This window comes from Bizionia paragorgiae (assembly GCF_900107625.1).
In the GTDB taxonomy this organism is placed as follows: Bacteria; Bacteroidota; Bacteroidia; order Flavobacteriales; family Flavobacteriaceae; genus Bizionia; species Bizionia paragorgiae.
The window spans coordinates 1-57671 of record NZ_FNQK01000007.1; the positions used below are offsets into that span (position 1 = coordinate 1).

Consider the following 57671-nt stretch of genomic DNA (forward strand, 5'->3'; position numbering starts at 1 on the left):
AACGGCAGTCTGTCTCAAAACTACACTAATTTTCTTTTAAATTCAGTTGCAGGGTTAAGATTTCCGTATTTCATGAATTTTATAAAATTTCTCGGGAATGCGATTTTTAAAGCTTCCTGAGTGGATAATTGGGTTATAGCAAGCAATATAACCCCTAAAAACGAATTGAGCGCAGCGCAAACGGCCGTTATATCGAACTTTACACCGAGATTAAAGAGTCGTTTAAGGTTGTAGGCAAGGGTCATCAAGCCGGCATCTGCCGAAGCCACGGCTATCTTTCTTTTGGTAATTATGTAATCAAAGCCCCACTGGCGTTTTAAGGTGCCGTAAGGGTGTTCGACCAGCGCCTGACGTTGTTTATAGCGTTGTTTGTTCTGGGTCACTCGATGGGCATTAGCTTCTATATATGGGGCGTACTCACTGCGTTGAACAATTTTTCCGTTTTTTGCCTTGGTGCATAAACTGCGAACTGAACAACCTTTGCACGCCTTGGTTTTGTACTGTTTAAAAGTGTAGTTTCTTGTTTTATAGTGGCTTTGGTTACTGGTTAGTTTATGTCCTTCGGGGCAGGTGTAGGTATCGGTTTTTTGATTGTATATAAAATTCTCGGCATTGTACTTCGGATGCGGTGCCTGGCTAGCACGCCCAATGGCGGGTATGGCCACAAGCGTTTTAATGTCTAGCTGATGGGCCGTACAAAACTCGCTTCCGGTATGATAGCCTTTGTCGTAAAGGGCGGTAAACTTGTTGGTTCGTAAAATGGATTTGGCCCGGCGCAACATCATGCCCATGGCTTTCTTATCGTTTTGATTGGTTAGTTTGTAATCGATAAGTATTTTGTTTTGATCATCCACAGTAGTTTGAAGTGTGTAGCAAACCTCAGTGATCATTCCCCGTACAATTTGGTGTCTACTATCAGGATCTGATGTGGATAATTGCGGATTTTCCGAAGTTTTGTCCGCCTGGAGCTCCTGTTTGATACGGGTGTATTTCTTGTGGTGTTTTTTATGCTTGGCTATCTCTGTGCTGAGCGCTTCTGCCTTATCTCCGTCTGCTTGTTCTAATGCGAGGCTGTGTTCTTTGAGTTTATCCTCGATATAGGCCAGATGCCGTTCAATTTTCTTTTTGTTGTAATTGTTTTTCTTGCTGTTTTGTGCCCGAAGTTTTGTAGAATCTCCAGCAATTAACAATCCTCCAATAAGGTTAAAGTTTTTGGCAATCTCAACGCTGTAACGAAAAACACGTTTGATGGCCTTAGGGTTTTCTTTTCTAAATCTCGCAATGGTATTGTGATCTGGTTTTAAATTTTTCAAAAGCCAAATTACTTCTAAATTACGATGACATTCTTTTTCTAATTGTCTAGAGGAACGCATACGGTTCATATAGCCATAGATATACAATTTCAATAAATCTGCAGGGTTATACGGTGGTCTTCCTTGAGAGGGTAAAGGCTCAAACCCCATCTCCTGTAGGTCGATGCTTTCTACAAACTGATCGATAAAGCGTACCGAGTTGTCTTGCGGGACCATGTCGTCCAAACAGCTAGCATATAAAGCGAGTTGTTGACGGTTTTCTCCTTGTTGATATTCCATACCTTAAGATACAAATAACCAAGGCAGCATCTAAAGAGAGTGCAATGAGTTTTCAACAAACTTATTAAGTTTTGAGACAGTCTGACGGTCTCGTATAACCGTCAGTTACGGGTTAATAAGCGTTAATTTTCGGTTTAGAACTGACGTTAGCAATTCCGAGTGGATTCGGACGTAGTCGAACCCACCGTAATTGCGGTTACACATTGTTGGCGCCAGTTTTTTATTCATTTTTACATTAGTCCGCCATAAATGTTCGGATTGGTCAAAATATTGGTAATGATGTTAGTCAAAACATCTCCACCCATTTTTTTCAGTCGTTCTTTTATTTTGAAAGTTGTTTTTTCAGGTTCACGCTCATAGTTTTTTAGAATCTCTTTCAGCTCTTTGTATTCTTTTCCAGATATCTCGTCTCTAACTGCTTCTGTAAATAGATTTAGAACTATCTGTTGAGTGTTATTAATCGTAATGTTTGTATTTCCAGAACTTTTTTCGCTTTCCTTTACAGGTTCTTCGGGCATTAGTTTAATCGCTCGTAAGATTCCCATCATTTTTTGATGATTGTCTGGACTTAACTTTTTTGTGTTTTCTTTGAAATCCTCTAAATCACTCGGAAAATATGTTTTAATAAATCTTTGAGATGAAGATTGCCAGTTTTGATATTCGACTTTTTCACTCGTTCTATACACAGAATAAGTTCTGATGGCTCCACTTCCAGGTGGAACATAACTAATGGTATTAGTCAATTTTTCTCCTTGTGTAATTAAGTCATCTAATAATTTATTTTTCTCCATTAATTTTCTCGGTATTCGTGATTTTCAAATTGGTGCCAACAGTCTTGTATATGACTCGTAGCGTGTAAATTATAAAATTATTTTAGGTTTAAGCACAAGCCAGATTTTTAAATTTTACTATTTACCTTTTTTATTGGAAAGCTATGAGCTATATACGTTGCAAAGTGTTTTTACGCTCAAAATGGTGTTGGATAATCTTTATCTACATTCAACAATTCATTTATTTTACCGTCCGAACGAACACTCAAAATAATTTTATTCTTGTCATTTACAATCATTGTCAGAATGTAAATACTAAAAGGTTTGGCTGTAAAATCTGATTCATCTCGGTCAGGCAACATTACACTTAAATTATCGAGTTCAATTGAGGATTCTTCTATTATCTCGAAAGAAGTTAAGGTTGATTTATTTGCTAAATGCTGAATTGTATAAATTTTGGCTGCATCCAAATCCAAATACACATTATCCGATTTTTTAAATATCGATTTAATTCTTTTTCCAATATTAATCCAACCTTCTATTCCTTTATCAATTCTATCGCCTAAAAGAAAAACACCCGCAATAGTATTGATAAGCACTAATATCGCAATGCAATCAGCTCCTTTACCAATATTTATTTCCTCAATTTGAAAATCTTTATCGATTAGCTTTAGTTCTAATTTTACCGCATCCCAACTTACAGAATGAATATTACCAAGTTTATCATTCATCAATTGTTCAGACATTCCTTTCGGTAAAACTATGATTTTCATTTATTACGGATTTTTTTTCAACATTATACACCACTCGTTATATGAACTCTTTTGTTCCTATTACCAATATACAACATGGCAAAATAATAAAACAAACCACACTAAACTAATTTATTTAACAATACACCCCACTAAACACCTCTAAACCTCTTTAAACCAAAACTGTAAAAAAAACATTCTATTAATTGCAACCCAAGATTAATAGCAAAGTTCTTAAACAGGTTGGCATGAGAAAAAGTGAGTTAAACAATATAGCAAAACGAAAGGTTGTAAAAACGTCTCGTTTTGCTAAACTCATGAAAAAAGGGAGTTGTAAGGTAGATCGTAAAAGCGAAGGCGACACACAACATACTGTAAAAAGTATGGCCGACGCTGTAAAACACTACCAACACCAAACAAAAGAGTTAGCCAAAGCCTTACTTGGAAAAAGCTTACAGGAAACAGTAATTAATAACTACAAGTTTCTTTACTCACACTTTCAATACGAAGCAGATGGTTTTTTACAACAGTTAAGAAGCCCAGAATGTAGTTTTACAGACCGTTTTACCGGTATAGATTGTAAAAGCTATAGTTTATTTGCATCTACCCTTCTACTCAATCAGAATGTTCTGCATTACATACGCAGGATAAAGCAACCGCAATTTAATCCAGATCATTGGTCGCACGTTTATATAGTTGTGCCTAAAGATCAAGACAAAGGCAATTTAGAATTAGGCTATTATATAATAGATGGCACGTTGCATATAAATGAAGAAACCCCTTTCATAGAAAAACACGACACTAAAATGGGAACAAGTATGCCGCACGTTTGGCTTAATGGAGCAGCTCAAGCACCACAAAACTCTAATAAAACTATTTTAGAGTATCAATTTATTTTAAATACCCTTACCGAAAAAGGAGTACCCCCTTCTCTTGTCGAAAATTTTAGATCTAGCTTAAATAGCTATTTAAAACAAGGCATTTTACCAGAACTAGAAGTATTACCAAACGGTTTTCTTTTACAAGGCGAAGTAATCGACCTTACTAATAGTGGGTTAAACGGGTCTAGCGTCGAACCTTCTGGCGATTATAACGACGGTTCTAACGGTGGAGATTCAGGTGGGTTTCTAAGTGACATTAATTTTTCAGATATAGATTTTTCTTCATTAAGCAGTCTGTTTTCGAGCTTAGATTGTCTTGGCGGATCTGCATACACAAAAGAAGCTACCGAAAAAGACAAAAAAGATATTCTTGATATTTTTAGCTCTATCATAACTAGAATTAATGAAGCTGCTTCGCAAAAAAACTACATTAATTTATCTAAAGCAGTTTCGGATTTTAGAGGGTTTGCTGTATTAACAGATGAAACATTTAGCCATAAAAAGCGAGAAGGCTGGAATACCTGTACTACAAAAAACCTAGAAAACAATATAAAATTAGTTCAGAAATTTCGATTTGTAGGAGTAAAAGCATTAACAGCATGGCTAGACAAATATTACTCGCGCACCCAAACCACTAAACAGCATTTTAATAGTGATTCAATTAACTATATGTGGGGCGGTTATGTAAATCCGTCCATGAAAATTTATGTTTATAATCATAAATACACCCCAAAAGCAGCAGAACAAGAAATAACGCAGTTTGAGTATAACGACTATGTACTTAATTCAACTTCGGACAGTTTTAATCCAAATGCTTTTTTAACTACACTTGGAAACGTGATACTACCTATTATTAACAACAATACTTTACCTGGATCGAATGAAGAAGATGGTAACAGTACTCCAACAGTTCCAAACACACCAAACAAAACCCAAAAGGCAGGTTTTAATAGCAAAGTAGCAATCGGTGTTATTCTTTTAGGCGGCAGCGCATACCTATATAACAAATATAAAAACGGAAATTAATATGCAGTACAAAAGAAAAAATTACGAGACTGAATATCAAAAAACATTTTTCGGGTCAATATTTAGCGGAATAGGTAAGTTTTTAAAAAAACACTCTGGGGCAATAATTGGAGGGTTAATTGGAGGGCCTATCGGACTTCTAGTGGGTTCCGGTATTCAAGCTTATTTAGATAATCTTTGGAACAAAAACACTATTCAAAACACGCCAAACGATAGTTTTCCCTTAACTCCTCAAGAAACAACATTGTTAGACGGGTTTATCTCTAGAGAACTATCCCCTACACTAGTTTCAATTGCAAATAACATAGATAGCTCTATTATAGCAATTGCATCAAAACAAGTATATGGAAATGATATAATCGTTAATAAAATTAACGCGGGATTAAAAAAGATTTCAGCTATAAAGGCTTATGCTGTTTTAATAGAAAACACAGGCGAACCCAATAGATCTAAAAACTATACAGCCAACAAGGTAGCGTTAATAAACTATTATTTTGACGCGCTAGAAAAGGCAGTCATAAAATATGCGCAAGAAAACATAAGAAGCACACATAAAATGGTGCTTAGTGCGGAGAAAGTTTCTGAATTTAAAAAAATCGAAAGCTTTAACCTTCATTGGGGAAACCAGCAGGTCGATGCTAACATCAAAAAATACCTACCGGAAAGTGCTTCAATAACTATAGACCAGTCTCCCACTGTAGTACTAAACCCTGAAATTATCAGTACAGATCCCGTTTTAGATCCTGTAAGCAACGACACGGCTAACACTATAGAAGCCACACCTAAAAAATACGGCTTATTAAAAAAAGCTGCAATAGGTACCGGTATCGCATTAGTAATTAAACAATTAATTAAATAAACCAGTATGAACAAACAAACCAAAGACAGTATTATTTCCAATACTGTATTCGTAGCAAGCGCAGTTGGAGGAGCAAAACTTTCTGACGGTCTTGTGGGTCTTCTCCCTATAAATAGCGGAGACACGACCACTAAAAGAATTGCGCAAGGTGCACTAATCCTTATAGGAATAGGTGGGTCAGTAATGATTAAAGGTAAATCTATGTTTGCAACAGCAAGTAGAGCAGCTTCTTTAGGTAACGCCCTAATTCAAGCAAACAACCTTGTTAATGATGTAGTTGCCGATAGTGGAGCTGTTAAACCAGCAACACCAGAATCAACCCCAGCAGAAAAAGCAATGAGTAACGCATTCGGTCTTGGCTGTGGATGCCAAGAGGAAGCAGTCTCTTACCCATTATTGCAAATGCCATCTTTAAACTTCGCAATGCGCCCAAGCGTAGAGCGTAACTATGGTATTCGAGAGGGGCAGGCTATTTCTGCAAGCTTATTTAATTAAGCAATAATCAAGAATACAGAATAAACAAACATTAAAAAAACTAAATACCCATAAAAAGATGGAAAGAGTAGATTTATTACAAAATAAAGTAAGTGGTGCATTCGCAAAAGAAGCAGCAACTAGCACAGCAATACAAGCGTGCGCAAGACCAGGGAGTAACGGACAGGCGTACAAAAATGCAGACCGTGTTTTATTCATTACAGGAGAAATCACATCAGCAGGATCAAAAGAGTATTTTAACGAAATCGTAAAAAAGGAATTAGGAATTACTAATTTCGATAGAGACAAATTAAACGTTGGTCGTAACGCCGCAGTTACACACGTTTCTTTTCTTTATGACACTGTACCAGCAGCCGGAAACACAGAGGACTGGAAAGAAATCGTTAAAACACTAGCGTTCGATAAAGCAGCTCCGGGTGCTTTATTAAACGCAGAAACGCGTTTTGAAGACGACGTTAAGCCATTAATCGAATTACCTGTATTCGAAATGCACAACACAGAAACAACGCAAACAAACGATCAAAAGTTTAGAGCGTTAGGAGATTTGAGAATTTTAGAAGCTGAAAAATCTTTTCAATTCCATATTAACGTGCCTTCAGGTAAAACAGGCTTAGACGTAGCAACAAACCGTCACTTCTTTAAGTTGGTAATGCGTGTTGGCGAAACCGTACCAAGATAAGCCCCCAAAACCAAAAATTAACAACCAAAAACGCCAAGCCATAACATTGGTTTGGCGTTTTTTAATTTAAAACAGAAATGAAAACAAATTATCATATAGTAGATTTTATTCTAGCAACTGGAACTAACGGCGATACAATTGATACCGATAGATTCCCAGGCGGTAAAATACTTGCAGCTTCAGTTTGTGTTCCTGGAGGTTTACCAAGCCAAATTGTAAATCTTACAATGTCAGATTCTGGACGTAAACTGTTTCAAGGATCAAACCTAAAAGATTGGGAACAGCGCCAAGGCGGAGACTATATCTCTAGTATGAAGCCAATAGGTGCCGACGGCGGAAAAAACTATGTTTTAGACTTTTCAAGCCGTAAACCATTAACATCAGACGTAGAAGGACAAGTTGTTTTTGTAATCGAGCAACCACAGGGCACAGCTTGCTAGTAAACTTAAAATAAATCAACAAAATGGCACAAAAAAGAACACATTTAGAAATGGTTAAGCACGTTAATCACACCGTTAAGGCAGTTAACTTATTACACCTAACTATTGTTAATCAAGGAACAAAAGAATTTACCGTTAATTCTAGAGCAGTTGTAAGGCCTGGCGGATTTTACAATGTTCCTGCCATTTTAGATTTAACTATGGTTGAAGGTAAAGAATACCAAATTGAAATGTCCGGCACTACAGCGGAGGAAAACAACGCTTATATAGCTTACTCTTCTCTGGTAGATGAAAATACAAATTGCTAAACCCCTTTAATGTTATGAGAGAATACGAACAATTAAAATCACACCTAAGCAAAAACGAACGCAACTTCGTAGATGTTTTAGATTACGATACGCAACAATACATAGATAAAGGTCTATATAAATCTGTTTTAGAAAAAAAACACAATGGCCTAGAAAATTATTTAACAAAATTAGTCAGTTCCGGAGAGCGCAATTTACAGTTTTATCAGCGTAGAAGTAATGGTTCGGGGTCTCAATTAGCGGGTCCAGTATTACAAATGACATTAAAGCCACAGCAACCAGAAGAACCAATACAGCAACCTATGTACAACCAATCGCAACCACAGGCATTACACGGCGCACAGCAAGGCTTACCAACAAATACGAGCGCAGCCGAAATGTTTTTGCGTGAAAAATTAGTTGACGTAAGAGAACGCTATACCGAGAAAATCAAGGATTTAAACGAGCGTATCGAAGAATTAAAAACCGATCTAGACGAGTATAAATCTACTTGTAAAAGTTTTCGTAATAAAAACGACGACTTACAAAGTCAAGTAAACCTTTTCGAGCGCGAAAAAGCAATGCTTACACGTCAATTTGAATTTGAGAAGCAAGTAGCTCTTAAAGAAGCTGAAAGCAATCAAAAAGGAATATTAGACAGCGAAACCGGGCAATTGCTATTAACTGAAGGCTTAGGCTTTGTTTCTCAATTAGCAATGAAACAACAGGCTACAACACCAGGACTTAACGCCCCACAACAACCGCAAGCATCGTCGCAAATAAAACTAGCTTTATTAGGAGTAGTTAATCAAGAAGCATTTAACGACGGTCTTTGCGAAACCGTTTTAAATACCATTGCAGGACTTACCCAAAATGAAGAGTTTAAAACAGATCTAGACAAACTATTACAACAATACGAACTAAAACCCCAATAAAATGGCAATTAGAAATTACCCAGGCGGAACCGTATCCATAAAAGGTGCAGATGTAGTAGACGCTATGAAACGCCAAACTATTATTAATGCTATAGAAACTAAACTAGACACAGAAGAGCTAGAGAAGTTAAGCCAAATGATAACAGATAAAGGCCGTAGAACATTAAAAACAAAATGGTCTTTAATTAAAAAATTCTTATAAAATGAAAGTACCCCCTTCAATCGATGCAACTAAAGAAAAAGTTGTGAAGTCTGTAAAAAGTGCTGCTAAGAAAACGCAAAACACAATCACAGAAAACCCAATCCAAACCGTAAAAGTTGTAGGTGTCATTGTTGGGGCTTACTTCATTTATAAACTCGTCAAAACTATTAATAAAAGAATTGATGAAACTAAAATAGACAATGAGGTGGATGGCACAGGTGGAAACACCAATACCGCCACCATTAGCAATCAATTAGCAACCAATTACGCTCAACAATTGTTAGATGCTTTCAATGCTAAAGAACCTTTTTACGGCACAGATGAAGAAATGATAAAATCTGTTTTTAATAAACTTAAAAACGGAGCAGACTTTTTAAAAGTGTATTACGCCTTTGGAAATAAAGACTATAACGGCCACAATTCTCCCCCAGAAGGTTTTTGGCAGTATTTAGACAGTTACGAAAAAAGAAACTTGATCTATTGGTTAAAATCAGAAGTAGATCCTAAAAAAGATGCCGAGTTATACACTATAATTAAAAACCGAATAGAAAGCGCAGGCTTTGCCTTTTAAAAATAAAAAAATGACAAACAAACAACCAAAACTAATAACTACAGATTTACCATTTGTAACAGCTTCTGGAATAGTAAGAGATATTAACGGCAACCCGTTAGAAGGCGTAAATATCTACTTACAGAAGGATCCAATGAAAGGAACAACAACCAACGCGCATGGCGAATTTGTTTTTCCTGCCGTTTTAGGCGTTTTAGACGTTGTTTTTTCTTATCAAGGTAATGAAGTGATTAAACGCGCTAGTGAGCTACAAAACCAACCGGTAACAATTAATGTGTTAAACACTTTACCAGAAGCAAATGTAAACGGAAAATCCAAACGCAAACTTTGGCCTTATTTATTAGGCGTAGCAGTTCTAGGCTTAGCAATAACATATACATCAACAGAGCAACCGAAACACGTAACATTATAACACATGGGTATTTTAGGAGTATTTAACCCTGTACAATCAGCAGGACAAAATGATGGAGGATCATCCGATAATAAGTTTAAGTTTATAAATTTTGGGGTTGCTGAATTTAACACGGTAACGAACGAACCCGATTTCGCGGGAGCCATAAACAACCTAGTTAGCCCAGTAAATAGCGATTCTTTAATAGTAACAGAAAATGAAATAGCTGTTTTTTTTGGCGTTTATTTTCCATCTCTAGGAGTTTCTATTCAAAAAACTCCTCAAAAAGTTTATTTAGCGGTAAACGGAAAAGGTAAAGGTATTTATGGAGCCAATGGAAACATAAGTGTAATTAATAGCGAATTACACTTTTTAGAGCGCGAAGAAATACAAAGTGCTGGTGGCGACGATTTCATAAGCATAATAGAAAACGACCCGAACTCTCATGTAGAAAATTTAGGAGAAATAGGCACGGAAAACATTATAGATTACCTAAATACAAACCTAACGTTTGTAATAGATTCTCAAACATGGTATTTCGATTTAACAAGAAACGGAAAACGCTTGATTTATATTTTTACAGGCGAACCGGGAACTTACGGAAATGGATCTACACCATTTACAACCGACAACACTTATTTAATGTTTACCGAAGCCTTACCTACACAAGGTAAAATAGAAATCCAAGGCATACTTTTCGATTACAGGCCGTCGCCTTCAAACGATGGTGGCTACCCTATGTTAGGAGATAAGGCATTAAACAATTGGATTAATCCAACGCAGTTTGCCGCTAGGATGACTTTAATACACCCTTTCTACACTTTATTAACAAGCTGGAGAAAAGACGTAATAGATTAACAAATAATATAACCCCAAAAACAAACTACAATGAAAAAAGCATTACAATTTTTAATTATCATATTAACCCTTTTTAGTGTATCGGTTAATTATTCACAAGTACCAGCAAACCCAACCACTTTTAGCAATGGCGTCATTAGTTTATCAACCATAGGAGATATAGATCAAGGAGATAGCGGTATCCTAACCACTAAGGAATGGGTTACAAACCTGTTTAATTCGTCTAGCGCGACAGAACCTTCAGGGCTAGAAGCTTTAAACGAAACCGGATTTGGTATAGGTTGGCGATTAATTGGAAAAAACCCGGCTAGTTATGGCGACGTAGGAGTATATTCTGTCGATTTAAGCCAGTCTAGTGGTTCGTCATCATCAAGGGGAGCTACAGGGAGATCTTCTTTTGCAGTAGGGGAAAAAGTTACTGCATCCGGAGATTATAGCGTTGCCATGAACTCTAGTAGTGTTGCTTTAGGTGATTATTCATTTTCAGCTGTCGGAGGGAGGGCAGAAGGACTAAGATCTGTTTCAATGGGAGGTTTTGCCATAGGTGAAAATTCCTTTTCGTCGGGAACATCAGCCGCAAATGCCCTGTTTTCAATTGCATTAGGTCGACAAAATAATTCTTCAGGCATTAGTAGTTTTTCAGCAAACGAAGGGTCAACAGCCACAGGAGAGAACTCTTTCGCAGTAAACAGAAATACGAAAGCCATAGGTTTAAGTTCTTTTTCCGCAAATAATAGAACAAAAGCAACAGGAGATCTCTCCACTGCATTTGGTAACGGTTCAGAAACTACTTCTATAAGTGAATTTGCTATTGGATCGTACAATACTTTATATACTTCCGTAGGAGGTGCTAATACTTTTGAATTAAATGATAGGTTATTTACAATAGGTAATGGAACGGGCAGTACTGCAAGAAGTGATGCTTTTACTGTTTTAAAGAATGGAAATGTAGGTATTTCAATTAACAATTTTGAAGCAAATAATACTGGAGAAACTTTACAAGTAAGCGGAGCAATCAAAACGAATGTTTTAAGAATTACTGATCTACCAATTTTCGATACCTCGGCAGAAGCTGAAGCATCTGGACTTCCGCCAGGAGTAGTTTATAGAACAGGTGCGGGAGAATTACGCGTTATACTAGATCCCGTACAATAAACCAATGAGATATGAAAAAAATACAAGAAATTAGAAATGTAATAGCTAAAACAATACTTTGGCTTCTAGGCATTATTATTATTACTTCGGTTTTTTGGGGGTTTATCTTACAAGGTTTTAATCTTAATACGTCGCCGGCAAAAGACCTTACACGAACACACTACGAGTTAATTTCAATCTCATTCATTTTTATGTTGGGCGCCATTTTCTATAATAGAATATTAGATTCATTGGTTAGTATTTTGGAATTTTTATCAAAAAAATTAACCTCAAAATAACTCATGGCTTTCAGAATCGTAGACGCGTTATCCGTTTCATTCTTATTAGCGAGTAGTGGAAATATATTAGCCGGTATTGGATCGGCTTGCATTATACTCTACTACTTATCTATGTTAAAGATTAACGTAATAAACAAAGAGTACCAAGGTCGATGGAAAAATTATTTCACATCCTTTATTCGTCCTTTAAAAAAAGAGGTCAACACGAGAAACAATAAAAAAACATAATGAAATTAGAAAATATTTTTTTACCCGTATTAATGTTAGCTGCTACAGCTCTACTCATAAAATCGCTATGGCCTAAAGGTCTAACAGTAGAAAAACAACGCCAAAGCTTAATTAATAGATTTAGCGAGTTTGAATCCGTTTTTAAAAAAATGAGTAACCCCGAGATTGTTTTTTCTTACGGATGGATTGCGATAAAAGAGCACAAAAATAAAAACGTAATAAACGCTTTTTTATCCAGAGACAACAACAGAAATACATTAACCAGCATACAAGAAAAATACAAAATTTTCACGTAACCATGAGCAACCCAAAATACATAAAACTATTAAAAATTATTTTTCTAATAATTGTTCTCCTGTTATTCTGTTTAGCCTGTAAAACCCCTAAATCTACTATAGAAAAATCAATAACAAGAACAGACAGCACAGTTACCAAGGTTAGCTATGTAAAAAAAACAGACACCATTATAATCCCGTCAGACAGTTTAAAATTTAGTGTTCCCTTACCACGAATTAGCGAGATCCCTATTTATGTAAAATCCAAAACAGGTCATATAACCGGAAGCGTAAAAAAAATAGATCAGAATATCGAGGTAGAATGTTATGTAGAAGAGTTAATTAAAATTATCGAAAGCCAAAACGAAATTATCGAGACCCTAACAAAACAAACAACAGACAGCCAGAATACAATAACAAATATAGAATACAAAACGCATTGGTTTTATAAACTTTTAAGCATTATAGGTGGTGTAGCCTTATTGTTTTTCGGGTTTAAAATCGCATTTAAATAAAAAGAAAACTGAAAATGAATAAAAACACAAAAATAGGCTTAGGCGTTTTATCGGGCTTACTCCTTTTCAGTCTAAAAAAATCAACTTCAAGCACTTACAAAATGGCACTAAACGCAACTGTAGCAGCATTCGGAAAATTAGATTCCGTACAAATAAAATCTTTAAAAGGTATTATTAACGCATTCGACAAGTACGGCGATGGAGACGGCAGCAAACTGGCTTATATAATAGCAACCGCATGGCACGAAAGTAGATTAAGACCAATTAAAGAGTGGCGTGCAAGTTTAGGCACTCCCCTTCGCGCTATTCAAGACAAATATTGGCACACAGGATTTTACGGCCGTGGATTTGTACAGCTTACCTGGCAAAACAATTACCGTAAAATGAGTGAGTTTTTAGGTGTAGACCTTGTAAATAATCCAGATCTGGCATTAAAACCCGAATACGCAACAAAAATACTAGTTTACGGCATGGTAAACGGCAGTTTTACCGGTAAGAAACTAAGCGATTACATTTCGCCTTCTTACAGCGATTTTTATAACGCTAGGCGCATTGTAAATGGTTTAGATAAAGCACAATTAATTAACGACTACGCAATAAAAGTAGTCTCTTACAACGCATAACAAATGGCATCATTAATAAGTAAAATAGCATTGGGTGTAGTTGTAAGTTTAACAACCGCATACATTTTAGGTCGTAAAAAATTAAACGACGTACAAGAAATAGCAGACAAACTAGCCTTTCAAGTAAGCAAGATTAGATCTATTAAATTTAATAAAGGACATATAAAAGTTGTATTAGATATGGCCTTAATAAATAATAGCAACAAAGATTTTAGTATAAACTCTTCAAATCTTATCAACCTAAAAAAGATTGTTGTTTATGCTAAAAACGGTTATCAATTAGCCGAAGCAGAAAAAAATATAAGCAACATTTCTCTAGCAGCAAACAGCCATATCTTAATAGAAAATGTAGAGCTATTTATAAACACCTCTAAAATAGGTAATCTACTCGGCACCTTGATAAATTTAAAACCAAAAGACCTCGTAACAAAAGCACACTTAGAAGTATTCGGAAAACCCTATATCGTATAAAAACTATGACTAATCTAATCAAACAATACAACGCCCTAGACGGCCAAAACGTAACCCGTAAAGAACTAAGCAAGCTTTGCGACAAACTATTTAACGCCATAGGAGAAAGCGCTGAACATGAAGCCCTATTTAGCGAACCCCACACCAAACTATCTAAATTATTAAACAAGTTTAGCGATGTTAATGTATTCGCTATTACCCTATCTAAAAAAATTAGCGAAAACGGCTTAAATGGATCCTGGCATACCGGCATCAAAAAAGAAGCTCTAGACAATTGCAACCGCCTTAAAAAAGGCTACAAGTACGACAAAGGCGGAAAAATAGTAAAGGTTTCTAAAACGAAGGCAAAGCCAAAAACTAAAAAGAAGACTGTAAAAGTTGTAAAACGAGAAGAAACTCCAGAAGCTTTAGGCATTCCGTTTTTATCAAAACAGCAAGCTAAAGAGTTTGGAACTGATGAAACCGTAGGACTAGGTAAAGCATTTGGTAATAACGATGTTTACCAGATGGTAACAGATCGTATTTTAGATGCTATCGAAGGTTATGGCGATTTAACTTGGTATAGCGGTAGAAATAGCAAAAAAGGCAAAGACCATTTTGTAAATGTTGCCCGCCCTATTAACTATAACCTAAACAAATACTACAGAGGTATAAACGCATTTTTATTATCTCATTACCCAACTTTAAAGGAAATTAAAGTTATCAAGGGCCGTAAGACTAAGCTAATAGAATTAACACCTATTATAGACGAGCGTTTGTTCTGGATGACTTTTAAGCAAATTGAAGCGGCAAAAGGAAAAGTAAAAAAAGGTGCTATCAGTATGGAAGCTGTATATTATAATTTCAGCTACAAACTAGACGGTAAAAACATTAGTGAAGAAAAATATAAAAAGCTTTATAAAGAGTTTGGATGCAGTCCGAGTAAATTGGATTCAGATAATTGCAAGCGTTTAGAGAAGAATATGTTTTTAAGATATTACCGCGTATTTAACGAGCGCGATATTGAAAATATAGACTTCGAAGCCAGACGAAAAAAGAAAGCAGATAAAGCAAAGAAGTTTGTTACTGTAGTAGAAAAAATAGATGCAGCAGAAGCCGTAATTAAGAATATGCCGAATGCTCCAAAAATTATAGAGCAACACCTTGGCAAAAGCGATTCTCCACATTACGACATAATGGGAGACAAAGTTGTTATGCCATTAAAAATGCAATACGACGATGTTTCTATTTGGTATGGTACGGCTTTTCACGAATTAGTACACTCTACAGGAGCAGAAAAAAGATTAAGCCGTGAAGGTGTTACAGATTTTGACAGATTTGGATCGCCACAATACGCACTCGAAGAATTAATTGCAGAATTAGGGTCAGCCTACCTAAATGCGGAGAGTGGTATTTTTCTATCAACATTAAAAAAGAATGCAGCTTATATTAAAGGCTGGAAAAAGGCCGTGGTAAAATTATTACAAGAAGATAATAAAGCCATTTTTAAAGCAGCAGGACAAGCACAAAAAGCCGCAGATTATATTTTAGATCGTGACGAAAAGGGAACCCCTAAATTTTATAAAGATTTAGATAAAAAAATAAAGCAAAAAGGCGGAAAACCTAAAAAGAAATCTAAAAAAGAAGATAAGCAACTGGCTTTATTTGCAGCAGCTCAAAAAAAAAAGGGCTTAGGGTTCGCAGTACAACCACTTCAGCATAAAAATTATGTTTTGATTAGTCAAGATAAGCAGCAGAGGGCGCAACACGAGTTTGAAAAGGGGTTTTCTAACGTTGTGCCTTCCGATGCTATCTCTAAAGACAAAGAAAATACACAGCAACCAGAGCGCATAGAAAATGTTGCACAAGCTATTAAAGCAGTAAAAAAAGCAATTAACCCAGAGCCTAAAGCAGCACCAAAAGCGAGTAGCATAGTATCTACAGAGGATTTAATGAATATGCAATTCGATACTTTAGACTTTACCGGTAAATGGTCTCGATTTTTAGAGAACCCAGCGCGTAATATGAAAATTGCCATTTGGGGAAAACCAAAAAACGGTAAAACCGTAGGCGCGTGCCAATTGGCAAACTACCTTACAAATTTTGGTAAAGTACTTTATAATTTTGCGGACCAGGGGATTAATGCAAGTACCCAAAAAATATGGAAACTAACAGGATTAAGCAATAACGATCAAGCCGATTTATCTCAAGCCCGAAGCCTTAAAGAATTAGAAAATATTTGTAAAACAGGAGAATACTCGTTTATTTTTATAGATATGATTAACACCTATATCTATCGCACAGGTTTAAAACCGCACGAGTTCGAAGATCGTTTTATAAAAGCATTTCCAGATATTAGCTTTATTTTAATTTTCGAGGTAACCAAAAGCGGAAACTTTAAAGGCGATCAAGCTTGGACCCATTTACCTGACGCGCTAGTAACTGTAGAAAATTACGTAATGAACGCATCCGGACGTTACGGCGTAGGACATCATATAATATGGCCCGAAGAAGTTAAGAAAACAAACCCTAGTTTATACGACGAACTTACAGAGGGAGAAGAACCGGAACAGGTGCAGCAACCAGAACCAGCTCCAAAAGGATTTGTAATAGAATCGTTCTAACATTAATTTCATTTAAACAAAACCACTCTAATAGGGTGGTTTTTTTATATTGCACCAAAATTATAATTCAATGAAAACAAAATTTGTAATAGACTTACACGAGCAATCTTTTAACTCTAGATATGATGACATTGATCTAACTGGAGAAGACTTACTTAATATCATATTTACCAAGGCATATTTACCCCATGGTTTTATCAGAGACACAGAAAACACAAATTACTGTTATAAAATATTCGATAAGGAAATCAACATTACAGATAAAAAAATCATAATTATTATTGCCGAAACTGAATTTACAATTGAAGCAAAATTTCAAGATATTGAAAATGATATGTTAATTTACCACTTAGACGAATAATCGACTATAACAGTTTTTAAATAGTATTGGAACTAGAGTAAATATTGAAGCAAAATAAAACCGCAAACATTTGTGGGAGTGTTCGCGGTAAGCATTTAAAAAAAAATTATATTATTATGTGTGGAATAATACAGTACAAATTTAGGTTTTATTTTTAAAAAAGTAAATTAAACCACTACTTTCTGAATAACGAATCTGCTGTCGATTAAATCAAACATTCCTAATCAACTGATAAAAAAGACAATTATTTCGGCAAAAACTCGGCAAAACACAAATAAAAAAAACCGTAAAAACTTACAAATAAGCTTATTACGGTTTTTAAAAGTACTCAAGGCGGGAATCGAACCCGCACTCCTAAGAATCGGATTTTGAATCCGACGCGTCTACCAATTCCGCCACTTGAGCTAATGGTGGCACAAAAATAAATATTTTTTATTTAAATCTCTTAAAAATAGCAGGTATTATGCGTTTTAGTACGAAAAAAATCATAAATTTGCACCTCATTAAAAAACCCACAGTCTTACACACTGTCAAACAACACATTAGCAATGCCAAATACGAAGCCTGACGCAAAGATTTTTTCGATTACGCAAAGTAAATATTTAGCCGAAAAAATTGCTGCTGCTTATGGAGTTAGCTTAGGAAAAGTAATTACATCAACATATAGCGATGGAGAGTTCCAACCGTCTTATGAAGAATCTATACGTGGAACCCGTATTTTTATAATCGGTTCTACAAATCCAGGCCCAGAAAACTTGATGGAAATGTTGTTAATGATTGATGCCGCTAAGCGTGCTTCAGCAAGACACATTACTGCAGTATTACCTTATTTTGGATGGGCAAGACAAGACAGAAAAGACAAACCTAGAGTGCCAATAGCTGCTAAATTAGTTGCTAAAATGCTAGAAGCAGCAGGAGCAACTAGAATTATCACTATGGACTTGCACGCCGATCAAATTCAAGGGTTTTTCGAAAAGCCTGTAGATCACTTATTTGCATCGACAGTATTTTTACCATACTTAAAGAGTTTAAACCTAGACAATTTAACCATTGCTTCTCCTGATATGGGAGGTTCTAAAAGAGCTTATGCTTATTCTAAAGCATTAGAAAGTGATGTCGTTATTTGCTACAAGCAAAGAGCTAAAGCAAATGTTATTTCTCACATGGAACTTATTGGAGATGTTACGGGGAAAAATGTGGTTTTAGTAGACGACATGGTCGATACCGCTGGTACCTTAACAAAGGCAGCCGATGTCATGATGGAGCGTGGTGCCCTTAGTGTAAGAGCTATTTGCACACATCCTATATTATCTGGAAATGCCTATGAGCGTATTGAAAACTCAAAGCTTGTAGAATTAATCGTTACCGATTCTATTCCTTTAAAGCAGGAGAGTAAAAAGATTAGAGTTATTAGTTGTGCTAACCTATTTGCCGATGTCATGCAAAACGTACACTACAACCGATCGATAAGCTCAAACTTTTTGATGTAATAGCGAATTAGAACATCAATTATATTATTGAATAATAATTATTAACTATAAATAAAAACAATGAAATCAATTACAATTAACGGATCTCAAAGAGAAAGCGTAGGTAAAAAAGCAACAAAAGCCTTACGTAATGCTGGTCAGGTTCCTTGCGTAGTATACGGAGGAGACAAAGCAATTCATTTCTCAGCACCTGAATTAGCCTTCTCTAAGTTGGTGTACACACCTAACGCGCATACTGTTGTAATCGAATTAGACGGTGGAACTCGTGTTAACGCTATTCTACAAGATATTCAATTCCACCCTGTAACAGACAGAATTTTACACGTAGATTTCTATCAAGTATTTGATGATAAAGAAATCACTATGGATATTCCAGTAAACTATATTGGTAACCCAAGAGGTGTAAGAAACGGTGGTGTTTTACGTAAAAACAAACGTAGCTTAAGAGTAAAAGCATTACCTGGAAACTTACCAGATTTTATCGATGCTGATATCTCTGAACTTAAAATTGGAAACAAACTTTACATTACAGCTTTAGAAACCGAAGCTTACAAATTTATGCACCCTGATAACACGGTTGTATGTTTAGTAAGACGTTCTAGAGCAGCTGTATTGGTTGACGATGAAGATGATGAAGAAGGTGAAGAAGCTACTGAAGCTGAAGGTCAAGAATAAGACATTAAATCTTAATTTATCTAAAAAGCATTCTGTTAATTCAGGATGCTTTTTTATTTTTACACGAAATAAAAACCGTCTATGTTTACTTTTATTTCTAACCTATTTAAAAGCAATACAGCACACTTTTTAGTAGAAGAACAAGACCCTATGAAAAAATTTCTAATTGTTGGCTTAGGAAATATTGGCCCAAAATACGAACACACACGCCATAATATTGGTTTTAAAATATTAGACGCGTTTGCAAAAAAAGAAGACCTCACCTTCACGACTCAAAAACTGGGGGATCTGAGTACCTATAAATTAAAAGGGCGGACCTTTATTTTTTTAAAACCAAGCACCTTTATGAACCTCAGCGGGAAAGCCATTCACTATTGGATGGAAAAAGAAAAAATCCCACTAGAAAACCTATTGGTAATAACCGACGATTTAAACCTACCCTTTGGAAGTATACGTATAAAAACGAAGGGCAGTGATGGTGGACACAACGGACTAAAAGATACGCAAAACACTTTAAACACCACGAAATACAATAGGTTTAGATTTGGAATTAGCGACGCCTTCTCTAAAGGGCGACAAGTAGACTACGTTTTAGGCGAATGGACCGATGAAGAAAATGAAAAACTAAGTGAAAGATTAGATAAATCTATCGAAGTCATCAAGTCCTTTGGTTTAGCAGGAATTAACAACACCATGAATAGCTATAATGGCAAGTAAACTTTACTGTAAAAAATCGTAATTTTTCTGTTAATTTTTTAGTTTTTATTCGTAATTTTACGAATACTTTAACACTAAAAACTAAATATTATGAAGAAAACTACTCTAGGTTTCTTTCTTTTCTGTTTATTCTGCTTACCCACCTTGTTATTTTCTCAAGATAAAGCTTCAACAGTAGTCGAAAGATGTGCAGCCGACAAATACAATGCACAACTACGAAAACAATACCCTAACATGATGGGTAGCTCTGCCTTTGAATCTATGATTAAGCAGCACATTGAAAATGCTAATCTTAATAAGACGTCAATGGCTGTGGTTACAATACCTTTAGTGGTTCACGTACTACACAATGGTGAGCCTATTGGTGTAGGCGCAAATATCTCTGACGCTCAAGTCCTTTCACAAATTACTGTAATGAACCAAGATTTTAGACGTATGGCAAATACGCCGGGTTACAATACAAACCCAGTAGGTGCTGATGTTGAAGTTGAATTTGAATTAGCAAAACGTACACCAGACGGATGCCCAACTACGGGAATTAACCGTGTTAACATTTGTCAAGATGGGACAGATAGCTCAGGTATGAACACCTTCAAAGCACAAACTATCTGGGACTCTTCTAAATACATGAATATGTGGTCTTCCAAATATGTCGGTGATTTAAATGGTATTTTAGGATTTGCTCAATTTCCAGGAGGAAACCCTATGACCGATGGCGTAAGTGCAAATTACACCACTTTTGGAAGTTCTGATTACGACACCAATAATGATTTCTCTTTAAACGCACCTTACGATAAAGGACGTACAATGACCCACGAAGTAGGCCATTATTTAGGACTATATCACACTTTTCAAGGAGGATGTGCCGGAGTTGGCGATGAAGTATCAGACACTCCACCAGTAGCAAGCCCAAACTTTCAGTGCCCTACAGGAATAGATTCTTGTAACGATGGTACATTAGATATGGTAGAAAACTACATGGACTATACAGATGATACGTGTATGAATACCTACACTGTTGGTCAGAAATCTAGAGTTACAGGCGTATTAGCAGGACCACGATCTGGCTTAACAGCCGCAACGAACAATGCCCTAATTGACCCGACGCCTGTTGCAAATGATGCTAGTGTAACAATAAACAGTGTAAATGTTGATTTCTGTTCAGGAGGTATTATCCCTGAAGTTACTGTTTACAACTATGGTACTTCTACCCTAACATCTACAGTTATCACTTACGATGTAGACGGAACAGGAACACAAACATTTAACTGGACGGGGTCTCTTAACGAAGGCCAATCGGCGGTAGTAACTTTACCAGCAATAACAGCTGCTGCTGGAGACCACACTTTTAACGCTGTTGTTTCAAGCCCAAACAGTACTACCGATGCTAGAGCATGTAATGATGCTGCCGAAGCTTGCTTTACCTCAGCTGGTAGCCCTGTTAACGTTTCTGCAACAACAATCGAGCTAACAATAGTTCCGGATAATTATGGAAGTGAAACGACATGGACCTTAGCGGATGCTGCCGGAACCGTATTATATAACGGCGGACCATACACTAATGGCAACACAACAGCTATTACCGAAACATTTTCTGTAACTAACAGCTGTTACGTATTTACAATAAACGATCAATATGGCGATGGTATTTGCTGTGACTATGGAAACGGTTCTTACGAACTTGTAACTGATGCAGCTTCAGGATCTACCGTTATTGTTTCTGGTGGTGATTTTAACGATTCTGAAATCACAACGTTTAATGTCACTTCATTAAGTACAGATGACTTTACAGCAAACAACACTATTAGTCTTTACCCTAACCCAACGCAAGATGTTCTAAACATTAAAGTAAGCAACTCAAATGCCTTACCAGATAGTTTTAAAATCTACAACATGTTAGGTCAATTAGTAAAAGACGCTACAATTAACACTGCTAACGATTTAAAAGTAAACACCGCTTCTTATAGCAATGGTATGTACTTTATAAAAATAGCTAAAGACAATAATACTGTGACTTTACCTTTTATTAAAAAGTAATTTCATAATTTATCTATAATAAAAAGCCAATTGAAGTAAATTCAATTGGCTTTTTTTATTTTTGTATTTAAATGTTAATCGTTTGGAAGCTTTAAAATCAGATAAAAAAAACACTATTATTACCATTGGCACGTTTGATGGTGTACATATAGGACATCAAAAAATCCTACAACGCCTTATTAAGGTGGGCGATGTAAAACATTTAGAGCCTACGGTATTAACGTTTTTTCCGCATCCTAGAATGGTCTTACAAAAAGACGCCAATATAAAGCTCATTAATTCTATTACCGAGAAAACCGAGATACTAAAGCGCTTTGGAATTCATAACTTAGTTGTTAAAGAGTTTACATCTGCTTTTTCTAGGCTTACAGCCGAAGAGTTTGTCGAACAAATTTTAGTAAAAGAGCTTAGAGCCAAACATATTATTATAGGTTACGATCATCATTTTGGAAGAAATAGAGCCGCTAATATTGAAGACTTAAAAACCTTTGGAAAAACTTATGGTTTTGAAGTTGAAGAAATCACAAAACAAGACATAAACGACGTCGCGGTAAGCTCTACAAAAATTAGAAACGCATTAAAAGAAGGAGACATTAAAACCGCAAATAGCTATTTGGGTTACAATTTCTTTCTTACTGGTAATGTCGTTTCGGGAAAAGGCTTAGGCCGTACGCTCAATTTTCCAACCGCAAATATAGCCATTGCTGAAGGGTATAAACTTGTTCCTAAACAAGGGGTTTATATAGTAAAAAGCAGTATTAATAACCAAACCGTTTTTGGTATGATGAATATTGGAAACAATCCAACCGTAAACGGCGAAAAGCAAACCATAGAAGTTCACTTTTTAGATCTCGATGAGTCGCTTTACGATAAGGAGCTCAAAGTAGAACTCTTACAGCGCTTAAGAGATGAGCAAAAATTTAGTTCGGTAGACGCCTTAAAAGAGCAGTTGCATCGCGATAAACAACACACTTTAGACTTTATAGCTCAACATGCTTAATTCATTCCTTTTTAAATACATTGACAATTCGGCCTTAGTGGTTTTCCGAATCATTTTCGGGCTGCTCTGTTTCCTAGAATCGGTTGGTTCTATTTTTACAGGTTGGATAAGACGCACTTTAGTAGAACCTGAATTTACCTTTTCGTTTATTGGCTTCGAATGGTTACAACCTTTACCAGGAAATTGGATGTATGTCTATTATTTAATTATGGGCCTTTTAGGATTGTTTATCATGGTAGGTTATAAATACCGCGTAAGCATGATTAGCTTTACACTACTATGGTGCGGTGTATATTTTATGCAAAAATCTTCGTACAACAACCACTACTATTTACTAATCTTATTAAGTGCTATTATGTGTGTACTACCGGCACACAAATACGCATCTATAGATGTTAAGCTATACCCGAAGTTAAAACAAATAGCAATGCCTAGCTGGTGCAAATGGATTTTTGTAGTACAATTATTTATTCTTTACAGTTACGCTTCTATTGCAAAACTATATCCGGATTGGTTAGATCTAACCTTACCTAAATTATTAATGCAAAGTAAGGCGAACTACCAAGTTATAGGAGGGTTATTGCAACACGATCTTTTCCCCTACCTAATAGCGTATGGTGGGATTCTCTTTGACGGTTTAATAATCCCTTTACTACTTTGTAAAAAGACACGAAAATATGCATTTTTCGCTTCTATCTTTTTTCATTTATTCAACTCCATTGTATTTCAAGTGGGGGTATTCCCTTATTTATCGCTAGCCTTTTCACTGTTCTTTTTTGATCCCGAAGTCATACGTCGCCTTTTTCTTAAAAACAAACCCGCATATACTAAAGCAGAGATTATAGTTCCCGATTACAAACCGGCACTGATTGCCGTTGGTAGTGTTTATTTTATAATACAACTCTTATTACCTATTCGTCACCATTTTATTACTGATGATGTGCTTTGGACCGAAGAAGGACATAGAATGTCTTGGCGCATGATGCTGAGAAGTAAGAAAGGTATGACAAGATTTAAAGTCGTAGACAAAGTCACAAAGGACACCATTTATATCAACCCAAAAAAATACCTTACTAGCAAACAAATACGCACTTCAAGTGTAAAACCAGATATTATTTGGCAATTTTCACAACATTTAAAAAAGGATTTTAAAGCCAAAGGGCAGGATGTAGCGGTTTACGTAGATTGCAAAGTAAGCGTAAACAACAAGCCTTACAAAAGGCTTATAGACCCCAACGTAGACATGGGAAGCGCAAAATGGAATTGGTACAAACATAACGATTGGTTATTACCATCAAAATAGGCGTCTAAAATATTTTTCGGCATCCAAAAACTTACTACTTTTACGTTTTAAAATTGTTATTATAATTGCGTTAAGGATTGAAGCGGCATCCTTTTTTGTGTTTTCAAAAAAGATATAGCGTAAAGCCTGACGTTACTGCGCTACTAAAAGCGGAGTAACGTAACGCCCAAACAAAAAAATATGTTACAAATACCTTTTATTAGAGAAAACAAAGCGCTTGTAATATCTCGTTTAGAAAAACGAAATATGGATGCTAGCGAAATGGTAAACGCTGTGATTGTGTTAGATGAAGAACGCCGTGCATTACAAACGGAATTGGATAACACCTTGGCAGAATCCAACGCTATTTCTAAAGAAATTGGTATATTATATAAATCGGGACAAGCAGATAAAGCGAATAGCTTAAAAGCAAGAACGACAGAACTTAAGGACACGACTAAAACCCTTAACGAAGCGCTAAATGCCAAAGTAGAGGCGCTAAACGAGCAGCTTTATAAAATACCAAACGTCCCTAACGAAACGGTTCCTGCAGGAAACTCTGAAGACGACAACGAAGAGGTCTTTAGAGAAGGTACTATTCCTACTTTATTTGATGGCGCTTTACCACACTGGGAGCTTGCTAAAAAGTATGATATTATAGACTTCGAATTGGGTAATAAAATTACGGGTGCTGGTTTTCCGGTTTATAAAGGTAAAGGTGCACGTTTACAACGCGCTTTAATCGCTTATTTTTTAGATAAAAATACAGCTGCTGGGTATACCGAATATCAACTCCCTTTATTAGTTAACGAAGCTTCTGGTTATGGAACAGGACAATTACCTGATAAAGAAGGGCAAATGTACCACGTAACTAATGATAACTTATATTTAATTCCTACAGCAGAGGTACCAGGGACCAACATTTTTAGAGATGTTGTATTAAATGCCGATGAATTACCAATTGGAATTACAGGATATACTCCGTGTTTTAGACGTGAAGCGGGAAGTTATGGTGCACATGTAAGAGGTTTAAACAGATTACATCAATTTGACAAAGTAGAAATCTTACGCGTTGAGCACCCTGACAATTCTTATAAAGCATTAGACGGCATGGTGGACCATGTTAAAGAGATCTTACAAGAATTAAAATTACCGTATAGAATTTTACGCCTTTGTGGTGGGGATTTAGGATTTACCTCGGCATTAACTTTCGATTTTGAAGTGTTTTCTACTGCCCAAGACCGTTGGTTAGAAATTTCTAGTGTTTCTAATTTTGAAACTTTTCAAGCCAACCGCTTAAAGCTGCGTTTTAAAAACAGCGATGGTAAAAATGAATTAGCGCACACGCTAAACGGAAGCTCTTTAGCCTTGCCTAGAGTATTAGCAGGTATATTAGAAAACTACCAAACTGAAAAAGGAATTGAAATTCCTGAGGTTTTAATACCATACACGGGGTTCTCAATTATTGACTAAAGCCCTTACAGGTGTAGAATTTTACTTACATATCCAATAAAAGAAATCGTTAAACTGTTAACAAAACACGTTGTTTAACGATTTTTTTGTGATTTATTTTGTACTTATCATTTTAAATTCTCATATTTACCTCAGAAAATTATTAAAAACTAGAAAACATGACGCCAATTAAAGTCACTTGTTTTAGAAGATAATTACGATCAGACAGTCTACAGACTTTAAAACAAAAAAATAATACCCAAGTGAGATTATTGTAATACTTCCAATCGAGTATTTGAATCATCTTAAATATATGATTAATAGCACATTTATTTAGATTGGCAAATGCCTGATGTTTTCATCAGGCATTTATTTTTTGTATTCTCCCCTCGCTTTCCTTCAGTTCGATTTTTTAACTCGTATTTTGCGTTTACATTTGTTATCTTTACCTAAAGAACTCGTATGCGAATTTTATTTTTTTTATTGTTTTTTACTAGTAGCCTCGTTTATTCTCAAAATTACGATGCTGCCTTGGCAGAGGAATATTTTAAAAATGGAGAGTTTGAAAAGGCTTTAATCAGCTACAAAAAGCTTTATAAAAATAATAGCAGCAGTTTAACCTACATCTATAAGCTAGTAAGAACACACCAACAACTGGAGCAGTATAAAGAAGTGGACACGTTTTTAAAGGCACTTATTCAAAACAAAAACTACCCTCCGCTTACCATCGAATTAGGCTACAATTACGCCTTGCAAAACGATAGTATTACTGCAAACACGTATTACAACAAGGCTATAAGCACTATTAAAGACACTCCTGGTTATGCTTCTACTATAGGGCGGACTTTCGAAAACTTGTCGTTACTAGACCATGCCATTACCGCATACACTACAGCTATGGAGGTAAATCCGGAGTTTAATTTTAACATGCAATTAGCACGGATCTATGGCGAGCAAGGGGATATTAAAAATATGTTTACCAAATACATCGAATTTGGCGCTGAAAACACGACCTATTTAAATAATATAAAACGGGAATTTAGCACGTTTATTAGCGAAGATAAAGACCAAGAAAACAATAAAATACTACGCTTAATTCTACTAAAGAAAATCCAAGAATCTCCTGATGTCCTTTGGAACGAAATGTTAAGCTGGTTATTTATACAGCAAAAAGAATACAACAAAGCCTTTGCTCAAGAAAAAGCGATTTACAAGCGGGAAATGGAGTCTTTAGATCGTATTGAAGAATTGGCAAAAATAGCCTTTAACCAAAAGGAAAATGATATTGCCAAGTCCATATTTACCTACATTATTGATAATACGCAGAATTTAGACTTAAAAATAAACGCGCATTACAATATTTTAAATATTAAAACACAGGAAGCAACTACTAAAGAGTACGATGCTATTGCTCAAGAGTACGAACAACTGTTAAGTGAATATGGCGGATTATTAAGTGCTTTAGATTTAAAAATTGCCTATGGACACTTTTTAGCTTTCTATTTAAAGCAAACCGATAAAGCCATCGCTTTTTTAAAAGACACCTTAAAAAGCAATGCTTCCAAACAAAAAATAGCGGAAATAAAATTAGAACTGGGAGATATATTGGTTCTCGAAGAGAAATTTAATGAAGCCCTTATTTACTATACCCAAATACAACGTAGCCTTAAAAACAGTACTATTGCCCAAGAAGCGCGATTTAAAGTAGCAAAAACAAGTTACTATAAGGGCGATTTTAAATGGGCCGAGTCCCAACTAAAAGTATTACAAGCATCTACATCACAGCTTACCGCCAATGACGCCCTGGATTTAAAACTGCTTATTGGCGATAATAAACTAGAAGATTCCTTACAATTGGGTTTAAAACGGTATGCCAAAGCCGATTTGTTACAGTTTCAAAACCGCAACGACGAAGCTATTGCTTTGTTAAACGACATTTTAAACCAACACCAGTCGGAAGCCATTATTCCGCAAGCACTTTTAAAACAAGCACAACTGTTCGAAATTAAAAAGCAATACGATAAAGCTCTTGTTAATTACCAACGTATTATTACAGAGTATAGCGATGGTATTCTAGCAGATGATGCTATTTACGGCATGGCACTTGTTTACGATAGGTATTTAGACCAACCGGAAAAGGCAAAATCATACTACGAGAACCTATTATTTAACCATCAGGATAGTATCTTTTTTGTAGAAGCAAGAAAACGATTTAGGGCACTCCGTGGGGACGCTATTCAGTAAATTAATAGGCAATTCGTTTTGTATATAACTTAGAACTACTGTTATTTGCAAAAAAGATAGATTTATGTACATTTATAACGTTACGATAAACATCGATAATAGTGTTCACGACGAATGGTTAAAATGGATTAAAGAGCACATTCCTCAAGTTTTAGCTACAGGGAAATTTTCTGAAGCACGCTTTACAAAGGTATTGGTTGAGGAAGAGATGGGAGGACAAACTTATTCTATTCAATACCGCTCATATTCTCGCGCTGCGTTAGACGCATTCTATAAAGAAGATGACGAAAAACTCCAAATAGAAGGTTTGCAAAAATTTGCCGATAAAATGCTCGCTTTTAGAACGGAACTCGAGATAATAGATGTATATTCTGTAAATTTCAAATAGTAATTAAAATAAACGTTTTCAATTAATAAAAATGGCTTACAAAGGAAATAATTATCAAGTTAAGGCAAAGAAATTCTTAGGTCAGCATTTTTTAGAAGACGAAACTGTAGCCCAAAGAATCGCAGATAGCATTAGCTTTAAAGGCTACACAAAAGTATTAGAGATAGGACCAGGAATGGGCGTGCTCACCAAATACTTATTAAAAAAAGAAGGCACCACTTACGTTATTGAAATAGATACCGAAAGTGTCGAGTATTTAAAAAACAACTATTTAAATCTTGCGCCAAGAATTATAGAAAAGGATTTTTTAAAATACGATGTTAGCGAAACATTTAATAATGAGCCTTTTGCTATTATTGGCAACTTCCCGTATAACATTTCTACGCAAATTGTATTTAAAACTTTAGAGTTAAGAGACCAGGTTCCTGAATTCTCTGGCATGTTTCAAAAAGAAGTAGCCCAACGTATATGCTCTAAAGAAGGCAGTAAAGTCTATGGTATTTTATCGGTGCTAACTCAAGCATTTTACGACGCCGAATACCTCTTTACCGTCCCTCCAAATGTGTTTAACCCACCGCCAAAAGTAGATTCTGGCGTTCTTATATTAAGGCGTAAAGAAGATTATAGCTTACCCTGCGACGACAAATTGTTTTTTAGAGTCGTCAAGCAAGCCTTTCAACAACGAAGAAAAACACTACGTAACAGTTTAAAAACATTAGAATTAAGCGATAGTTTACGAGAAGACCCTATATTTAACAAACGTCCAGAACAATTAAGTGTTCAAGCTTTTATAGCCTTAACGACGATGATTGAAAACGATAAATAAACCCTTTAAATTATTATTGTTTGATTGAACAAAGCGAAGACATACAAAAAGAAAACTTACAGTTTGAACTCACAGACGAACTTGTAGCACAAGTAGAGCAACTTATCGCGACCAAAAGCGATAAAGAACTGAATGCCCTTTTAAGTGAATTTCACCATGCCGATATTGCAGAAATTCTTGACGAAGTCGACTTAGTAGATGCTACATATGTGATAAAATTGTTAGACTCAGAAACCACTTCCGAAATCTTAATGGAACTGGATGAGGATAACCGTGAAAAAATATTAAGAACACTATCTGCCAAGGAAATTGCCGAAGAGGTCGAAGAATTGGATACAGATGATGCTGCAGATATTATTGCAGAACTCTCCGAGGAACGTCAGTTAGAGGTTATTTCTAATATTTCCGACGAAGATCACAAAGCCGAAATTAAAGAGCTTTTAGCTTACGACGAGGATACTGCCGGAGGACTTATGGCTAAAGAATTGGTAAAAGTCTATGAAACATGGACGGTTGCTGGTTGCTTACGACGTATTAGAGGACAAGCTAGAGACGTTAAAAGAGTCCACTCCATTTATGTTGTAGATCGCCAAGACAAACTTATTGGCCGCCTCTCACTTAAAGATTTAATCGTTGCAAAAAGTGATCAGAAAATTGCAGACATCTACATTAAAAATGTAGACTATGTTACCGTGGACGAGGACGCCGAAGAAGTCGCTAAAATCATGCAAAAGTACGATTTAGAAGCCATTCCTGTGGTTAACGACAGCCAGACGCTTCTAGGACGCATTACTATCGACGATATCGTAGATGTTATTCGTGAGGAAGCCGATAGAGATTACCAAATGGCTGCCGGTATTTCGCAAGGTGTAGAAGCCGATGATAGTATTTGGAAACTAACAAAAGCCCGCTTACCATGGTTATTAATTGGTGTGTTTGGTGGCTTAGGTGCTGCGAGTATAATCGAGTATTTTAACGAAGCTATGGGCTCTTTTATCGTCCTGCTAAGTTTTGTGCCTTTAATACAAGCAACAGCTGGAAACGTGGGTGTACAATCGTCGGCCATCGTTGTTCAAGGTCTGGCAAACGACAGTGTCGATGACAATATTTTTAAGCGTTTACTTAAAGAGTTTTTTCTTGCTATAGTTAACGGTTTTGCAATCGCTATCGTCGCACTAGTAATCACCCATTTTATTTTTGGAACCCCGTATATCGTATCAATCACCATTGGTATTGCACTAATATCTGTTATAATTATGGCAGCAATAATAGGCACTTTCATCCCCTTCTTTCTAGACAAAAGAGGTATTGATCCCGCTGTTGCTACCGGACCATTTATAACCACTAGTAACGATGTATTTGGTATATTAACCTATTTTTTAATCGCAAAACTTATTCTTGGTTTTTAAGTTAGGGCGTTACCTTACAGGTCGCGCTTTTCGTTGCAATCTTTTGCCAACAAAGCAAAAGGATTTACACTGCAATCCCTAACGCAAAGAACCTTATATTATAAAAGTCAGCTTCTTGTATGAATATTCTACATCTCGATTCTAACCACCCCCTATTAATCCGCGAACTCAACGCTTTGGGGTTTACCAACACTTTAGATTTTAGCGCTTCTAAAGAAGAGATTGAAAAAACCATTCATAAATACGACGGCATTATCATTCGAAGCCGCTTTAAGATAGACGCCGCTTTTTTAGATAAAGCCACGACATTAAAATTTATTGGCCGTGTTGGTGCTGGATTAGAAAACATAGATTGTGACTATGCCCAAAAAAAAGGCATCTCACTCATTGCTGCCCCAGAAGGTAACCGCAATGCTGTAGGCGAGCACAGCTTAGCCCTATTGCTATCGTTATTTAACAAACTCAATAAAGCCGATCGCGAAGTCCGCAATGGCAAATGGTTACGCGAGGAGAATCGCGGTATAGAACTCGATGGTAAAACTGTAGGTCTTATTGGTTATGGGAATATGGGTAAATCTTTTGCCAAAAAACTACGCGGTTTTGATGTTACGGTATTGTGTTGCGATATTAAACCCGATGTAGGCGATGAAAACGCTACTCAAGTGTCACTACAAGAGCTACAACAACGATGCGACGTGCTTAGTTTACATACACCAGAAACACCACTAACAACAAAAATGGTAAACACTAAGTTTATTAGAGGCTTTGCAAAGCCATTTTGGTTTATAAACACCGCTCGTGGTAAAAGTGTGGTTACCGAGGACTTAGCGCTAGCCCTAAAAAACGGCGCTGTATTAGGTGCCGGTTTAGATGTTTTAGAATACGAAAAAGCCTCATTCGAAAGCTTGTTTTCTAGCCATATGCCAGAAGCTTTTCAGTATCTAATAGCTTCAGAAAACGTGATCCTGTCACCACATGTCGCAGGTTGGACCGTAGAAAGTAAGGAGAGATTAGCGCAAACGATAGTCGACAAAATAAAAGCAGAATTCTGCTAATACAACACAGGCAAACCTTTCTATTTCTCGTTTTAATGCATTTATTATATCTTTAAAGTCTTTACTTAACAAAGACCATTATATATGCAATACAAAGCCACCACGCCAGAAGACTACATCAGTCAGCTTCCCGAGGACCGCAAAGAGCCCATAATGAAATTGCGTCAGATTATCCTTGAGAACCTACCTCCAGAAATAGAAGAAGTTATAAATTACGGCATGTTGGGTTTTGTGATTCCGCATAGTGCGTATCCTGATGGCTACCACTGCGATCCTAAAACCCCCTTACCGTTTATGAATTTGGCGTCACAAAAAAACTTTATTGCCGTTTACCATATGGGAATGTACGCTCAAAAGGAGGTGCTAGATTGGTTTACTTCCGAGTATCCTACACACTGTAAATATAAATTAGATATGGGAAAAAGCTGTGTTCGCTTTAAAAAGATGGAAGATATTCCCTATGCCCTTATCGGTGAGCTCGCAGGAAAAATGAGCACAAAAGAGTGGATTAACATTTACGAAACTGCAATTAAAAAATAATAGCTATGAAAAAACGAGTAACAGGTATTGGTGGTATTTTCTTTAAAACCGAAGACCCGAAAGCATCAAAAGATTGGTATAAAAAACATTTAGGTTTCGATACCGACGATTACGGTTCTACATTTTGGTGGAAAGACAAAGCAGGTAACGATTGTTCTACACAGTGGAGCCCCTTTAAAAAAGACTCCGAGTATTTCGAGCCTTCAAAAAAAGACTTTATGTTTAACTACCGTGTAGAAAACCTAAAAGAACTCTTAGACACTTTAAAGAATGAAGGAGTAACGATTATTGGAGAGATGCAAGAGTTTGAATATGGAAAATTTGGATGGATATTAGACAACGACGGCAATAAAATAGAACTTTGGGAACCCGTAGATAAAGCGTTTTTGTAATCTCTAGATTTTTACCTACTTTTACTTACCTATAAACCAAAACCTTAGGCAATTAACAACTTAAAATATGGATGACTTAAAAAAGGAAGCTAACGAATTTGCAGCCGAAGCTAAAGACACAGCAAATGAGTTTGCTACAAACGCAAAAGAAACCTTCGATAATAACAATGGTGAAAATAAAAAAATTCTTGCTGGTGTACTAGCCTTACTACTAGGTACTCTTGGCGTTCATAAATTTATTTTAGGATACAATAAAGAAGGTATCATACAATTAATCGCAACGTTTGTAACCTGTGGTATCGCAGGAATAATACCATTTATAGAAGGGATTATTTACCTAACTAAAACAGACGAAGAGTTTTACAACACCTATCAAGTAGGTAAAAAAGGATGGTTCTAGGCCACGCCTTAAAGTAAAATAAAACAGGCTAAATAATTAATTATTTAGCCTGTTTTATTACTATTCTATTTCAAATTCGGGTTATAGTCTTTATAAATCCTTAATTATTTATCTTCATTATTCATTTTATTTTCAAGCTCCGCCTGAAACTCTTCCATTACTGGTCGCACAGTGCTTTCTGGCAAATCGGCAATTTTAATATACATTAAACCATCTACCGCGTTATTAAATAACGGATCTACATTAAAGGCTACTAATCGCGCATTCTGTTTAATGTATTTTTTAAGCAAAACAGGTAATCTTAAAGCTCCCGGTTCGATTTCATCAATAATCTTGTCAAACTTATTTAAATCGGCTTCCGTAGCATCAAAAACAAAATCTTTATCGGCGTCTTTTAACTTTACTTTAAACTCCTTTTTTGGATGTACGTATTGTGCAACGTAAGGATCATAATAATGAGATTTCATAAACTCAATCATTAACGACTTTGAGAAGTTTGAAAACTGATTACTAATACTCACCCCTCCAATTAAATACTTATGCTCTGGGAAACGCAAAGTGGTATGCACAATACCTTTCCATAATAAAAATAAGGGCATTGGTTTTTGCTGGTAAGTTTTAACTATAAACGCTCTACCGAGTTCTATAGATTCACCCATCATTTTATGTAATTCCGGTTCAAATCTAAATAGATCTTGTAAATAGAACCCATCAATACCATACTTGGCAAATATTTTAGACCCTAATCCCATTCTATAGGCACCAACAATAGTTTTAACCTCACTATCCCATAAAAACATATGATGGTAATAAGTATCAAAACTATCCAAGTCAATCGCTTCATTCGTTCCTTCTCCAACTTCTCGAAACGTAATCTCTCGTAAACGTCCTATTTCTCTAATAATATTAGGAATGTCTTTCGCTGGCGCTAAATACACTTCGTAATTCTTACTCACCAAAAGGCGCTTGTCATTTTCTAACAGTGCTTCAACCTCTTTAATCATAACATCTGCCGCAATAGGTGTTACAATTTTCTTAGGAATTTTGTGTCCTTTAAAACTCGAAGAAATCGTGTTTATAATCTTTTCCTTAGGCTCGAAAGTATTGGATAACATATAGGTTTTACGACGAATAAAATCCGTAAAATCTGCAGTGCTCTTATATTCATTTTGATCGGCTACCGAAATAGGCTTACCAACACGTACTTTTATAACACGTCGTTTTTGAGTCAGCAATTCCGAAGGTAATTTTGCTGTTCTAAACGTATCGCTAATTTTAGACAATCGGTAAAATAATGAGCTGTTTTTGGCGTGAAAATAGATAGGCACAATGGGCACCTTGGCTTTTTGGGCTAATTTCATAGCCGATTCCTCCCAGGGTTTATCAACCACTAGTTGACCATCGCGATAGGTCGACACCTCTCCCGCAGGAAAAATCCCTAATGGATGTCCGTCGCGTATATGCTGAATCGCACTTTTAAAACCCGCAACACTAGATTTAACATCCTTTCTGTTTTCAAAAGGATTAACAGGCATAATATAAGGTGCCATAGGTTTGATACGATGCAGTAAAAAATTTGCGATAATTTTGAAATCAGAGCGCTCTTCTAGCATTAGTTTTAACAATAAAATACCATCAATCCCTCCTAAAGGGTGGTTAGACACTGTTATATAAGCTCCATCTTTTGGTAATCGTTTTAAGTCTTCTTCAGGGATTTCAAATTTTATTTGAAATTCGTTTAAAATCGCATCCAAAAACTCAACATTCGATAAATGTTTGTTGCGATCGTAAATTTTATTAAGTGTTGAAATTTTAAGAACTTTCATTAGCATCCAGCCAACAAAAGTACCTAAAAACCCATATTTATCAAGGTGTATCGCTTTTGATACCTCCTTTGCTGTTACTAATCCCATTGTATATTTTAGAAGTTAACGCCTACAAATGTAAGCAATACTTTACTTAGTTACTATTTGAACTGTTTGTTGAAACATTTGCTTTAACAGTACTTCTTTCCCGAGTTCTAATGCTTCTATTGCGGCAGCGTCATAATGTCTAATAGTAAATAAAGACACGTTTTTATGACACGTTACTTTAAACTTTGCTTTTAAATGTAATAATAACTTTTCTAAGTTATTGTAGCAGTCGTCAAAACATACCGAAAAACTAATAGCCGAATTCTGAATAACATCGACTTTCATTTTATGTTGTGCCAATAAATTAAAGATATCACTTATATTTTCTTCAACCACATACGAAAAATCTAAGGTTGACAGTGACAATAATATTTGATTTTGTTTTAAAATAAAACATGGCGTTTTAGGCTCTATGCCCACAGATTTATTCACCACCGTCCCAGGATTTTCCGGATGAATAAACGATTTAACGTACAAAGGTATTTCTTTTCTTTGTAACGGCTGCAATGTTTTAGGATGTATTACCGAGGCACCATAAAAAGCCAACTCGATAGCTTCTGTATAAGAAATGGTATTAAGCAACGTGGTATTACTAAAGTGTCTAGGATCTGCATTTAACACGCCAGGAACATCTTTCCAAATGGTCACATCCGTCGCATTTAAACAATATCCAAAAATAGCTGCGGTATAATCACTCCCTTCCCGCCCTAGAGTCGTGGTAAAATTATTGGCATCACTCCCTAAAAACCCTTGAGTAATATATAAGGTAGAGGCCTCGACAGCCTCCGATATATGTTTTTGAGTTTCTTCCCAATCTACATTGGCACGTCGGTAAAAACGGTCGGTTTTTATACAGGTTCTAACATCTAACCACGTGTTTTCTATAGCTTGCTCTTTTAAATAAGCACTAACAATGGTTGTCGATACTAATTCACCATAACCAATCACTTGATCGTATACAAAATTATAATCGGGAGATTTATTAGTCTTAAAAAACAGCAATAAATCTTCAAAAAGATGGCTTATCGATTTATAAACCGCATGGTTTTTATTTTCAAAAAGTTCATTAACGAGGTTTAAATGAAAGGTTTTTACAAGGTGTATTTCATTCTGCAATTCTCGAGGATTATTAAAATACTTATCGATAACCTGCTCTAAAGCATTGGTCATTTTTCCCATTGCCGAAACCACCAAAAGCGTATTCTCATGGCCTACAGTGTTTAGCACATGCACCATGTTTTTTACCCCATTGGCATCTTGAATTGAAGCCCCTCCAAATTTAAAAACTCTCATTAAATGGAATTGATATATGCTTTAATTGCGTTTTCGTTAAGGTGAACCACATCCCAATCGCGCATGACATTTGCCCCTTTTTTCTCATAAAAATTAATGGCTGGTTCATTCCAATCTAAGACCTCCCAGCTAATACGTTTAACGCCTAGTTGATCGCCATATTTCACAACTTCATCAAGCAGAGCCGTTCCTAATCCCGTACCACGCATCTGTTCGCTAACGATTAAATCTTCTAAATGTAACACATCGCCTTTCCACGTAGAAAATCGCATATAGACTAAAGCAATACCTACAATACGCGCTCCAGATTCGGCAACAAAGCAAGTAAATTTTGGGTGTTTCCCAAAACCATCGCGTTCCAGATCTTTAACCGTAACCTCGACCGCATCAGGTTCTTTTTCATAAACTGCCAACTCATTTATCAAGTCTAAAACAGCAGTCATATCACCTTTTTTGGCTAAACGAATGTTATAACTCATACTTTTTATTTAGGCTACAAATATAGTTTAAAGTTAAGAGGACTAAAAGATTTATCTGTATTGAAACACATCTAATCTGTTAAAAAGTACGATATTTGCAAAAACATTACTATACAATACATATGTCTCGAAAAAATCAAACTTTAGGCGAATTCATTATTGAAAACCAAACGTCTTTTAAATATACCTCTGGAGAATTATCCCGGTTAATTAACTCCATTCGATTAGCTGCAAAGGTGGTTAGTCACGAAGTTAACAAAGCAGGTTTAGTCGATATTATTGGCGCCGCTGGCGATACAAATATTCAAGGTGAAGACCAACAAAAATTGGATGTCTATGCCAACGATAAATTTATTCAGACCCTAAAAAACAGAAATATCGTTTGTGGTATTGCGAGTGAAGAAGAAGATGATTTTATTACTATAAACAGTCAAGATGAGAACAATCAAAATAAGTATGTTGTTCTTATTGATCCTTTAGATGGCTCTTCAAATATTGATGTTAATGTATCTGTAGGAACTATTTTCTCAATTTACAGACGTGTTACTCCAGTAGGAACACCTGTTACTATAGAAGATTTTTTACAGGCTGGTAACCAACAGGTAGCTGCCGGTTATGTTGTTTATGGTACTTCAACGATGTTAGTCTATACTACGGGAGCGGGAGTAAACGGTTTTACATTAAACCCAGCTATTGGAACATTTTATTTATCACACCCAGATATGCAATTCCCTGAAGACGGAAATATCTACTCGGTAAACGAAGGGAATTATATTCATTTCCCACAAGGGGTAAAAGACTATATTAAATATTGCCAAATGGAAGAAGATAACCGACCATATACATCGCGTTATATTGGGTCGTTAGTTTCTGACTTCCATAGAAACATGATAAAAGGTGGTATTTATATGTATCCTAAGAGTTCTAAAACATCTAATGGAAAACTGCGTTTGTTGTACGAATGTAATCCTATGGCGTTTATTGCAGAACAAGCCAATGGGAAAGCTAGCGATGGTGAGACACGAATTTTAGACATCAAACCAACAGAACTTCACGAACGTGTTCCTTTTTTCTGCGGTAGTAAAAAAATGGTAAATACTCTTGAAGAATTTGTTCAGAAAGGAAAATAATTATCGTCTTTTAAAAAAAAAGACCTAATAAAGTAATACAAAAAAAAGCGAGCTCATAATTTTATGAACTCGCTTTTTGTATACTATTATACTTTTAAAAAGTACTATTTATTCATGTTTTTAATCTCTTCGATAAACGTATCTACATCAACACCATTACTTACCAGTGTTAAGGCTTTATCGATTACATAAGTTACGTTTTCATGAGAAAATCCTAATCCAACAGCAATTTTTCTTAGTAAAATCTCTTCACTATCACCTTTAATATGATCTACATAAACCATACGCGCTAAATCGAATAAACGCTCCAAACGTCGGTCGTAAGTAGAAGGAGGGTTTATAGGGTGAGATTGATAATCTTTTAAGATTATTTCATAATCGCCTTCGCTAATATCTAAATTACGAGCCAATCGGTCTAAAAACGCTTTTTCATCTGGAGTAATAATTCCATCATCCATGGCTACTCTAACTATTGAAGCAAAATGATCTTCATTACGCTTTTTAAATCCACTATCGAATAAATCTGAAAATGACATATATTTCTTGTTTTATATGGTACAAATATAACTAAAGTTACCTCCTTTTTAAATATATTTTTCTTTTTTTAATTCCCTGCTATCCCCACTTTTAAAGCTTAACAGAATATTAAAAACACCTTATTTAAAATTAAACAAGTAAAACCTATCTTTGTACAAAATAAAAATTCGTGAGCAAATCTTTAATCTCGCAAGTCTATTCAGAGTCTTTGCAACTGCAAAAACTACAAACTGCTATTGCCCAAACCGAAAGTAAGACCCATTTAAAAGGGCTCGTTGGCTCTTCATTATCCTTTGTTCTTAGTGAAGCTTTTAAAACCGCCAACAAACCGTTTCTTATTGTTTTAAACGATAAAGAAGAAGCTGCTTTTTACCTCAACGATTTAGAGCAACTTATTAACCCTAAGGACGTTTTATTTTATCCTGGAAGCTACCGCAGACCCTACCAAATTGAAGGAACAGACAATGCTAATATTTTATTGCGTGCCGAGGTATTAAACCGTATCAATTCGCAAAAAAAACCCGCAGTAATTGTCACCTACCCAGATGCGCTTTTTGAAAAGGTAGTGACGAGAAAAGAACTAGAAAGAAACACCCTAAAAATTGCATTAGGAGATAATTTGTCTATAGATTTTGTAAACGAAGTCTTGTTTGAATACAAGTTTAAACGTGTCGATTTTGTTACCGAGCCGGGAGAGTTTTCAGTGCGTGGTGGTATTGTTGATGTCTTTTCGTTTTCTCACGACGAGCCCTTCAGAATTGAGTTTTTTGGTGATGAAGTGGATAGCATCCGAACCTTCGATGTAGAAACACAACTGTCTAACGAACAGATTAAAAAAATTGGCATTATACCCAATGTCGAAAACAAACTACTTCAAGAAACCCGCGCTAGTTTTTTAAAATACATCGCTCAAAAAACAGTAGTCTACACAAAGAATGTTGATTTACTTTTTTCTAGAATCGACGATTTCTTTGACAAAGCCGAAACTGCTTTTAAAAGTTTATCGTCAGATATTAAGCACGCCGAGCCCATAGAGTTATTTTGTAATTCGACAGAATTAAAAAAACAATTATTAGCATTCACTCTTGTAGAGATTGGCACCGATTCGTGGTTAAACCCCTCTGCGGTTATCACTTATAATACCACACCACAACCTGCATTTAATAAGCAGTTTAATTTATTAATCGATAATTTAAATAGCAATCACAACAACGGGTTTACCAATTATATCGCCTGTATTAGCGAACAACAAGCAAAACGTTTTCACGACATTTTTGACGATGTAGAGCAAGAAGTTAGCTATAAAACCATTACCCTATCCTTGTTTCAAGGCTTTATAGATCACGATAACAAAATTGTGTGTTACACCGATCATCAGATTTTTGAACGCTACCATAAATTCCATTTAAAAAATGGTTACGCTAAAAAGCAAGCCATTACATTAAAGGAGCTCACCAATTTAGATATTGGTGATTATGTTACTCATATCGACCACGGGATTGGACGTTTTGGAGGGCTTAAAAAAATTGATGTTGAAGGCAATAAACAAGAAGCTATTAAATTGGTTTATGGTGAGCGTGACATTTTGTATTTAAGCATTCATTCACTACATAAAATTACCAAATTTAATGGCAAGGATGGAAAGCCACCAAAAGTCTATAAATTAGGTAGCAAAGCGTGGAAAACCCTTAAAGAGAAAACCAAGTCTCGCGTAAAACACGTAGCCTTTAACCTCATTAAACTCTATGCTAAACGCAAGCTAGAAAAAGGCTATCAATACAAACCCGACAGTTATCTACAGCACGAGTTGGAAGCTTCGTTTTTATATGAAGACACACCAGATCAAAGTACGGCTACCGCCGATATAAAAGCTGATATGGAAAGTGAACGCCCTATGGATCGCTTAATTTGTGGGGATGTTGGTTTTGGAAAAACTGAGGTTGCCATTAGAGCCGCCTTTAAAGCAGTAGACAATGGTAAGCAAGTTGCGGTATTAGTACCCACAACTATTTTGGCTTTCCAGCACCACAAAACATTTAGCGAGCGTTTAAAGGAATTTCCTGTAACTGTAGATTACTTAAACCGTTTTAGAACCGCTAAACAAAAGAAAGAAACTTTAGAGAAACTAGAAAAAGGACACGTCGATATTATTGTTGGTACCCACACCCTAGTGAATAAGAATATAAAATTTAAAAATTTAGGCTTATTAATTGTCGACGAGGAACAGAAATTTGGAGTAGCCGTTAAAGAAAAACTAAAGACACTTAAGGAAAATGTCGATGTACTCACCCTTACAGCGACACCGATACCGAGAACGCTTCAGTTTAGCTTAATGGCAGCGCGCGATTTATCGGTGATTACCACAGCTCCTCCAAATAGACATCCTATAGAAAGCAATGTGATTCGTTTTAATGAAGAAACCATTCGCGATGCCGTGAGTTATGAGATACAACGTGGCGGACAAATTTTCTTTATTCACAATAGAATTGAAAATATAAAGGAGGTCGCTGGAATGATTCAGCGCTTGGTACCAGATGCTAAAATCGGGATTGGCCACGGCCAAATGGAAGGTAAGAAACTAGAAAACCTGATGCTCTCTTTTATAAATGGTGAATTTGATGTGTTAGTGAGTACCACGATTATTGAAAGCGGATTAGATGTCCCTAATGCCAATACCATTTTTATTAATAACGCTAATAATTTTGGTTTAAGTGATTTACACCAAATGCGTGGTCGTGTGGGACGAAGTAATAAAAAGGCCTTCTGCTATTTTATAACTCCGGAGTATTCGGCGATGACCGATGATGCGCGAAAACGAATTCAAGCTCTTGAGCAATTTACAGCATTGGGTAGCGGGTTTAATATTGCTATGAAAGATCTAGAAATTCGCGGGGCAGGAGATTTATTAGGTGGTGAACAAAGCGGATTTATTAATGAGATCGGTTTTGATACCTATCAGAAAATATTAAATGAGGCGATTGAAGAGTTAAAAGAAAATGAATTTGCCGATTTATATCAAGATCAAGCGGAAGATAAGGAGTACGTAAAAGACATGACCATCGATACCGATTTCGAGTTGCTATTCCCTGATGATTACGTGAATAATATTGCCGAACGCTTAAACTTTTATACGCAATTAAACACCTTTAAAACAGAAGAAGAACTCCAAAAGTTCGAATCTGATATTATAGATCGATTTGGAGAGTTACCAGTACAAGTTGTCGATTTATTTAATAGTGTCCGCTTAAAATGGGTCGCTACCAAATTGGGTATTGAAAAAGCAATTATGAAAAAAGGGAAACTGATTTGCTATTTTATAAACGACCAACAAAGCAAATTTTACCAAAGTCCTAATTTTAATTTAGTGATTCAATACGTGCAAAAAAACCCACAATCATGTAAAATGAAAGAGAAGGAAACACGTAACGGACTCCGATTGATATTAACCTTTGATAAAATAAAATCTGTAAATCAGGCACTCTCTGCTTTAAAACCCATTTTAAATTAATACTTTTAAAACTGTGTTACGCATTTTAGAGCTTTTTTTTAACGCTTGGCTTAACTTTTGTTTATCTTAAATAAAAATTAATACAATGAAAAAACATATTCTATTTATACTTACTTTTATACCAACTCTCCTGTTGGCTCAGCATACCATAACAGGAACGTTCTCGCCAGCAACCGATTATAAATATGCATTTTTATATCGTGTAACTCCTTCTGCTGCCACCTTTGTGTCTAATGCCGATGTGTCTCCAGACGGTACCTTTACGATATCCTTAGATAAAAATGAGGCACCAGGAACGTTTAGATTAGTTTACGACCAGCCACTTGATGATAACCATTTCGATATCATTTATAATGGCAAAGAAGACATTGCTTTTGAGTTTAATAAAACCGACGGTGTGAAGTTTACGGTTTCTTCTGAAAATAAAATGTATACCTCTTACAATAAAAGCATTGCTTTAATCAACCAAAGTATCCGTAACTATTACGGTTCTCAGAAAGTGAACGAGGCAGGCTACAAAAAGATTTTCGACATTTTAAACAACACACAAGATGAATTCGAAAAGGCTTCTAAAGGCATGCTTATTAATCATTTTATTAAAGCCTGCAGACCCTATATTCCAGCGAGTTACGAAGATGTAAAAACGTTTTCTAGCAACATAAAATCCAACTACTTTAAACATATTGATTTTAGTAATAAAGAACTTCAAAACTCTAATTTCTTAATTAAAAACGCCACGAGCTATGTGTATGGTTTTGTAGACCGTAATGACCCTATGACCTCTTACAGAGAAAACATAGATACAGCTGTTAAAGCTATAGGAAACAATCCTAAAGTTAAAAAGACAATTCTAGTTCTCATGTGGCGTAAATTTGCAGAAGCTAGCAATGAAACGATAGCAAATTATATTACCGACAACTATTTGTTAGACCTTGTAAAAGCAGATAATGATACTGCAGTTTTAGATGTTATAGTTCCTTTTAGAAATGTCTCTTTAGGTCAAATTGCTCCAGATTTCGAATTGGAAGTGAAAAATAAAAAGACCGCCTTAAGTGCTTTAAATAACGCTGAACATTATGTGCTTTTATTTTGGAGCACTACCTGCTCTCATTGCCTTGAAGAGGTACCGCAGTTACAAGACTACTTAAAACCTATTAGTAAAGAAAGTATACAAGTCATTGCGATCGCCTTAGAAAATGATCAAGCCTATTGGGAAAATATCATTAAAGACTATCCTGATTTTATTCACGTTTTTGGTGAAGGACGATGGGAAAACGAAATAGGAAATAATTATAATATTAACGGAACTCCATCTTATTTTATACTGAATAGCAAAAAAGAAATTATTGCTAAACCCTATGATATCAATTCGGTTAAAAATTTCTTTGATACTAACGGTGTAAAAACCGTAAAAAAATAAGAACGCGGTTAGAAATGATAAAAGGCATTTTCCAAATGCTCTAAGGTGACCGTTTTATTTTCTTTAATAATAGCCACAATATCAAAACGCACCTCTACATCTAAATTGTTTGAGGTCACATATTCGTGTACCGCGGTCACTAACCGCTGAATCTGCTTGGGTTTTACAAAGTCTTGCGGATTGCCAAAATCGGCAGTAGAGCGTGTTTTTACCTCTACAACCGCTAGTGTATCCTCTATTTGGGCGATAATATCGACTTCTGCTTTTTGAAACCGGTAATTGCGTTCTAAAATGGTATAGCCTTTATTTTGAAGGTAGTCGACTGCCATATCCTCCCCTATTCTACCTAATTCGTTGTGCTGTGCCATAGATTTTTATTTTTGAGTATTGTATACCGCCCTTAGTAAAGGTAGTAAAAAGCATTAGGAATATTTTAATTTAATTGCACACGACAAATACGGAAGCTAGAGCTATAAGGAACATACATTTTATAGGCATGGGATTAAAATCCTTTTATAATTAATATCTTTACCATTAACTTTTAAGAGTCGCTATGGTTAGCCGAAATATTAAATGTCCTAATTGCGGAGTATATAATAAAAACAGAGACTATTGCTCGGAGTGTGGTACCGTATTATCATACCAAAAACGTCGTGAATTAGCTTACAAAAAAGAACAAGAAGACCGCCTAAAACGTCAACGCATAGAAAAAGAAAACAATCCTTCGTTTTTTGAAAAATATGAAAATCACCGATTTTGGATCGTTCGTGCGGTAGTAAAAGTATTTAAATCGATTTATATGGCCATCATGGCTATTGGTATGTTTATCGCTTGGTTAATTGCAACTGTAGCAGCGTGAGTATTTTAAAACACCCTTTATTTTTAACACTATCTACCCTTGCCATAGCAATTTATTTAGCAAAAATGGGAGATGTCCAATTACCGCAATGGGTTTACTTCTACTTTAGCGATTTCCTATGTATGCCCGTGGTACTTAGTGCCTGTTTGGCTAGTGTACGAATCGCAAAAAAAAACAATACTATTTTTATTCCCTTAGGTGCCATCATAGGCTTAACAGTCTATTACGCGATGTATTTTGAATGGCTTTTACCACAATACAATCCACGGTACACCGCCGATATAGTAGATGTCGCATTATACATTTTAGGAGCCGGCCTATTTTATGGCTTTCAAAAGCGATTGTATTAATGCTTTATTCATCAAATTGAATGGTAGACGATTCTTTTGATACTTTAAGTTGAATGGTTCGCCCTAGTATCAAAGTGCGATTATCGTTTTCGTGCCCTGCAGGCATATTAAAAGCTACAGGGAAGTCATATTCGGCAACCACATCCAAAATTAATTGCTGAATAGGTTTCCCCCAAGGTGTGGTGTTTTTTCGTATTTTACTCATATCCCCCACAACAATACCTTTACAGTTTTCAAAATAACCCGCCCGTTTTAAACTTTGAAGCATGCGATCGATATGATAAGCATACTCTCCAATTTCCTCAATAAATAAAATTTTACCAGTCATATCTAAACTGGTATCCGAGCCTAACATCGTGTGCAATAGGGTCAGGTTCCCACCAACCAGTTGCCCTGAAGACGCTCCTGTTTTATTGTGTTTCGAGCCTTTTAATGTGTAGGCTAAAGGATTTCCAAAAAGTGTAGATTTAAAAGTCGCAATAGATGTTTTAATCTCACTTGGTTCCTCTGCTAGACTTACTGCCATAAGGGCGTGTAAACTTTCCACACCTAATGTGTTAATTTGGTTATGCAAAGCTGTTATGTCACTATAACCAATAACCCATTTAGGGGCTTTTAAAAATGTAGTATAGTCCAGTTTATCCAAAATTCGCACTGTTCCATACCCCCCACGAGCGGCCCAAATAGCTTTAATATTCGGATTATCTAAAGCCTCTTGAAAGTCTTCACAACGCTCATTGTCGGTTCCAGCAAAATGATTAGCCTGATTAAACACATGCTTACCAATAACCACCTTTAACCCCCAGCTTTCCAATAGTGCTTTAGCCATAGAAACTTCGTGTTTTCTGTTTTTTAAAATTCCTGAAGGGGCCACAATAGCAACGGAATCGCCAATTTTAAGATAGGGTGGTTTAATCAATGTTTCTAGTTTTTTTGGTGATGAAAAATCTTGAGCAGCAACGGGCATTCTTCCCATTAAGAATAACAGACTGCAGAGACTAAAAAGGAGTGTAAATTTTGACATACCGTAAATGTACATTTTTTTTCTAAATCGGTATCAAAATGCGTACTTTTACAGCTTCAAAATAAAGATTTCAACATGTCAAAAAGATACACGATTACTGCAGCTTTACCTTATACTAACGGCCCTATTCATATAGGACACCTTGCCGGGGTGTATGTACCTGCAGATATTTACGCACGTTTTAAACGCTTAACAGGAAAAGATGTAGCCTTTATTTGTGGAAGCGACGAACACGGCGTTCCAATTACTATAAAAGCAAAAAAAGAAGGGGTAACTCCGCAAGATATTGTAGATAAATACCACGCTATTATAAAACAATCGTTTTTAGATTTTGGAATTTCTTTTGACAATTACTCACGTACTTCAGCGAAAATCCATCATGATACAGCCTCAGAGTTTTTCACTACGCTGTATAACAAGAATGAATTTGTTGAAGAAACGACTGAACAGTTATATGATGCTGACGCCAATCAGTTTTTAGCCGACCGTTTTGTGACAGGAACGTGTCCGAAATGTGGAAACGAAGAAGCGTATGGCGATCAATGTGAAAGTTGTGGAACGAGCTTAAATGCAACCGACCTTATTAATCCTAAATCGGCGATAACTGGAAATGTACCGTCACTTAAAGAAACCAAACACTGGTTTTTACCTTTAAACAAGCACGAATCTTTTTTAAGAGAATGGATTCTTAAAGGACATAAAAAAGATTGGAAACCTAATGTTTACGGTCAGGTAAAATCGTGGATTGACGACGGGTTACGCCCAAGAGCAGTAACTAGAGATTTAGATTGGGGAATCCCTGTTCCTGTAAAAGGGGCCGAAGGTAAAGTCCTTTACGTTTGGTTCGATGCACCTATTGGCTATATTTCTGCGACTAAAGAATGGGCAGAGCGTGTTGGAAAAGACTGGGAACCGTATTGGAAAGATGATAACACGAAATTGGTACACTTTATTGGTAAGGATAATATTGTATTTCACTGTATTATTTTCCCTGCTATGTTAAAAGCAGAAGGCAGTTATATTTTACCAGATAACGTACCTGCCAATGAGTTTTTAAATTTAGAAGGCAAGAAATTATCGACCTCAAAAAACTGGGCTGTTTGGTTACCAGAATACCTACAAGACTTCCCCGACAAGCAAGATGTTTTACGTTATGCTTTAACGGCCAATGCTCCAGAAACAAAAGACAACGATTTTACATGGAAAGATTTCCAAGCAAGAAACAACAACGAGCTTGTAGCCATTTTTGGTAATTTTATTAACCGCGTGGTGGTTTTAACTAATAAATACTACGATGGGACAATTCCTGCGCCAAATACGTTTTCGGAAATTGATGAAGAAACACTAGCCGCTGTAAAAGCCTATCCATCGGTAATTTCAAGCTCTATAGAACGCTACCGTTTTAGAGAAGCGAGTCAAGAGTTAATGAATCTAGCGCGTTTAGGTAATAAATATTTAGCCGATGAAGAACCTTGGAAATTGATTAAAACGGACGAAGAGCGCGTTAAAACCATCATGTATGTAGCTTTACAAATCGCTTCAGCTTTAGCGACATTAAGCGAACCGTTTTTACCATTTACTTCTACAAAGCTAAAAACGATATTAAATATTGGCTCTGCCGATTCATCAATTAATAATTCTTGGGAAGATATTTCTACTAAAAATGAATTTATCGCAGCGGGACACGCCATTGGTAAAGCCGAGTTACTATTCAGTAAGATTGAAGATTGTGAGATTGAAGCGCAGCTCGAGAAATTAGAAGCCAGCAAAAAAGCAAATGAAGCCGCGAATAAAGTAGTTGAACCTCAAAAAGAAATTGTTTCATTTGATGATTTTACAAAATTAGATCTTAGAGTGGGGACCATTTTAGAGGCAGAAAAAATGCCGAAAGCTAAAAAACTACTGGTCTTAAAAGTAGATACAGGAATCGATGTTAGAACCATTGTTTCTGGAATCGCTGAAAGTTTTAAACCCGAAGAAATTATTGGAAAACAAGTTACTGTTTTGGTCAACCTAGCACCAAGAGCACTTCGTGGAGTGACTAGTGAAGGTATGATTTTAATGACAGAAAACGCAGAAGGCAAACTGGTATTTGTAAACCCAGATGATACCAATGCAACTAATGGTTTACAAATTAGTTAAACCACCTTAAGCAGATTCGAATATTAATTTAGTTAAGTTTTATAAACCTTTAAATTTAAGACCTCATATGTTTTTATGAGGTCTTTTTTTATCTTTTATATGTCATAATTTTATAATATCTTTAATAGTCAATTAACGTTTATTTATGACATTACACACATCCAAATTATGTTAAATTTCGTACATTCCAATAAACCATTACAACTTATGAAAAAACTATCATTTTTATTATTACTTGTATTTTTGGTTGGTTGTGGATCCTCTAAGGTAGTCCGCCAATCCAAAAAAGAAATTAAAGGAAACTGGGTTTTAAACTCGGTTAATTACGATAAGACAGGCACCTATGCCATTACCTTGTTAAACGATGCGTCTAAAGCGTGTTTTGAGCAAAGTACTTGGTCTTTTGTTCCAAACAACAACACGGGTATTTACAGTATAGCTAACGCCAATTGTGCTACGGGAGATCGTTATTTTAATTTTACGATTCAAGAAGTCGATGCGAATACCGGTTTGTATCACTTTTTATTAAAACCGACTGACGAAAAAGGTAAAAGCCCGGACAATGCTGGATTTAGATTACGCTTGTCTCAACTATCGGAAAGCACCATGCAATGGCAACAAACGGTGTCTGTAGACGGGAGCCCTTTCACTATTAATATGAACTTTACAAAACTATAAAAAACACTATGAAATCAATATTTAAAAAATCAATTATTGCCGTATTTGCTGTGTCACTAGTATTTAGTGTATCGAGCTGTACAGCGGTTAAAAATGCTAATAATAAGCAAAAAGGTGGTGCTATTGGTGCTGCTGGTGGTGCCGTTATTGGTGCTATTCTTGGTAACAACATTGGAAAAGGAGGTAACGGCGAATTAGGTGCTGTTATTGGAGGTGTTGTTGGTGGTGGTGCCGGTGTCCTTATTGGTAGCAAAATGGATAAACAAGCTCAAAAGATTGAAGAAGAGATTCCTGGCGCTCAAGTAGAACGTGTAGACGATGGTATTGTTGTTACTTTCGATGAAAATAGTGGTGTGTACTTTGCCACTGAGAAATACAACATTAACGCTGCTTCACAAGCCACTTTAGACAAGTTAGCAAATGTGTTTAAGGAGTATCCTGATACTAATATATTAGTAGTAGGGCATACTGATAGTGCAGGTGCTGAAACCTATAATATGACTCTGTCTAAAAACAGAGCTTACGCTGTAACGAATTACTTAACAGGTAAAGGTTTAAGCAGCGGTCGTTTTACTACCAACTGGTATGGTGAAAATCAGCCTACACACGACAACTCCACTGCTGAAGGTAGAGCTAAAAACCGCCGTGTAAATGTTGCTATTTTACCGAATGAAAAAATGATCGAAGACGCTAAAAAAGAAACAGGAGAAAACTAGACTTCTTTACAATTTTTCTCGGATTTTTACTTCGAGATAGATATATTACAAGCCTTATACAACTTAAAAGTATAAGGCTTTTTTTATGCTAATTAAATACATTTCAACACAGACACAATTACCGGAAAGTAGTGTTAAAAACACCGTACAATTACTTAACGAGGCATGTACTATACCTTTTATTTCTCGCTATAGAAAGGAGCACACCGGAAACTTAGATGAAGTACAAATTGGTGATATAGTAAAATACAAAGAAGAATTTGAAGCCTTAGAAAAACGTAAGGCCACTATTTTAAAAACCTTAGAAGATCAAAACGACTTAACGCCTGCCCTAAAAGAACAGATTGAGTCCGCCAACAATTTGATCATTCTAGAAGACCTGTATTTGCCTTTTAAGAAAAAGCGAAAAACCAAAGCCGATACGGCTAGAAATAAAGGTTTAGAACCCTTGGCTAAAATTATTATGAGCCAAAACACCTCCGATTTAGAAGCTATTGCTTACAAATATGTAAGGCAAGATATACAATCTATTGAAGATGCTTTGGAAGGTGCTCGCCATATCATTGCGGAGTGGATAAATGAACGTACCGACATCAGACATGCGATTCGTCAGCAATTAGAACGCCATGCACAAATAGCCACTGCAGTTATTAAAACCAAGAAAGACGAGGAGAAAGCACAAAAATTCAGGGATTATTTCGATTGGGAAGAGGCCCTAAGCCGCATTCCCTCGCATAGGCTCCTTGCTATACTAAGAGCCGAAAAAGAAGGTTTTATTCGCGTTAAAATAGACATCGACCACGAACGGGCAACACAACACATAGCATCGCGCCTAATCCGTTCAAAAAACAGCTGTGCCGATCACATCGAATTAGCCGTGACTGATGCTTACAAGCGATTATTATACCCCTCGTTAGCTAACGAAGCCTTACAAGCAGCAAAGGCCCTTGCGGACACTTCTGCTATTTCCGTATTTTCAAAAAACTTAAGACAGCTTTTATTAGGTTCTCCCTTGGGAGAAAAACGCGTGCTAGCCATAGACCCCGGGTTTAGGTCCGGTTGTAAGCTAGTCTGTTTAGGTGCACAGGGCCAGTTGGAACACAATGAGACCATTTATCCGCACGCACCAAAAAATGATAGCATCGGCGCCATGAAGAAAATAAGATCTTTGGCTGATGCCTATAAAATAGAAGCTATTGCGATTGGTAATGGTACTGCATCTCGAGAGACGGAAGCCTTAATTAGAAAAATACATTTTAAAAATGACATTCAAGTATTTGTCGTTAGCGAAGCAGGTGCGAGTATCTACTCGGCATCTAAGATAGCACGTGAGGAATTCCCGAATTATGATGTTACGGTACGCGGTTCGGTATCTATTGGACGCCGTTTACAAGACCCTTTAGCCGAGCTCGTTAAAATTGATGCACAATCTATAGGTGTAGGACAATACCAACACGATGTGGACCAAACTCAACTTCAAAAGTCGTTAGACGCCGCTGTAGAACACTGTGTAAATGCGGTAGGTGTAAATATTAATACCGCGAGTAAAAGTTTATTGAGTTATGTATCTGGCATCGGACCAAAATTAGCAGAAAACATAGTGAAATATCGCGAAGAAACAGGAAGCTTTTCTTCACGAAAAGAGATTAAAAAAGTCGCCCGATTAGGTGATAAAGCGTTCGAGCAAAGTGCTGGGTTTTTAAGAATAAAAGGCGCTAAAAACCCCTTAGATGATTCTGCCGTACACCCCGAAAGTTACGCGATAGTAAAAGCTATGGCTAAAGATTTAAACGTCACGGTAAAAGAACTTATTGGTAATTCGGAAGTATTAAAACAAGTGGACTTAAAAAAATACTGTTCAGATGCTGTAGGACTATTAACCCTAGAAGATATCGTTAAAGAATTAGAAAAACCTGGTTTAGATATTCGCGAACAAGCCAAAGTTTTCACTTTTAATCAAAACATAAAAACAATAACCGACCTACAGGAAGGTCAATTGCTTCCTGGTATAGTGAATAATATTACCAACTTTGGGTGTTTTGTAGATGTAGGTATCAAAGAAAGCGGACTCATTCACGTTTCTAATTTAAGTGATAGCTTTGTAAAGGACGTTAATGAACACGTGCATTTACATCAACAAATCATTGTCAAAGTATTGGAAGTTGATGTCGCAAGAAAACGCATCCAATTGCAACTACACAAAAAATAAAAGGACTAATTAAACTGCTTGAAGTAAAAGCAGACCAAAACCAATACAAATAAAAGGAAGCAGTAGAAGTACTACAACATTGTGTTCTACTGTTTTCTTTCTATTGTGTTTAGCATTCATTTCCTTTCGTTTCTTACCGCCGTATTTTATCCAGTTTTTAAAATAAATACCGATCCCTACTAAAACAAATAAGGTCCACGCTTTGCCGCTAGACATCAGTTCTGTATTCATTTGACTCAAGAAGGCAGCAAAAAAGCACCCTAGCAGAAACGCAATAGAGATTTCTAATACAGAGACATAGACTAAAGCAATATCATTAGCTTTTTGTTTATACTGGCCTTTAAAATGGCTAAAAACGGAAAAGAAAAACTGTTCAATAATTGTCATACATATAAAAATAAAAAAACCTGCTAGCGTTTACTAGCAGGTTTTAAAAATAGGTAATTTATTTTATAAAATCTTAGTTCGCTACTATTGAAACATTATCTAATTCATAAGTACCGTCGATACCTGCATCTCCACCACCAACATATTTAAAAGCAACATGAGCAGTTCCGCTATAACTAGATAGATCTATTGATCCTGAACTTATCCAATCTTGGTAAAATGTACCATCTGAAACAATTGTACCACTTAAAGGCATCCACGTTGCATTAGCAACATCTGCCTCAACACCATTCCAATCTGTAGAAATGTATAATTCTAACTCACTACCATCAGAGAAACTATTAGACGTTTCAAAAGATAAAAACTCATAATCAGAGGCATCCAAATCTACTCCTGGAGTGATTAACCAGCTTATATTTTGTACATCTCCAGAGTTATAAGCTCCGAAACTAGCGACTTGACTTCCTGGGTTTCCAGAATCGGTAGTTACAACAACTCTCCAATCTCTGTTTCCTGCTTCAATATAGTTAGTCCATCCGTTGGCGTTAATGCTTTGGTTAGCTGCCATAGTTTCAAAATCTTCAGAGAATATTTCTGTAAAATCTGTTGGATCTAATAATGAACAACGCGCATCTGTAAAGTTTACATCATTAATTGAGTTTAATGCCATTACCACTTGACTTCCATCAAATGTTTTTACAACTACTGCCGAAATTGTTCCGTTTTTAATTGGTAAAGGCTCTTGTTTAAAAGAAGCAAAAGAACTTGTTTCTAATTGAAACGTTGCATAAGAAAGACCCTCACATGCTTGCATTGTTCTTTGTGTATCATAAGACTCGTTTGGATCGAAGTATGCTTTTCCAGCAAGGTCATCAGCAAACTCTACATTATCTACACTTACTAACATACCTACGTTAGAACCGTTAATAGAAGAAAATGTTTTAGGTAAAGGAATCATATCAGCAGTTGTACCAGAACGTAATATTTTAGTCTCTACTTGGTGCTCATCTAACTGTTGTACAGTTGTTCCGAATTGGTCCGTTTCAACAGATCCACCAATTGTATAAACGCCATTTCCTACTCTTTCTTCACCAACATATAATCCTTTAAGGTTGATATATACTTCTCTACCTTTATTAAATTGGTTATAAGTATCTGACTGACTTACAATAATTTTTAAAGCCTTCGTTGGGTTAGAAGGTGTATCTTGCATATAAAATTCTTTGTAAAAGTTTCCTGTAGCATCAGAAGATGACACATAACCTTTTACATAAATATCAGCTGCAATTTGCTCTGGAGCTGTACCAGATGTATATAAACCTTGTACATAAGCCATATCAACTTCTGTACTAGTTTCTAATAACTCTACCAATGCTGCATTCTCTTCATTACCTAAACTAGAAGGTACAGTAAAATCGTCGTCTTCGACACAAGATGTCATAGCAAATACAGCTACAAAACTTAATATTAATGTTAAAAATTTATTCGTTTTCATAATATAATTATTAATGTTTTTTTAATTTTTCTTTTCTTTTAGAACCTAAGATACACATTTACGAAATAATTGGTACCACGACCATACCAGTATTTAGATCCAAAAGTTCTTTTCGGACTTCCAACATCTTCTTTTAAAGCTCTGTAATCTGCTGTTCTACCTTGCTCAAAACCACCAGTTTTGTATTTTTTATCTAATAGGTTTCCTACACTAGCAAAAAAGCCAACATATTTATCTCCTACTTTCCAAGATTTACCACCTACTAAGTTAACAACCATATAGTCGTCAAACTTCTCTTGTTTTAATAAATCTCTAGCAATGTCTTCGTTATAATCGTTATAAGGAATTCCGTCTGCATCTAAGTAAAACTCTTCAGATCTTGCTAATGGACTCACATCGATATAAGTGTTTGTAAAAAAGTTTGCTGTTGCACCAAACCACCAGAAGTCAGGATCTCTATATTCGAAACCTACAGAGTAAGCACGCTGTGGTCCACCAGCTACTTTATAGTCTTTTAAGTTCGCTGTTCTTAATTGTGTACCAGATAAGTTAGTTTGATTTCCTTGTTCGTCTTGACCAACAAAATCATCTGAAGTTGAAGTAATATATAATGACGGATCATTAGCATAAGTATATTGCCCTACAGAAGCAGCACCCTTTAATTTGATTGTTGGCGTTACTTGTGCTTCAAGACCTAGCTCTGCACCGATGTGTTGTTTATCGACACCCGCTAAAACCTCTTGGATAAATCCTGTAGAACTACCTTGTGTAAAGAAGAATGATACTTCGTTAGCATCTTCGATTTTAGTATAGAACCCTGTTAATTTAGCATTAACTATAGAAGAACGGAAAATATAACTTAAGTCTAAAGAAGAAATTTTCTCTTCTGTAATGCTAATATCGTTACTCTTCTTGCCATTAATAACACCTATATAATCATGACTCTCTCTAGAGTTTGTAAACGTATTTCTAATGCTTGGAGCTTGAGTAATATACCCTGCATTAACATCGAATAAGTGCTTCCCAGTTAATTTATAAGTTAATCCGGCTTTACCACCAAATCCAGTAAATTCAATTTTATCTCCTTTACCATATGAGTTGTTTATTAAAACACCATCAACAGAAATGCTTTGATTTCCGTTTTTGTATAAACCTTCTCTTTGGTAATCTGTTTTAGATACGCTTGCTGCTAAATAAAAATCAACCTTACTGTATTTAAATTGTGCTTGCGCATAACCTGCTAATTCATTAGCAAATAAATTATAGTTGTATCTAAACTTATCACCTTCAAAGGCTACAGCATCAGGATTATTTTCATCAAATGGGCTGTTACTAAAAGAATCTACATTAAGAACACCGTTAGTGCTTCCTAATAGATCGATGATTTCAGCAAAGTTTTCAGATTTTAATTTCTTGTAATTAAGCGATGCATTAAGAATAATGTTTTCGTTAATTTCTGATGTTAAAATAGAGTTGAATGTCCATTGCTTATCATCTGTTCTGTCTTCATATAATGAATACGCAGCATAATTACCACTAATATTGTTGGTAAGGTTAGCATCAAAAATACGGTCCCAATCAATTTGTCCGTTGTTTATAAAATTTTGCTCTGCAACATAAGCAGCACCATAATCTGGACCATCAGGATCACCTAAAGCGTAGCTTGGTAAATCTTGGTAGTAAGCTGGACTTGGGTTAGCTCCACCAGGATAATCTAAACGGCTATTCCCTATTTTACCAAATTGGTAACCAATATTTGTATTTAAGCTTGTTTTATCAGAGATATCCCAAAAATGATTTAACATAAGAATAGGCTCTTCCACTTCTTTAATACGAGAGTTTTTCTTCTCACCGTCTAAATACCCCCAGTACTCATTATATTTAATACCTTTTAAATCGTAAACTTCTTGAGTATTTGCAGAAGATTTACCACGTCTGTTTGGCGCATAAATAGAGGTGAAGTTAATGCTGTGTTTCTCGTTAATTTTCTTTTCTACAGAAGCAAAGAATGAATTAGAATCATAAAGTGTAGCATCTTGATACCCTTCATTACCCCAACGTCTTCCTGCCATAATAGTATAAGCCCATCCATCTTCCATTAATCCAGAAGCATAGCTCGCCATAAGACGGTTTGTATAGCTACGGTTAGAAGACGAGTAAGTAATACGACCACCTTCTCTATAAGAAGATGCTCTTGTAATAATATTGGTAGATCCTAAAACCCCTCCAAAATTATAAGTTGATGGTTTTAAACCAGAAGTAAACTCTTGGTTTCTAACAACGTCATTTAATCCTCCCCAGTTACTCCATTGCGGACGCCCTGTGTCGAATTTATTCATTTCGATACCATTAATTAATACCGTACCGTTATCTGAATCTAAACCTCTTACTCTAAAGAAAGAAGAGCTAAACTCGAAAGCTGCAGTACGTTGAAAAACGTCTTTTGAAGACGATAGTAATCCTGAAATATTATCAGAACCACCGGTGTCATCATTTAATTCGTCATCAGATAGTGTAATTGTAAATAAATCTGATTGACTCCCTTTATCAACCTCAAGAGTCATATCTTGAATGTTTAGAGTCTGTCCTTCATTTACTACAATAGGATATCTTTTAGGAAGAAATCCTGATTTCGAAATTTTAAGCATTTGCTCTCCAAAAGGAACTGCCGATTTAAAAACAAACTGTCCGAAACCATCTGTTTGCTCTTTTAACTCTGTTCCTTCAATTGCGATTGTCACACCTGGAATAGCCTCATCTGTTACTGCGTCTTTAACGCCACCTCTAACAACTGTCTCCTGAGCGAGCACAGAAAAAGATGAAATTAATCCAAATAAAAAAATAAATAAACTTTTTTTCATAATAGAAATAATAGTTAATAATAGTCTTTACCTTAAATAACAATTATTTAAGGTCTGCAAATTTACATTATTTATAATAAATATCTACTTTTGGCAGGAGTTTTGTAATTCATAATAACTTTAACATAACATTCAAATTCATGAAAAAAATTCAAGTACTGCTTTCGGCATTCTTAATCTCAACATTTTTAGGGGTTAACGCTCAAGAAAGCAAAAAGTATAAAATCCACACTGTGGCTTTCTACAATGTCGAAAACTTATTTGATACGGTAGATGACACCACAAAAAACGATGAAGCGAGTCCGATTATGGAAATCAACGCAGACCGCGAAGGTGTTTACAAAAATAAAGTGCGCAATATGGCAAAAGTTATCGCAGACATCGGAAGGGAAGACACTGGAAACTCACCTGCTGTTATAGGTATTTCTGAAGTTGAAAACAGAAAAGTTATCGAGGACTTAGCTAACGACCCTGCGCTTCTTAATAAAGACTATGGAATTGTACATTTTGAATCACCAGACAGACGTGGGATTGATGTGGCGTTAATGTATCAAAAAGCATTATTTCAACCTATTTCTAAAAGTTCACACACTTTAAAGATTTTTGATGACGCTTCAAGAAAACGTGTTTACACAAGAGACCAACTTTTAGTTACAGGGAAATTAGATGGTGAAACCATGCACTTTATTGTAAATCACTGGCCGTCTCGTAGTGGTGGTGAAGCTCGTAGTCGATGGAAACGTGTCGCTGCAGCAAAACTAAGCAAACGCATTGTAGATTCTTTACAAGCTATAGACCCTTACTCTAAAGTGGTTATTATGGGAGATTTAAATGACAACCCTACTAATGCTAGTATTACCGATGTATTACAAGCGGAAAGAAAGAAGAAAAATGTTGAGTTCAAAGGAATTTATAACCCAATGATTGATTTATTTAAAAAAGGACTAGGATCTAATGCTTATCGCGACAGTTGGAGTTTATTTGACCAAATGATGGTAACAAAACCTTTTATTGAAGACGGTTATGATAGCTTTAAATTTTATAAAGCGGGGATCTTTAATAAGAACTACTTAATTAATACTACAGGCCGTTATAAAGGATACCCTTTTAGAAGTTTCGCCGACGGTGGTTTTTCTGGAGGCTATAGTGACCACTTTCCTGTGTATATTTATTTAATTAAAGAAGTGGAGTAAAATCTATTTCTTACAATAAAAAAAGGAGCTTGAATGGTAATTCAAGCTCCTTTTTTTTATACTTTATTTTTGAGAATTACATCCAGTTACTCCATGGAATCCTAGATAATATTAAAAGTAAACCTATCGTATAAAAAATAGCTAAGGGCTTAAATTTAGCCGTCGAGCTCAATTTCTTTTTATGTTTAGAGTACCCAACAGTAATACAAATCACTGCTAAAATACCTACAAACGGGTGTTCTACAGCTAACAAACGCATAGGCGCATTTAAACCGCCCATACCATTAGCGGTAATATTGCTTAATCCTAGAGGCGAGGTAAAG

58 protein-coding genes and 1 tRNA gene (1 of these 59 running past the window's edge) are annotated in these 57671 nt (G+C 35.9%); 45 read left to right on the plus strand and 14 right to left on the minus strand.

The window, feature by feature from the left end; translation table 11 throughout:
• Positions 1-20: 20 nt before the first annotated feature.
• From BLV64_RS06140 to BLV64_RS06150, 3 genes are all read right to left on the minus strand, one after another.
• Positions 21-1592 carry an IS1182 family transposase gene (locus BLV64_RS06140; RefSeq protein WP_245705875.1) on the minus strand — a complete coding sequence of 524 codons (1572 nt, stop codon included), beginning with the start codon at positions 1590-1592 and terminating at the stop codon, positions 21-23.
• 230 nt (positions 1593-1822) lie between these two features.
• On the minus strand, positions 1823-2383 hold the full coding sequence (locus tag BLV64_RS06145; RefSeq protein WP_092133325.1) for a hypothetical protein: 561 nt from the start codon (positions 2381-2383) through the stop codon (positions 1823-1825).
• 176 nt (positions 2384-2559) lie between these two features.
• Positions 2560-3135 carry a hypothetical protein gene (locus BLV64_RS06150; protein WP_092133326.1) on the minus strand — a complete coding sequence of 192 codons (576 nt, stop codon included), beginning with the start codon at positions 3133-3135 and terminating at the stop codon, positions 2560-2562.
• Between the two features lie 227 nt (positions 3136-3362).
• Here BLV64_RS06150 and BLV64_RS06155 point away from each other — a divergent pair, with 227 nt between their 5' ends.
• The 20 genes from BLV64_RS06155 (at position 3363) to BLV64_RS06250 (ending at position 17247) form a co-directional block, all read left to right on the plus strand.
• Positions 3363-5021, plus strand: coding sequence for a hypothetical protein (locus BLV64_RS06155; RefSeq protein WP_092133327.1), 1659 nt, complete (start codon positions 3363-3365; stop codon positions 5019-5021).
• Between the two features lies 1 nt (position 5022).
• Positions 5023-5880 carry a hypothetical protein gene (locus BLV64_RS06160; protein WP_092133328.1) on the plus strand — a complete coding sequence of 286 codons (858 nt, stop codon included), beginning with the start codon at positions 5023-5025 and terminating at the stop codon, positions 5878-5880.
• 6 nt (positions 5881-5886) lie between these two features.
• Positions 5887-6375: a hypothetical protein gene (locus tag BLV64_RS06165; RefSeq protein ID WP_092133329.1), complete on the plus strand. Its 489-nt coding sequence runs from the start codon at positions 5887-5889 to the stop codon at positions 6373-6375.
• Between the two features lie 58 nt (positions 6376-6433).
• On the plus strand, positions 6434-7054 hold the full coding sequence (locus BLV64_RS06170) for a hypothetical protein (RefSeq protein ID WP_092133330.1): 621 nt from the start codon (positions 6434-6436) through the stop codon (positions 7052-7054).
• Positions 7055-7131: 77 nt separating this feature from the next.
• Entirely contained in the window at positions 7132-7494 is a 363-nt protein-coding gene (locus BLV64_RS06175; RefSeq protein ID WP_092133331.1) for a hypothetical protein, read from the plus strand.
• A gap of 23 nt (positions 7495-7517) precedes the next feature.
• Positions 7518-7802, plus strand: coding sequence for a hypothetical protein (locus BLV64_RS06180; RefSeq protein ID WP_092133332.1), 285 nt, complete (start codon positions 7518-7520; stop codon positions 7800-7802).
• A 14-nt stretch (positions 7803-7816) separates the two neighbouring features.
• Positions 7817-8716 carry a hypothetical protein gene (locus BLV64_RS06185; RefSeq protein WP_092133333.1) on the plus strand — a complete coding sequence of 300 codons (900 nt, stop codon included), beginning with the start codon at positions 7817-7819 and terminating at the stop codon, positions 8714-8716.
• 1 nt (position 8717) lies between these two features.
• Positions 8718-8918, plus strand: a complete 201-nt coding sequence (locus tag BLV64_RS06190; RefSeq protein WP_092133334.1) for a hypothetical protein — start codon at positions 8718-8720, stop codon at positions 8916-8918.
• A 1-nt stretch (position 8919) separates the two neighbouring features.
• Positions 8920-9489: a hypothetical protein gene (locus BLV64_RS06195; RefSeq protein WP_092133335.1), complete on the plus strand. Its 570-nt coding sequence runs from the start codon at positions 8920-8922 to the stop codon at positions 9487-9489.
• Positions 9490-9499: 10 nt separating this feature from the next.
• Positions 9500-9901, plus strand: coding sequence for a carboxypeptidase regulatory-like domain-containing protein (locus BLV64_RS06200; RefSeq protein ID WP_143034137.1), 402 nt, complete (start codon positions 9500-9502; stop codon positions 9899-9901).
• A gap of 3 nt (positions 9902-9904) precedes the next feature.
• A complete protein-coding gene (locus BLV64_RS06205) occupies positions 9905-10738 on the plus strand; it encodes a hypothetical protein (RefSeq protein WP_092133337.1) in 834 nt (277 codons plus the stop codon).
• 30 nt (positions 10739-10768) lie between these two features.
• The gene (locus tag BLV64_RS06210) at positions 10769-11893 is read left to right on the plus strand and encodes a hypothetical protein (RefSeq protein ID WP_092133338.1); all 1125 of its coding nucleotides are present in this window, start codon (positions 10769-10771) and stop codon (positions 11891-11893) included.
• Between the two features lie 11 nt (positions 11894-11904).
• The gene (locus tag BLV64_RS06215; protein WP_092133339.1) at positions 11905-12171 is read left to right on the plus strand and encodes a hypothetical protein; all 267 of its coding nucleotides are present in this window, start codon (positions 11905-11907) and stop codon (positions 12169-12171) included.
• A 3-nt stretch (positions 12172-12174) separates the two neighbouring features.
• Positions 12175-12399, plus strand: coding sequence for a hypothetical protein (locus BLV64_RS06220; RefSeq protein ID WP_092133340.1), 225 nt, complete (start codon positions 12175-12177; stop codon positions 12397-12399).
• On the plus strand, positions 12399-12695 hold the full coding sequence (locus tag BLV64_RS06225; protein WP_092133341.1) for a hypothetical protein: 297 nt from the start codon (positions 12399-12401) through the stop codon (positions 12693-12695). Before BLV64_RS06220 ends, BLV64_RS06225 begins: the two co-directional genes overlap by 1 nt.
• A gap of 2 nt (positions 12696-12697) precedes the next feature.
• Positions 12698-13189, plus strand: a complete 492-nt coding sequence (locus BLV64_RS06230; protein ID WP_092133342.1) for a hypothetical protein — start codon at positions 12698-12700, stop codon at positions 13187-13189.
• Positions 13190-13203: 14 nt separating this feature from the next.
• Positions 13204-13812, plus strand: coding sequence for a glycoside hydrolase family 19 protein (locus BLV64_RS06235; protein ID WP_092133343.1), 609 nt, complete (start codon positions 13204-13206; stop codon positions 13810-13812).
• 3 nt (positions 13813-13815) lie between these two features.
• Positions 13816-14283: a hypothetical protein gene (locus tag BLV64_RS06240; protein ID WP_092133344.1), complete on the plus strand. Its 468-nt coding sequence runs from the start codon at positions 13816-13818 to the stop codon at positions 14281-14283.
• Between the two features lie 5 nt (positions 14284-14288).
• Positions 14289-16886, plus strand: a complete 2598-nt coding sequence (locus BLV64_RS06245) for an ArdC family protein (protein WP_092133345.1) — start codon at positions 14289-14291, stop codon at positions 16884-16886.
• Positions 16887-16956: 70 nt separating this feature from the next.
• Positions 16957-17247, plus strand: coding sequence for a hypothetical protein (locus BLV64_RS06250; RefSeq protein WP_092133346.1), 291 nt, complete (start codon positions 16957-16959; stop codon positions 17245-17247).
• 325 nt (positions 17248-17572) lie between these two features.
• On the opposite strand, the gene BLV64_RS06255 is transcribed toward BLV64_RS06250, so the two are convergent.
• Positions 17573-17652, minus strand: a tRNA-Leu gene (locus BLV64_RS06255).
• A 143-nt stretch (positions 17653-17795) separates the two neighbouring features.
• Between BLV64_RS06255 and BLV64_RS06260 the strand changes: the two genes are divergently transcribed.
• The 15 genes from BLV64_RS06260 to BLV64_RS06330 all read left to right on the plus strand — a co-directional run bounded on the left by BLV64_RS06260 (position 17796) and on the right by BLV64_RS06330 (position 33154).
• On the plus strand, positions 17796-18737 hold the full coding sequence (locus BLV64_RS06260) for a ribose-phosphate pyrophosphokinase (RefSeq protein WP_092133347.1): 942 nt from the start codon (positions 17796-17798) through the stop codon (positions 18735-18737).
• A 60-nt stretch (positions 18738-18797) separates the two neighbouring features.
• Positions 18798-19412, plus strand: coding sequence for a 50S ribosomal protein L25/general stress protein Ctc (locus BLV64_RS06265; protein WP_092133348.1), 615 nt, complete (start codon positions 18798-18800; stop codon positions 19410-19412).
• Positions 19413-19493: 81 nt separating this feature from the next.
• Entirely contained in the window at positions 19494-20129 is a 636-nt protein-coding gene (gene pth / locus BLV64_RS06270; RefSeq protein WP_092133349.1) for an aminoacyl-tRNA hydrolase, read from the plus strand.
• A 90-nt stretch (positions 20130-20219) separates the two neighbouring features.
• The gene (locus BLV64_RS06275; protein ID WP_092133350.1) at positions 20220-22166 is read left to right on the plus strand and encodes a M43 family zinc metalloprotease; all 1947 of its coding nucleotides are present in this window, start codon (positions 20220-20222) and stop codon (positions 22164-22166) included.
• Positions 22167-22248: 82 nt separating this feature from the next.
• Positions 22249-23166: a bifunctional riboflavin kinase/FAD synthetase gene (locus tag BLV64_RS06280; protein WP_092133351.1), complete on the plus strand. Its 918-nt coding sequence runs from the start codon at positions 22249-22251 to the stop codon at positions 23164-23166.
• A complete protein-coding gene (locus BLV64_RS06285) occupies positions 23159-24469 on the plus strand; it encodes an HTTM domain-containing protein (RefSeq protein ID WP_092133352.1) in 1311 nt (436 codons plus the stop codon). The genes BLV64_RS06280 and BLV64_RS06285 overlap by 8 nt, the downstream gene beginning before the upstream one ends.
• Positions 24470-24649: 180 nt before the next feature.
• Positions 24650-25921 carry a serine--tRNA ligase gene (gene serS / locus BLV64_RS06290; RefSeq protein ID WP_092133353.1) on the plus strand — a complete coding sequence of 424 codons (1272 nt, stop codon included), beginning with the start codon at positions 24650-24652 and terminating at the stop codon, positions 25919-25921.
• Between the two features lie 441 nt (positions 25922-26362).
• Positions 26363-28144: a tetratricopeptide repeat protein gene (locus BLV64_RS06295; protein WP_092133354.1), complete on the plus strand. Its 1782-nt coding sequence runs from the start codon at positions 26363-26365 to the stop codon at positions 28142-28144.
• Positions 28145-28208: 64 nt separating this feature from the next.
• Positions 28209-28532, plus strand: a complete 324-nt coding sequence (locus BLV64_RS06300; protein ID WP_092133355.1) for a DUF4286 family protein — start codon at positions 28209-28211, stop codon at positions 28530-28532.
• A gap of 31 nt (positions 28533-28563) precedes the next feature.
• The gene (gene rsmA / locus BLV64_RS06305; RefSeq protein WP_092133356.1) at positions 28564-29358 is read left to right on the plus strand and encodes a 16S rRNA (adenine(1518)-N(6)/adenine(1519)-N(6))-dimethyltransferase RsmA; all 795 of its coding nucleotides are present in this window, start codon (positions 28564-28566) and stop codon (positions 29356-29358) included.
• 20 nt (positions 29359-29378) lie between these two features.
• A complete protein-coding gene (mgtE, locus tag BLV64_RS06310) occupies positions 29379-30767 on the plus strand; it encodes a magnesium transporter (RefSeq protein ID WP_394332342.1) in 1389 nt (462 codons plus the stop codon).
• A 119-nt stretch (positions 30768-30886) separates the two neighbouring features.
• Positions 30887-31822, plus strand: coding sequence for a 2-hydroxyacid dehydrogenase (locus tag BLV64_RS06315; RefSeq protein WP_092133357.1), 936 nt, complete (start codon positions 30887-30889; stop codon positions 31820-31822).
• Positions 31823-31906: 84 nt separating this feature from the next.
• The gene (locus BLV64_RS06320; RefSeq protein ID WP_092133358.1) at positions 31907-32362 is read left to right on the plus strand and encodes a DUF1801 domain-containing protein; all 456 of its coding nucleotides are present in this window, start codon (positions 31907-31909) and stop codon (positions 32360-32362) included.
• 5 nt (positions 32363-32367) lie between these two features.
• A complete protein-coding gene (locus BLV64_RS06325) occupies positions 32368-32754 on the plus strand; it encodes a VOC family protein (RefSeq protein WP_092133359.1) in 387 nt (128 codons plus the stop codon).
• A 67-nt stretch (positions 32755-32821) separates the two neighbouring features.
• Complete coding sequence (locus BLV64_RS06330) at positions 32822-33154, plus strand: TM2 domain-containing protein (protein ID WP_092133360.1); 333 nt, start codon at positions 32822-32824, stop codon at positions 33152-33154.
• Between the two features lie 104 nt (positions 33155-33258).
• Here the strand turns inward: BLV64_RS06330 and BLV64_RS06335 are convergent, their stop codons facing one another.
• Genes BLV64_RS06335 through BLV64_RS06345 form a run of 3 tightly spaced genes read right to left on the minus strand, consistent with a single transcriptional unit; the run spans position 33259 to position 36839 of the window.
• On the minus strand, positions 33259-35067 hold the full coding sequence (locus tag BLV64_RS06335; RefSeq protein WP_092133361.1) for a GNAT family N-acyltransferase: 1809 nt from the start codon (positions 35065-35067) through the stop codon (positions 33259-33261).
• Between the two features lie 42 nt (positions 35068-35109).
• The gene (locus BLV64_RS06340; RefSeq protein WP_092133362.1) at positions 35110-36360 is read right to left on the minus strand and encodes an aspartate kinase; all 1251 of its coding nucleotides are present in this window, start codon (positions 36358-36360) and stop codon (positions 35110-35112) included.
• A complete protein-coding gene (locus tag BLV64_RS06345) occupies positions 36360-36839 on the minus strand; it encodes a GNAT family N-acetyltransferase (RefSeq protein WP_092133363.1) in 480 nt (159 codons plus the stop codon). Before BLV64_RS06345 ends, BLV64_RS06340 begins: the two co-directional genes overlap by 1 nt.
• A gap of 122 nt (positions 36840-36961) precedes the next feature.
• Here BLV64_RS06345 and fbp point away from each other — a divergent pair, with 122 nt between their 5' ends.
• Entirely contained in the window at positions 36962-37969 is a 1008-nt protein-coding gene (gene fbp / locus BLV64_RS06350; RefSeq protein ID WP_092133364.1) for a class 1 fructose-bisphosphatase, read from the plus strand.
• Positions 37970-38073: 104 nt separating this feature from the next.
• Here the strand turns inward: fbp and BLV64_RS06355 are convergent, their stop codons facing one another.
• Entirely contained in the window at positions 38074-38505 is a 432-nt protein-coding gene (locus BLV64_RS06355) for a fructose 1,6-bisphosphatase (protein WP_092133365.1), read from the minus strand.
• Positions 38506-38675: 170 nt separating this feature from the next.
• On the opposite strand from BLV64_RS06355, the gene mfd reads away from it, so the two are divergent.
• Both mfd and BLV64_RS06365 read left to right on the plus strand, forming a co-directional pair.
• Entirely contained in the window at positions 38676-42014 is a 3339-nt protein-coding gene (mfd, locus tag BLV64_RS06360) for a transcription-repair coupling factor (protein ID WP_092133366.1), read from the plus strand.
• Positions 42015-42099: 85 nt separating this feature from the next.
• The gene (locus tag BLV64_RS06365; RefSeq protein WP_092133367.1) at positions 42100-43434 is read left to right on the plus strand and encodes a TlpA family protein disulfide reductase; all 1335 of its coding nucleotides are present in this window, start codon (positions 42100-42102) and stop codon (positions 43432-43434) included.
• 8 nt (positions 43435-43442) lie between these two features.
• Here the strand turns inward: BLV64_RS06365 and BLV64_RS06370 are convergent, their stop codons facing one another.
• A complete protein-coding gene (locus tag BLV64_RS06370; protein ID WP_092133368.1) occupies positions 43443-43802 on the minus strand; it encodes a YraN family protein in 360 nt (119 codons plus the stop codon).
• Positions 43803-43987: 185 nt separating this feature from the next.
• On the opposite strand from BLV64_RS06370, the gene BLV64_RS06375 reads away from it, so the two are divergent.
• Together BLV64_RS06375 and BLV64_RS06380 are read left to right on the plus strand one after the other, a co-directional pair.
• The gene (locus BLV64_RS06375; RefSeq protein ID WP_092133369.1) at positions 43988-44293 is read left to right on the plus strand and encodes a TFIIB-type zinc ribbon-containing protein; all 306 of its coding nucleotides are present in this window, start codon (positions 43988-43990) and stop codon (positions 44291-44293) included.
• The gene (locus BLV64_RS06380) at positions 44290-44643 is read left to right on the plus strand and encodes a hypothetical protein (protein WP_092133370.1); all 354 of its coding nucleotides are present in this window, start codon (positions 44290-44292) and stop codon (positions 44641-44643) included. The genes BLV64_RS06375 and BLV64_RS06380 overlap by 4 nt, the downstream gene beginning before the upstream one ends.
• 4 nt (positions 44644-44647) lie before the next feature.
• Here the strand turns inward: BLV64_RS06380 and BLV64_RS06385 are convergent, their stop codons facing one another.
• Positions 44648-45667: a S66 peptidase family protein gene (locus BLV64_RS06385; protein WP_092133474.1), complete on the minus strand. Its 1020-nt coding sequence runs from the start codon at positions 45665-45667 to the stop codon at positions 44648-44650.
• A 75-nt stretch (positions 45668-45742) separates the two neighbouring features.
• Between BLV64_RS06385 and metG the strand changes: the two genes are divergently transcribed.
• The 4 genes from metG to BLV64_RS06405 all read left to right on the plus strand — a co-directional run bounded on the left by metG (position 45743) and on the right by BLV64_RS06405 (position 51412).
• On the plus strand, positions 45743-47809 hold the full coding sequence (gene metG, locus BLV64_RS06390; RefSeq protein ID WP_092133371.1) for a methionine--tRNA ligase: 2067 nt from the start codon (positions 45743-45745) through the stop codon (positions 47807-47809).
• A gap of 207 nt (positions 47810-48016) precedes the next feature.
• A complete protein-coding gene (locus tag BLV64_RS06395; protein WP_092133475.1) occupies positions 48017-48487 on the plus strand; it encodes a lipocalin family protein in 471 nt (156 codons plus the stop codon).
• A gap of 8 nt (positions 48488-48495) precedes the next feature.
• A complete protein-coding gene (locus BLV64_RS06400) occupies positions 48496-49203 on the plus strand; it encodes a YiaD family glycine zipper/OmpA-like lipoprotein (RefSeq protein WP_092133372.1) in 708 nt (235 codons plus the stop codon).
• Positions 49204-49288: 85 nt separating this feature from the next.
• On the plus strand, positions 49289-51412 hold the full coding sequence (locus BLV64_RS06405; protein ID WP_092133373.1) for a Tex family protein: 2124 nt from the start codon (positions 49289-49291) through the stop codon (positions 51410-51412).
• A 9-nt stretch (positions 51413-51421) separates the two neighbouring features.
• Here BLV64_RS06405 and BLV64_RS06410 read toward each other — a convergent pair whose 3' ends face one another.
• From BLV64_RS06410 to BLV64_RS06420, 3 genes are all read right to left on the minus strand, one after another.
• Positions 51422-51799, minus strand: a complete 378-nt coding sequence (locus BLV64_RS06410; protein WP_092133374.1) for a hypothetical protein — start codon at positions 51797-51799, stop codon at positions 51422-51424.
• Between the two features lie 73 nt (positions 51800-51872).
• Positions 51873-53294, minus strand: a complete 1422-nt coding sequence (locus BLV64_RS06415) for a DUF5689 domain-containing protein (protein ID WP_092133375.1) — start codon at positions 53292-53294, stop codon at positions 51873-51875.
• A gap of 38 nt (positions 53295-53332) precedes the next feature.
• Entirely contained in the window at positions 53333-56155 is a 2823-nt protein-coding gene (locus tag BLV64_RS06420; protein ID WP_177165302.1) for a carboxypeptidase regulatory-like domain-containing protein, read from the minus strand.
• A 140-nt stretch (positions 56156-56295) separates the two neighbouring features.
• Between BLV64_RS06420 and BLV64_RS06425 the strand changes: the two genes are divergently transcribed.
• Complete coding sequence (locus BLV64_RS06425) at positions 56296-57348, plus strand: endonuclease/exonuclease/phosphatase family protein (protein ID WP_092133377.1); 1053 nt, start codon at positions 56296-56298, stop codon at positions 57346-57348.
• Between the two features lie 76 nt (positions 57349-57424).
• Here the strand turns inward: BLV64_RS06425 and BLV64_RS06430 are convergent, their stop codons facing one another.
• Positions 57425-57671: the 3' portion of a hypothetical protein gene (locus BLV64_RS06430; RefSeq protein ID WP_092133378.1), read on the minus strand. It continues 188 nt past the right edge of the window; the window shows 247 of its 435 coding nt (coding positions 189-435); the start codon falls outside the window, past its right edge; it ends in the stop codon at positions 57425-57427.

Bases quoted from the DNA above. Each gene is read 5' to 3' on its own strand.
- BLV64_RS06140 (WP_245705875.1), bottom strand. From the start codon at position 1,592: ATGGAATATCAACAAGGAGAAAACCGTCAACAACTCGCTTTATATGCT.
- BLV64_RS06145 (WP_092133325.1), bottom strand. From the start codon at position 2,383: ATGGAGAAAAATAAATTATTAGATGACTTAATTACACAAGGAGAAAAA.
- BLV64_RS06150 (WP_092133326.1), bottom strand. From the start codon at position 3,135: ATGAAAATCATAGTTTTACCGAAAGGAATGTCTGAACAATTGATGAAT.
- BLV64_RS06155 (WP_092133327.1), top strand. From the start codon at position 3,363: ATGAGAAAAAGTGAGTTAAACAATATAGCAAAACGAAAGGTTGTAAAA.
- BLV64_RS06160 (WP_092133328.1), top strand. From the start codon at position 5,023: ATGCAGTACAAAAGAAAAAATTACGAGACTGAATATCAAAAAACATTT.
- BLV64_RS06165 (WP_092133329.1), top strand. From the start codon at position 5,887: ATGAACAAACAAACCAAAGACAGTATTATTTCCAATACTGTATTCGTA.
- BLV64_RS06170 (WP_092133330.1), top strand. From the start codon at position 6,434: ATGGAAAGAGTAGATTTATTACAAAATAAAGTAAGTGGTGCATTCGCA.
- BLV64_RS06175 (WP_092133331.1), top strand. From the start codon at position 7,132: ATGAAAACAAATTATCATATAGTAGATTTTATTCTAGCAACTGGAACT.
- BLV64_RS06180 (WP_092133332.1), top strand. From the start codon at position 7,518: ATGGCACAAAAAAGAACACATTTAGAAATGGTTAAGCACGTTAATCAC.
- BLV64_RS06185 (WP_092133333.1), top strand. From the start codon at position 7,817: ATGAGAGAATACGAACAATTAAAATCACACCTAAGCAAAAACGAACGC.
- BLV64_RS06190 (WP_092133334.1), top strand. From the start codon at position 8,718: ATGGCAATTAGAAATTACCCAGGCGGAACCGTATCCATAAAAGGTGCA.
- BLV64_RS06195 (WP_092133335.1), top strand. From the start codon at position 8,920: ATGAAAGTACCCCCTTCAATCGATGCAACTAAAGAAAAAGTTGTGAAG.
- BLV64_RS06200 (WP_143034137.1), top strand. From the start codon at position 9,500: ATGACAAACAAACAACCAAAACTAATAACTACAGATTTACCATTTGTA.
- BLV64_RS06205 (WP_092133337.1), top strand. From the start codon at position 9,905: ATGGGTATTTTAGGAGTATTTAACCCTGTACAATCAGCAGGACAAAAT.
- BLV64_RS06210 (WP_092133338.1), top strand. From the start codon at position 10,769: ATGAAAAAAGCATTACAATTTTTAATTATCATATTAACCCTTTTTAGT.
- BLV64_RS06215 (WP_092133339.1), top strand. From the start codon at position 11,905: ATGAAAAAAATACAAGAAATTAGAAATGTAATAGCTAAAACAATACTT.
- BLV64_RS06220 (WP_092133340.1), top strand. From the start codon at position 12,175: ATGGCTTTCAGAATCGTAGACGCGTTATCCGTTTCATTCTTATTAGCG.
- BLV64_RS06225 (WP_092133341.1), top strand. From the start codon at position 12,399: ATGAAATTAGAAAATATTTTTTTACCCGTATTAATGTTAGCTGCTACA.
- BLV64_RS06230 (WP_092133342.1), top strand. From the start codon at position 12,698: ATGAGCAACCCAAAATACATAAAACTATTAAAAATTATTTTTCTAATA.
- BLV64_RS06235 (WP_092133343.1), top strand. From the start codon at position 13,204: ATGAATAAAAACACAAAAATAGGCTTAGGCGTTTTATCGGGCTTACTC.
- BLV64_RS06240 (WP_092133344.1), top strand. From the start codon at position 13,816: ATGGCATCATTAATAAGTAAAATAGCATTGGGTGTAGTTGTAAGTTTA.
- BLV64_RS06245 (WP_092133345.1), top strand. From the start codon at position 14,289: ATGACTAATCTAATCAAACAATACAACGCCCTAGACGGCCAAAACGTA.
- BLV64_RS06250 (WP_092133346.1), top strand. From the start codon at position 16,957: ATGAAAACAAAATTTGTAATAGACTTACACGAGCAATCTTTTAACTCT.
- BLV64_RS06260 (WP_092133347.1), top strand. From the start codon at position 17,796: ATGCCAAATACGAAGCCTGACGCAAAGATTTTTTCGATTACGCAAAGT.
- BLV64_RS06265 (WP_092133348.1), top strand. From the start codon at position 18,798: ATGAAATCAATTACAATTAACGGATCTCAAAGAGAAAGCGTAGGTAAA.
- pth (WP_092133349.1), top strand. From the start codon at position 19,494: ATGTTTACTTTTATTTCTAACCTATTTAAAAGCAATACAGCACACTTT.
- BLV64_RS06275 (WP_092133350.1), top strand. From the start codon at position 20,220: ATGAAGAAAACTACTCTAGGTTTCTTTCTTTTCTGTTTATTCTGCTTA.
- BLV64_RS06285 (WP_092133352.1), top strand. From the start codon at position 23,159: ATGCTTAATTCATTCCTTTTTAAATACATTGACAATTCGGCCTTAGTG.
- serS (WP_092133353.1), top strand. From the start codon at position 24,650: ATGTTACAAATACCTTTTATTAGAGAAAACAAAGCGCTTGTAATATCT.
- BLV64_RS06295 (WP_092133354.1), top strand. From the start codon at position 26,363: ATGCGAATTTTATTTTTTTTATTGTTTTTTACTAGTAGCCTCGTTTAT.
- BLV64_RS06300 (WP_092133355.1), top strand. From the start codon at position 28,209: ATGTACATTTATAACGTTACGATAAACATCGATAATAGTGTTCACGAC.
- rsmA (WP_092133356.1), top strand. From the start codon at position 28,564: ATGGCTTACAAAGGAAATAATTATCAAGTTAAGGCAAAGAAATTCTTA.
- BLV64_RS06315 (WP_092133357.1), top strand. From the start codon at position 30,887: ATGAATATTCTACATCTCGATTCTAACCACCCCCTATTAATCCGCGAA.
- BLV64_RS06320 (WP_092133358.1), top strand. From the start codon at position 31,907: ATGCAATACAAAGCCACCACGCCAGAAGACTACATCAGTCAGCTTCCC.
- BLV64_RS06325 (WP_092133359.1), top strand. From the start codon at position 32,368: ATGAAAAAACGAGTAACAGGTATTGGTGGTATTTTCTTTAAAACCGAA.
- BLV64_RS06330 (WP_092133360.1), top strand. From the start codon at position 32,822: ATGGATGACTTAAAAAAGGAAGCTAACGAATTTGCAGCCGAAGCTAAA.
- BLV64_RS06335 (WP_092133361.1), bottom strand. From the start codon at position 35,067: ATGGGATTAGTAACAGCAAAGGAGGTATCAAAAGCGATACACCTTGAT.
- BLV64_RS06340 (WP_092133362.1), bottom strand. From the start codon at position 36,360: ATGAGAGTTTTTAAATTTGGAGGGGCTTCAATTCAAGATGCCAATGGG.
- BLV64_RS06345 (WP_092133363.1), bottom strand. From the start codon at position 36,839: ATGAGTTATAACATTCGTTTAGCCAAAAAAGGTGATATGACTGCTGTT.
- fbp (WP_092133364.1), top strand. From the start codon at position 36,962: ATGTCTCGAAAAAATCAAACTTTAGGCGAATTCATTATTGAAAACCAA.
- BLV64_RS06355 (WP_092133365.1), bottom strand. From the start codon at position 38,505: ATGTCATTTTCAGATTTATTCGATAGTGGATTTAAAAAGCGTAATGAA.
- BLV64_RS06365 (WP_092133367.1), top strand. From the start codon at position 42,100: ATGAAAAAACATATTCTATTTATACTTACTTTTATACCAACTCTCCTG.
- BLV64_RS06370 (WP_092133368.1), bottom strand. From the start codon at position 43,802: ATGGCACAGCACAACGAATTAGGTAGAATAGGGGAGGATATGGCAGTC.
- BLV64_RS06375 (WP_092133369.1), top strand. From the start codon at position 43,988: ATGGTTAGCCGAAATATTAAATGTCCTAATTGCGGAGTATATAATAAA.
- BLV64_RS06385 (WP_092133474.1), bottom strand. From the start codon at position 45,667: ATGTCAAAATTTACACTCCTTTTTAGTCTCTGCAGTCTGTTATTCTTA.
- metG (WP_092133371.1), top strand. From the start codon at position 45,743: ATGTCAAAAAGATACACGATTACTGCAGCTTTACCTTATACTAACGGC.
- BLV64_RS06395 (WP_092133475.1), top strand. From the start codon at position 48,017: ATGAAAAAACTATCATTTTTATTATTACTTGTATTTTTGGTTGGTTGT.
- BLV64_RS06400 (WP_092133372.1), top strand. From the start codon at position 48,496: ATGAAATCAATATTTAAAAAATCAATTATTGCCGTATTTGCTGTGTCA.
- BLV64_RS06405 (WP_092133373.1), top strand. From the start codon at position 49,289: ATGCTAATTAAATACATTTCAACACAGACACAATTACCGGAAAGTAGT.
- BLV64_RS06410 (WP_092133374.1), bottom strand. From the start codon at position 51,799: ATGACAATTATTGAACAGTTTTTCTTTTCCGTTTTTAGCCATTTTAAA.
- BLV64_RS06415 (WP_092133375.1), bottom strand. From the start codon at position 53,294: ATGAAAACGAATAAATTTTTAACATTAATATTAAGTTTTGTAGCTGTA.
- BLV64_RS06420 (WP_177165302.1), bottom strand. From the start codon at position 56,155: ATGAAAAAAAGTTTATTTATTTTTTTATTTGGATTAATTTCATCTTTT.
- BLV64_RS06425 (WP_092133377.1), top strand. From the start codon at position 56,296: ATGAAAAAAATTCAAGTACTGCTTTCGGCATTCTTAATCTCAACATTT.